This window comes from Streptomyces sp. NPDC057694 (assembly GCF_042799415.1).
Classification (GTDB): Bacteria; Actinomycetota; Actinomycetes; order Streptomycetales; family Streptomycetaceae; genus Streptomyces.
The window spans coordinates 33,122-88,459 of the sequence record NZ_JBHVIX010000024.1; the positions used below are offsets into that span (position 1 = coordinate 33,122).

Annotated in this window: 53 protein-coding genes (1 of these 53 running past the window's edge); 21 read left to right on the forward strand and 32 right to left on the reverse strand. The window is 71.6% G+C overall.

Going from position 1 to position 55,338, the window contains the following annotated elements:
• Positions 1–138: 138 nt before the first annotated feature.
• Positions 139–1,194 (reverse strand): glycosyltransferase family 2 protein, encoded by a 1,056-nt coding sequence (locus ACFVDP_RS35035; protein ID WP_383498621.1) that lies wholly within the window; start codon positions 1,192–1,194, stop codon positions 139–141.
• Positions 1,195–1,428: 234 nt separating this feature from the next.
• Here ACFVDP_RS35035 and ACFVDP_RS35040 point away from each other — a divergent pair, with 234 nt between their 5' ends.
• Positions 1,429–2,790, forward strand: coding sequence for an LCP family protein (locus ACFVDP_RS35040; RefSeq protein ID WP_383498624.1), 1,362 nt, complete (start codon positions 1,429–1,431; stop codon positions 2,788–2,790).
• A 75-nt stretch (positions 2,791–2,865) separates the two neighbouring features.
• Here the strand turns inward: ACFVDP_RS35040 and ACFVDP_RS35045 are convergent, their stop codons facing one another.
• Complete coding sequence (locus ACFVDP_RS35045; protein WP_383498627.1) at positions 2,866–3,432, reverse strand: acyl-CoA thioesterase; 567 nt, start codon at positions 3,430–3,432, stop codon at positions 2,866–2,868.
• A gap of 120 nt (positions 3,433–3,552) precedes the next feature.
• Between ACFVDP_RS35045 and ACFVDP_RS35050 the strand changes: the two genes are divergently transcribed.
• Positions 3,553–4,824 carry an LCP family protein gene (locus ACFVDP_RS35050; protein ID WP_383498630.1) on the forward strand — a complete coding sequence of 424 codons (1,272 nt, stop codon included), beginning with the start codon at positions 3,553–3,555 and terminating at the stop codon, positions 4,822–4,824.
• Between the two features lie 64 nt (positions 4,825–4,888).
• Here the strand turns inward: ACFVDP_RS35050 and ACFVDP_RS35055 are convergent, their stop codons facing one another.
• Positions 4,889–6,049: an acyl-CoA dehydrogenase family protein gene (locus ACFVDP_RS35055; RefSeq protein ID WP_383498633.1), complete on the reverse strand. Its 1,161-nt coding sequence runs from the start codon at positions 6,047–6,049 to the stop codon at positions 4,889–4,891.
• A 175-nt stretch (positions 6,050–6,224) separates the two neighbouring features.
• Between ACFVDP_RS35055 and ACFVDP_RS35060 the strand changes: the two genes are divergently transcribed.
• The gene (locus ACFVDP_RS35060) at positions 6,225–7,550 is read left to right on the forward strand and encodes a UDP-glucose dehydrogenase family protein (protein ID WP_383498636.1); all 1,326 of its coding nucleotides are present in this window, start codon (positions 6,225–6,227) and stop codon (positions 7,548–7,550) included.
• A gap of 7 nt (positions 7,551–7,557) precedes the next feature.
• On the opposite strand, the gene ACFVDP_RS35065 is transcribed toward ACFVDP_RS35060, so the two are convergent.
• Positions 7,558–8,325: an AraC family transcriptional regulator gene (locus ACFVDP_RS35065; RefSeq protein ID WP_383498639.1), complete on the reverse strand. Its 768-nt coding sequence runs from the start codon at positions 8,323–8,325 to the stop codon at positions 7,558–7,560.
• Between the two features lie 120 nt (positions 8,326–8,445).
• On the opposite strand from ACFVDP_RS35065, the gene ACFVDP_RS35070 reads away from it, so the two are divergent.
• Positions 8,446–9,561, forward strand: a complete 1,116-nt coding sequence (locus ACFVDP_RS35070) for an MFS transporter (RefSeq protein ID WP_383498850.1) — start codon at positions 8,446–8,448, stop codon at positions 9,559–9,561.
• Here ACFVDP_RS35070 and ACFVDP_RS35075 read toward each other — a convergent pair.
• Positions 9,558–10,067, reverse strand: a complete 510-nt coding sequence (locus ACFVDP_RS35075; RefSeq protein WP_383498642.1) for a CGNR zinc finger domain-containing protein — start codon at positions 10,065–10,067, stop codon at positions 9,558–9,560. The genes ACFVDP_RS35070 and ACFVDP_RS35075 overlap by 4 nt on opposite strands.
• An 88-nt stretch (positions 10,068–10,155) precedes the next feature.
• Here ACFVDP_RS35075 and ACFVDP_RS35080 point away from each other — a divergent pair, with 88 nt between their 5' ends.
• Positions 10,156–10,524: a VOC family protein gene (locus ACFVDP_RS35080; RefSeq protein WP_383498645.1), complete on the forward strand. Its 369-nt coding sequence runs from the start codon at positions 10,156–10,158 to the stop codon at positions 10,522–10,524.
• Between the two features lie 7 nt (positions 10,525–10,531).
• On the opposite strand, the gene ACFVDP_RS35085 is transcribed toward ACFVDP_RS35080, so the two are convergent.
• From ACFVDP_RS35085 to ACFVDP_RS35105, 5 genes are all read right to left on the reverse strand, one after another.
• Entirely contained in the window at positions 10,532–11,602 is a 1,071-nt protein-coding gene (locus tag ACFVDP_RS35085; RefSeq protein ID WP_383498647.1) for a dipeptidase, read from the reverse strand.
• 384 nt (positions 11,603–11,986) lie between these two features.
• Positions 11,987–12,169 carry a hypothetical protein gene (locus ACFVDP_RS35090; RefSeq protein WP_383498650.1) on the reverse strand — a complete coding sequence of 61 codons (183 nt, stop codon included), beginning with the start codon at positions 12,167–12,169 and terminating at the stop codon, positions 11,987–11,989.
• A gap of 132 nt (positions 12,170–12,301) precedes the next feature.
• On the reverse strand, positions 12,302–13,489 hold the full coding sequence (locus ACFVDP_RS35095) for a dipeptidase (RefSeq protein WP_383498652.1): 1,188 nt from the start codon (positions 13,487–13,489) through the stop codon (positions 12,302–12,304).
• Between the two features lie 5 nt (positions 13,490–13,494).
• On the reverse strand, positions 13,495–14,019 hold the full coding sequence (purE, locus tag ACFVDP_RS35100) for a 5-(carboxyamino)imidazole ribonucleotide mutase (RefSeq protein ID WP_383498655.1): 525 nt from the start codon (positions 14,017–14,019) through the stop codon (positions 13,495–13,497).
• Complete coding sequence (locus tag ACFVDP_RS35105; protein ID WP_383498658.1) at positions 14,016–15,167, reverse strand: 5-(carboxyamino)imidazole ribonucleotide synthase; 1,152 nt, start codon at positions 15,165–15,167, stop codon at positions 14,016–14,018. Before ACFVDP_RS35105 ends, purE begins: the two co-directional genes overlap by 4 nt.
• Positions 15,168–15,353: 186 nt before the next feature.
• Between ACFVDP_RS35105 and ACFVDP_RS35110 the strand changes: the two genes are divergently transcribed.
• Positions 15,354–15,899, forward strand: coding sequence for a GtrA family protein (locus tag ACFVDP_RS35110; RefSeq protein ID WP_383498661.1), 546 nt, complete (start codon positions 15,354–15,356; stop codon positions 15,897–15,899).
• A 19-nt stretch (positions 15,900–15,918) separates the two neighbouring features.
• Here ACFVDP_RS35110 and ACFVDP_RS35115 read toward each other — a convergent pair whose 3' ends face one another.
• Both ACFVDP_RS35115 and ACFVDP_RS35120 read right to left on the reverse strand, forming a co-directional pair.
• Entirely contained in the window at positions 15,919–17,187 is a 1,269-nt protein-coding gene (locus ACFVDP_RS35115; RefSeq protein WP_383498664.1) for an ATP-binding protein, read from the reverse strand.
• Positions 17,188–17,333: 146 nt separating this feature from the next.
• Positions 17,334–18,011 carry a response regulator transcription factor gene (locus tag ACFVDP_RS35120; protein WP_018529729.1) on the reverse strand — a complete coding sequence of 226 codons (678 nt, stop codon included), beginning with the start codon at positions 18,009–18,011 and terminating at the stop codon, positions 17,334–17,336.
• A 495-nt stretch (positions 18,012–18,506) separates the two neighbouring features.
• On the opposite strand from ACFVDP_RS35120, the gene ACFVDP_RS35125 reads away from it, so the two are divergent.
• Positions 18,507–20,000 (forward strand): peptide MFS transporter, encoded by a 1,494-nt coding sequence (locus tag ACFVDP_RS35125; protein ID WP_383498667.1) that lies wholly within the window; start codon positions 18,507–18,509, stop codon positions 19,998–20,000.
• A gap of 81 nt (positions 20,001–20,081) precedes the next feature.
• On the opposite strand, the gene ACFVDP_RS35130 is transcribed toward ACFVDP_RS35125, so the two are convergent.
• From ACFVDP_RS35130 to ACFVDP_RS35155, 6 genes are all read right to left on the reverse strand, one after another.
• On the reverse strand, positions 20,082–21,392 hold the full coding sequence (locus ACFVDP_RS35130) for a hypothetical protein (protein ID WP_383498853.1): 1,311 nt from the start codon (positions 21,390–21,392) through the stop codon (positions 20,082–20,084).
• Positions 21,393–21,430: 38 nt separating this feature from the next.
• Positions 21,431–22,552 (reverse strand): hypothetical protein, encoded by a 1,122-nt coding sequence (locus ACFVDP_RS35135; RefSeq protein WP_383498670.1) that lies wholly within the window; start codon positions 22,550–22,552, stop codon positions 21,431–21,433.
• Complete coding sequence (locus tag ACFVDP_RS35140) at positions 22,549–23,442, reverse strand: hypothetical protein (RefSeq protein WP_383498673.1); 894 nt, start codon at positions 23,440–23,442, stop codon at positions 22,549–22,551. The genes ACFVDP_RS35135 and ACFVDP_RS35140 overlap by 4 nt, the downstream gene beginning before the upstream one ends.
• Before the next feature lie 114 nt (positions 23,443–23,556).
• Positions 23,557–24,279 carry an LPXTG cell wall anchor domain-containing protein gene (locus tag ACFVDP_RS35145; RefSeq protein ID WP_383498676.1) on the reverse strand — a complete coding sequence of 241 codons (723 nt, stop codon included), beginning with the start codon at positions 24,277–24,279 and terminating at the stop codon, positions 23,557–23,559.
• Between the two features lie 157 nt (positions 24,280–24,436).
• Positions 24,437–24,928, reverse strand: coding sequence for an ATP-binding protein (locus ACFVDP_RS35150; RefSeq protein ID WP_383498679.1), 492 nt, complete (start codon positions 24,926–24,928; stop codon positions 24,437–24,439).
• Between the two features lie 236 nt (positions 24,929–25,164).
• Complete coding sequence (locus tag ACFVDP_RS35155; RefSeq protein ID WP_383498682.1) at positions 25,165–25,536, reverse strand: STAS domain-containing protein; 372 nt, start codon at positions 25,534–25,536, stop codon at positions 25,165–25,167.
• 262 nt (positions 25,537–25,798) lie between these two features.
• Between ACFVDP_RS35155 and ACFVDP_RS35160 the strand changes: the two genes are divergently transcribed.
• Positions 25,799–26,728: an RNA polymerase sigma factor SigF gene (locus ACFVDP_RS35160; RefSeq protein ID WP_383498856.1), complete on the forward strand. Its 930-nt coding sequence runs from the start codon at positions 25,799–25,801 to the stop codon at positions 26,726–26,728.
• Between the two features lie 94 nt (positions 26,729–26,822).
• Here the strand turns inward: ACFVDP_RS35160 and ACFVDP_RS35165 are convergent, their stop codons facing one another.
• The gene (locus tag ACFVDP_RS35165; RefSeq protein WP_383498685.1) at positions 26,823–27,638 is read right to left on the reverse strand and encodes a class I SAM-dependent methyltransferase; all 816 of its coding nucleotides are present in this window, start codon (positions 27,636–27,638) and stop codon (positions 26,823–26,825) included.
• Between the two features lie 35 nt (positions 27,639–27,673).
• Positions 27,674–28,342, reverse strand: coding sequence for a DUF4097 family beta strand repeat-containing protein (locus ACFVDP_RS35170; protein WP_383498688.1), 669 nt, complete (start codon positions 28,340–28,342; stop codon positions 27,674–27,676).
• A gap of 239 nt (positions 28,343–28,581) precedes the next feature.
• Here ACFVDP_RS35170 and ACFVDP_RS35175 point away from each other — a divergent pair, with 239 nt between their 5' ends.
• Positions 28,582–29,721 (forward strand): lipid II:glycine glycyltransferase FemX, encoded by a 1,140-nt coding sequence (locus tag ACFVDP_RS35175; protein WP_383498691.1) that lies wholly within the window; start codon positions 28,582–28,584, stop codon positions 29,719–29,721.
• An 18-nt stretch (positions 29,722–29,739) separates the two neighbouring features.
• Here the strand turns inward: ACFVDP_RS35175 and hutI are convergent, their stop codons facing one another.
• The 3 genes from hutI to ACFVDP_RS35190 form a co-directional block, all read right to left on the reverse strand.
• Positions 29,740–30,909 (reverse strand): imidazolonepropionase, encoded by a 1,170-nt coding sequence (gene hutI / locus ACFVDP_RS35180; protein ID WP_383498694.1) that lies wholly within the window; start codon positions 30,907–30,909, stop codon positions 29,740–29,742.
• A 300-nt stretch (positions 30,910–31,209) separates the two neighbouring features.
• A complete protein-coding gene (locus ACFVDP_RS35185; RefSeq protein WP_383498696.1) occupies positions 31,210–32,553 on the reverse strand; it encodes a formimidoylglutamate deiminase in 1,344 nt (447 codons plus the stop codon).
• Entirely contained in the window at positions 32,550–33,752 is a 1,203-nt protein-coding gene (locus tag ACFVDP_RS35190) for an allantoate amidohydrolase (RefSeq protein WP_383498859.1), read from the reverse strand. The genes ACFVDP_RS35185 and ACFVDP_RS35190 overlap by 4 nt, the downstream gene beginning before the upstream one ends.
• A 183-nt stretch (positions 33,753–33,935) precedes the next feature.
• On the opposite strand from ACFVDP_RS35190, the gene ACFVDP_RS35195 reads away from it, so the two are divergent.
• The 5 genes from ACFVDP_RS35195 (at position 33,936) to ACFVDP_RS35215 (ending at position 37,750) form a co-directional block, all read left to right on the forward strand.
• Positions 33,936–35,309 carry a diaminopimelate decarboxylase gene (locus ACFVDP_RS35195; protein WP_383498699.1) on the forward strand — a complete coding sequence of 458 codons (1,374 nt, stop codon included), beginning with the start codon at positions 33,936–33,938 and terminating at the stop codon, positions 35,307–35,309.
• Positions 35,310–35,520: 211 nt separating this feature from the next.
• Positions 35,521–35,934 (forward strand): hypothetical protein, encoded by a 414-nt coding sequence (locus tag ACFVDP_RS35200; RefSeq protein ID WP_383498702.1) that lies wholly within the window; start codon positions 35,521–35,523, stop codon positions 35,932–35,934.
• A complete protein-coding gene (locus ACFVDP_RS35205) occupies positions 35,931–36,704 on the forward strand; it encodes a transcriptional regulator (RefSeq protein ID WP_383498705.1) in 774 nt (257 codons plus the stop codon). Before ACFVDP_RS35200 ends, ACFVDP_RS35205 begins: the two co-directional genes overlap by 4 nt.
• A gap of 65 nt (positions 36,705–36,769) precedes the next feature.
• Positions 36,770–37,306 (forward strand): roadblock/LC7 domain-containing protein, encoded by a 537-nt coding sequence (locus tag ACFVDP_RS35210; RefSeq protein ID WP_383498708.1) that lies wholly within the window; start codon positions 36,770–36,772, stop codon positions 37,304–37,306.
• A 69-nt stretch (positions 37,307–37,375) separates the two neighbouring features.
• Positions 37,376–37,750 carry a hypothetical protein gene (locus ACFVDP_RS35215; protein WP_361548706.1) on the forward strand — a complete coding sequence of 125 codons (375 nt, stop codon included), beginning with the start codon at positions 37,376–37,378 and terminating at the stop codon, positions 37,748–37,750.
• A 30-nt stretch (positions 37,751–37,780) separates the two neighbouring features.
• Here the strand turns inward: ACFVDP_RS35215 and ACFVDP_RS35220 are convergent, their stop codons facing one another.
• A complete protein-coding gene (locus ACFVDP_RS35220; protein WP_383498711.1) occupies positions 37,781–38,353 on the reverse strand; it encodes a hypothetical protein in 573 nt (190 codons plus the stop codon).
• Positions 38,354–38,435: 82 nt separating this feature from the next.
• The gene (locus ACFVDP_RS35225) at positions 38,436–39,272 is read right to left on the reverse strand and encodes a helix-turn-helix domain-containing protein (protein ID WP_383498714.1); all 837 of its coding nucleotides are present in this window, start codon (positions 39,270–39,272) and stop codon (positions 38,436–38,438) included.
• Positions 39,273–39,374: 102 nt separating this feature from the next.
• On the opposite strand from ACFVDP_RS35225, the gene ACFVDP_RS35230 reads away from it, so the two are divergent.
• Positions 39,375–40,169 carry an SDR family oxidoreductase gene (locus ACFVDP_RS35230; protein WP_383498717.1) on the forward strand — a complete coding sequence of 265 codons (795 nt, stop codon included), beginning with the start codon at positions 39,375–39,377 and terminating at the stop codon, positions 40,167–40,169.
• 11 nt (positions 40,170–40,180) lie between these two features.
• On the opposite strand, the gene ACFVDP_RS35235 is transcribed toward ACFVDP_RS35230, so the two are convergent.
• From ACFVDP_RS35235 to ACFVDP_RS35260, 6 genes are read right to left on the reverse strand one after another with little or no spacing between them, the layout of a single operon-like run.
• On the reverse strand, positions 40,181–40,636 hold the full coding sequence (locus tag ACFVDP_RS35235) for a hypothetical protein (RefSeq protein WP_383498720.1): 456 nt from the start codon (positions 40,634–40,636) through the stop codon (positions 40,181–40,183).
• Between the two features lie 42 nt (positions 40,637–40,678).
• Positions 40,679–42,097: a purine-cytosine permease family protein gene (locus tag ACFVDP_RS35240; RefSeq protein WP_383498723.1), complete on the reverse strand. Its 1,419-nt coding sequence runs from the start codon at positions 42,095–42,097 to the stop codon at positions 40,679–40,681.
• Positions 42,098–42,135: 38 nt separating this feature from the next.
• On the reverse strand, positions 42,136–43,074 hold the full coding sequence (locus tag ACFVDP_RS35245; RefSeq protein WP_383498862.1) for an ABC transporter substrate-binding protein: 939 nt from the start codon (positions 43,072–43,074) through the stop codon (positions 42,136–42,138).
• 20 nt (positions 43,075–43,094) lie between these two features.
• Positions 43,095–43,775, reverse strand: coding sequence for an ABC transporter permease (locus ACFVDP_RS35250; protein ID WP_383498726.1), 681 nt, complete (start codon positions 43,773–43,775; stop codon positions 43,095–43,097).
• 5 nt (positions 43,776–43,780) lie between these two features.
• Complete coding sequence (locus ACFVDP_RS35255) at positions 43,781–44,425, reverse strand: ABC transporter permease (protein WP_383498729.1); 645 nt, start codon at positions 44,423–44,425, stop codon at positions 43,781–43,783.
• Positions 44,422–45,630, reverse strand: coding sequence for an ABC transporter ATP-binding protein (locus ACFVDP_RS35260; RefSeq protein WP_383498732.1), 1,209 nt, complete (start codon positions 45,628–45,630; stop codon positions 44,422–44,424). Before ACFVDP_RS35260 ends, ACFVDP_RS35255 begins: the two co-directional genes overlap by 4 nt.
• A gap of 171 nt (positions 45,631–45,801) precedes the next feature.
• On the opposite strand from ACFVDP_RS35260, the gene ACFVDP_RS35265 reads away from it, so the two are divergent.
• From ACFVDP_RS35265 to ACFVDP_RS35275, 3 genes are all read left to right on the forward strand, one after another.
• A complete protein-coding gene (locus ACFVDP_RS35265; RefSeq protein ID WP_383498734.1) occupies positions 45,802–47,310 on the forward strand; it encodes an aromatic amino acid ammonia-lyase in 1,509 nt (502 codons plus the stop codon).
• Positions 47,311–47,698: 388 nt separating this feature from the next.
• Positions 47,699–48,577: a MurR/RpiR family transcriptional regulator gene (locus ACFVDP_RS35270; RefSeq protein ID WP_383498737.1), complete on the forward strand. Its 879-nt coding sequence runs from the start codon at positions 47,699–47,701 to the stop codon at positions 48,575–48,577.
• A 457-nt stretch (positions 48,578–49,034) separates the two neighbouring features.
• Positions 49,035–50,639, forward strand: a complete 1,605-nt coding sequence (locus tag ACFVDP_RS35275; protein WP_383498740.1) for a recombinase family protein — start codon at positions 49,035–49,037, stop codon at positions 50,637–50,639.
• 53 nt (positions 50,640–50,692) lie between these two features.
• On the opposite strand, the gene ACFVDP_RS35280 is transcribed toward ACFVDP_RS35275, so the two are convergent.
• A complete protein-coding gene (locus ACFVDP_RS35280) occupies positions 50,693–52,078 on the reverse strand; it encodes a cystathionine beta-synthase (protein WP_383498743.1) in 1,386 nt (461 codons plus the stop codon).
• 196 nt (positions 52,079–52,274) lie between these two features.
• On the opposite strand from ACFVDP_RS35280, the gene ACFVDP_RS35285 reads away from it, so the two are divergent.
• From ACFVDP_RS35285 to ACFVDP_RS35295, 3 genes are all read left to right on the forward strand, one after another.
• Positions 52,275–53,291: an SGNH/GDSL hydrolase family protein gene (locus ACFVDP_RS35285; protein WP_383498746.1), complete on the forward strand. Its 1,017-nt coding sequence runs from the start codon at positions 52,275–52,277 to the stop codon at positions 53,289–53,291.
• A gap of 498 nt (positions 53,292–53,789) precedes the next feature.
• A complete protein-coding gene (locus ACFVDP_RS35290; RefSeq protein ID WP_383498749.1) occupies positions 53,790–55,010 on the forward strand; it encodes an acetyl-CoA C-acetyltransferase in 1,221 nt (406 codons plus the stop codon).
• Positions 55,011–55,287: 277 nt separating this feature from the next.
• Positions 55,288–55,338 carry the start of a hypothetical protein gene (locus ACFVDP_RS35295; protein WP_383498752.1) on the forward strand. The gene runs 768 nt beyond the window's last position, so the window shows 51 of its 819 coding nt (coding positions 1–51); the start codon lies at positions 55,288–55,290; the stop codon falls past the right edge of the window.

Sequence of the window (55,338 nt, forward strand, 5' to 3'; positions counted from 1 at the left end):
GGAGGAGGGGGGGGGGGGAGGGTGGGGGGGGGGGGGGGGGGGGGCGGGGCGACCCTTGGTCTTGATTTTTTCCCCCGGGGAGGGGGGGGGGGGCGCGGGAGACAACCTCCGCCCCCCCCGACCTCGTATGACGGACGGTCAGCTCTCGGCCGCGGCCAGTACCGCCGGCCGGCGCGAGGCGATGACCTTCTTCGCGAGCGCCTTGGGGCTGGTGAGGAAGCCCCAGCCCCACGTCATGTGCATCGTGGCGAGGGCGACGGGGATCTGGGCGCGCGCCTTGAGCGGCAGTCCCTTGCCCGCCGGGACGGACCCGGCCGCGATCGCCGCCAGATACCCGACGGGGATCACGAAGCCCCACGGGGTGAGCGCGGCGCCCACCACGATGCCCGCGGCGATCGCGCACACGGCGGCCGGCGGGGCGAGGTAGCGCAGGTTGATGGAGCCCGAGTGGTAGCGGGCGACGACGTGCCGCCAGCGGCCGTAGTCCTTGTACTGCTTGGCGAGCGCCTTCACGGAGGGCCGCGGGCGGTACGAGACCTTCAGCTCGGGCGAGAACCAGATGAGCCCGCCGGCCTCACGGATCCGGAAGTTCAGCTCCCAGTCCTGGGCGCGGATGAACTCCTCGTTGTACCCGCCCTGCCGCTCCAGCGCCTCGCGCCGGAAGACGCCGAGATAGACCGTGTCGGCCTGCTGGGCCTGGCCACCGGTGTGGAACACGGCGTTGCCGACACCGATCTTCGAGGTCATCGCGGCGGCGACGGCCTGCTCCCAGGCGTTGGTGCCCTCGGCGTGCATGATGCCGCCGACGTTCATCGCGCCGGTCTCCTCCAGGAGGCGGACCGCGGTGGCGATGTATCCGGCGGAGAGCGCGGCGTGGCCGTCGACGCGGACCACGACCGGATGGCGGGAGGCCTTGATCGCGGCGTTCAGCGCGGCGGGGGTGCGGCCCGTCGGGTTCGGCACCGTGTGCACGCGCTTGTCGGCGGAGGCGGTTTCGGCGACCAGCTGCGCGGCGATCTCGTCCGTACGGTCGGCGGACGGGCCGAGGGCGAGCACGACCTCCATCGGGCCGTCGTACTCCTGCGCCAGGATGGCCTCGACGGCCTCTCGCAGGTGCCGCTCCTCGTTGAGGATGGGCATGATCACGGAGACGGCCGGAAGCTGCTGCCCGGCAGTGTTGGCGGTTGCGTTCATCGGACGTCACGTTACCGCTAATGGGGGACACCGGCGCGCGCCGCCCGCCTCACTACCGCGGGCAGCAGATCGTATCGGCCTACGGTGCCAGGGCCTGTCCCCCGCCCACCTTCTCGGAGGTGCCCTCCGGTGCCCACGCCGCCCCGCTCCCCCGCCCGTCCGCAGCGTCAACCGCGGCCAGGACAGGGCCGCCGTCCGGTCCGGCCGCCGCGCAGGAAGAAGCCCCGGTGGGCGATGCGGGTGGCGACCACGTTCTCGGTGACCGTGCTGGCCGCCGCCGGGATCGGGCACGCGCTCGTCACCGGCCTGGACACCGGGATTCAGCGGATCGACCCGTTCAAGGACATGAAGAACCGTCCCGCCGCCGGGCACGGCATGAACGTCCTGCTCGTCGGCACCGACGGTCGCGACAAGATCACCGAGGAGGAGCGGCAGAAGTACCGGCTCGGCGGCTCGCCCTGCCACTGCACGGACACGATCATGATCGTGCACATCTCGGACGACCACGAGCGCGCGTCCGTCGTCTCGCTCCCCCGCGACTCCTACGCGGAGATCCCGCCGCACACCGACATGAACAGCGGCGACGAGCACCACGCCCACCCGGTGAAGATCAACGCGGCGTACGCGGAGGGCGGCCCGCAGCTGACCGTGCGCACCGTCGAGCACATGACGCACGTCAAGATCGACCACTATCTGGAGGTCGACTTCACCAGCTTCATGAAGACGGTCGACGAACTGGGCGGCGTCAAGGTGTGCACCACCCGTCCGCTGAAGGACTCGTACACCGGTCTCGACCTGGGCGTGGGCACCCACGACCTGAACGGCGGGCAGGCCCTTCAATACGTACGCGCCCGGCATCTGGACGGCGCGGGCGACCTCGGCCGGATGCAGCGCCAGCAGCGCTTCCTCGCCTCCCTCATCGCGAAGACGACGTCGTCCGGGGTGCTGCTCAACCCGGTCCGCTTCCGTGACGTCGCCCGTACGCTGCTCAGCTCGGTCCGCGCCGACAAGGGCTTCGGGGCGGACGAGATGGTCGATCTCGCGCGGGCGATGCGGAACTTCTCGCCGTCGTCGTCGGAGTTCACGACGGTGCCGATCGGCAACATCAGCTATCCGGTCAAGGGCATCGGCTCCACCGTGAAGTGGGACGACAAGAAGTCCGAGAAGCTGTTCCAGGCGCTGCGCGACGACGAGCCGCTGGCTCCGCACCGGGCGAGGAAGAAGGCGACCGTCGTCGATGTCGCGCCGCAGCAGATCCGCGTACAGGTGGAGAACGCGACGATGACGGGCGGGCTCGGGGAGAAGGCCGATGCCGCGCTGAAGGGGACCGGGTTCCGGACCACGGGGGCGCCGGTCAACGCGGGTGATCGCAGCGCCGCGCATACGACTGTGCTGTACGACCCGCGGTGGGACCGGTCCGCCAAGTCGCTGGCCGCCGCGTTGCCGGGGGCGCGGATGCGGGCCGTTGCCGGGCAGGGGGCCGTGTTGAAGGTCCTTGCCGGGGGTGATTATCGGGGGGTGCGGGCTGTGCGGGCCGAGGATGCCTCTGAGGGGGAGTTCGGGGCCGTTACCGGGGACGAGGTTTCTTGTTCCTGACGGGGCCCTGTCGAGGTGCGGGTCACGGGGCTCTGCCCCGGACCCCGCTCCTCAATCGCCGGAGGGGCTCCTCTGTTAGAGGTCGTCGTTCAGGCCCTCCGCGATGCGCTTCTCCCTCAGTTCCTTGATCGCCCTGCGGCGGGCCAGGCGGTGGGTGCGGCGGATCTGGGCCTCCTGGTTGCGGCGGCGGTCCTTCTCCGTCTCCAGGACGACCGGGGGCACGGGGCGCGGCTTGCCGTCGGCGTCGACCGCGGCGAAGACCAGGTAGGCGGAGCCGACGCGGGTCGGGGGCGTCGACTCGTTCCACCGCTCGGCGAGGACGCGGACGCCGATCTCCATGGAGGTACGGCCCGTCCAGTTGACCTGAGCGCGGACGTGCACGAGGTCGCCGACGCGGACCGGCTCCATGAAGACCATCTCGTCCATGGAGGCGGTGACGGCGGGGCCGCCCGAGTGCCGGCCCGCGACGGCGCCCGCGACATCGTCGACGAGTTTCATGATCACGCCACCGTGCACGGTGCCGAGCAGATTGGTCTCGGCGGCCGTCATGATGTGGCTCAGCGTCGTGCGGGAGGCCGAGACCGGCTTGCCGGGGAGGGTGTCCTCGGAGGCCTCTCCAGGCGATATGGCGTGATCAGTCATGGTTCAACTGTATGGCCCGCCGACGCGGGCAGCCGTCTATGTGTCAGCTCTGCAACAGCCCTGGTCCGATTTCTCACACGCTCTTGTGGGGCACACAGCGGGTCACTGCACACTGTTCCAATGAGCGATTGGCCCGACGGGCGGAGCGACAGGCAGAGCGGCGGCGACCGTGGCGGTTACGGCCGTGGCAGCGGGAGCGCACGCCCCGAGGGAGCCCGTGCCATGCGACAGGTGCGGCGCCCGGTACCCCAGCAACAGCAGCAGCCCGCGTACGACGACGGGTACGGCGGCAACGGTGGCAACGGGTACGACAGCGGTTACAACACCGGGCAGGTCTACGGCCAGCCCGGCAGCCGCGCGGGCGGGGGCGGCGGTGACGACTACGGGCCGCCGAGCGGCCGCCCGGCGCGCACCCCGAACTGGCGCAAGCGCATCAAGTGGACGGCGATCACCGTCGTCACGGTGCTCGTGGTGACCAGCGTCGTCACCTACTTCTGGGCCGACTCCAAGCTGAACCGCGACGTCGACCTGGCCAAGGTGATCGACCGGCCCGAGGCGGGCGACGGCACGAACTACCTGATCGTCGGCACCGACAGCCGTGAGGGCATGTCCGCCGAGGAGAAGAAGAAGCTGCACACCGGCTCCGCCGAGGGCAAGCGCACGGACACGATGATGATCCTGCACACGGGGAGCAACGGGGACACGCTCGTCTCGCTCCCCCGCGACTCGAACGTCACGATCCCGAGCTTCAAGGGCGCCGAGTCCGGCAAGCTCTACCCGAACACGGGCCGCCAGACGAAGCTGAACGCCGCCTACGCGGAGGACGGCCCCGAGCTGCTGGTGCGCACCGTCGAGTACAACACCGGTCTGCACATCGACCACTACGCGGAGATCGGCTTCGGCGGCTTCGCGGGCATCGTGGACGCGGTCGGCGGTGTCGAGATGAACCTGAAGGAAGGCTTCAAGGACAAGTGGTCCGGCGCCGACTTCAAGGCCGGCAAGCAGACCCTCGACGGCCAGCAGGCCCTCGCCTACGTCCGCACCCGGCACGCCTTCGCCGCGTCCGACCTCCAGCGCACCAAGAACCAGCAGGCGTTCCTGGCCGCGCTCGCCCACAAGGTGTCCTCGCCGAGCACCCTCATGAACCCGTTCAAGCTCTACCCGACGCTGGGCTCGGGCCTGGACTCGCTCGTCGTCGACAAGGACATGAGCCTGTGGAACCTGGCGTCGATGTTCATGTCGATGAAGTCCGTCTCCGGCGGTGACGGAAAGTCCATGAACATGCCGGTCAGCGGCTCGACCGGCGGCAACCTGCTCTGGGACAAGGCCAAGGTCAAGCAGCTCGTCGAGCAGTTCAACAACGACGAGAAGGTCACCGTCTCGGGCAACTGAGACCGTCCGGAGTCGCGCGAAGGGGCCCCGCCGATCACGGCGGGGCCCCTTCGCGCGTACTCGCCTACTTGGGCAGGTTGCGCGCCATCACGATGCGCTGGACCTGGTTCGTGCCCTCGTAGATCTGCGTGATCTTGGCGTCGCGCATCATGCGCTCGACCGGGTAGTCACGGGTGTAGCCGTAGCCGCCGAGCAGCTGGACGGCGTCCGTGGTGACCTCCATCGCGGTGTCCGACGCGAAGCACTTGGCGGCCGCGCCCAGGTACGTCAGGTCGGCGTCGCCGCGCTCCGAGGCCGCCGCGGCCTGGTACGTCAGCGCGCGGGCGGCGGAGATCTTCATGGCCATGTCGGCGAGCATGAACTGGATGCCCTGGAAGTCGGCGATGGCCTTGCCGAACTGCTTGCGCTCCTGGACGTAGCCCTTGGCGTAGTCGAGGGCGCCCTGGGCGACACCGAGCGCCTGCGCGGCGATCGTGATGCGGGTGTGGTCGAGGGTCTTCATCGCCGTGGCGAAGCCGGTGCCCTCGGCGCCGATCATGCGGTCGGCGGGGATGCGAACGTTGTCGAAGTAGACCTCGCGGGTCGGCGAACCCTTGATGCCGAGCTTCTTCTCCGGGGCGCCGAAGGAGACACCCTCGTCCGACTTCTCGACGACGAAGGCGGAGATGCCCTTCGAGCGCTTCTCGGGGTCGGTGATCGCCATGACGGTGTAGTACTCGGAGACACCGGCGTTGGTGATCCAGCGCTTCACGCCGTTCAGCACCCAGTCGTCGCCGTCGCGGACCGCGCGGGTCTTCATGCCCGCCGCGTCCGAACCGGCGTCCGGCTCGCTCAGGCAGTACGAGAACATCGCGTCGCCCTTGGCGAGCGGGCCCAGGTACTTCTTCTTCAGCTCCTCGGAGCCGGAGAGGATGACGGGCAGCGAGCCCAGCTTGTTCACGGCCGGGATCAGGGACGAGGACACACAGGCGCGGGCGACCTCCTCGATGACGATGACCGTGGCGAGCGCGTCGGCGCCCGCGCCGCCGAACTCCTCCGGTACGTGCACGGCCGCGAGGTCGGCCGCGACGAGCGCGTCCAGCGCCTCCTGCGGGAAGCGGGCCTCCTCGTCGACCGCGGCCGCGTGCGGGGCGATCTTCGCCTCGGCCAGCGCGCGGACGGTGTCGCGGAGCATGTCGTGCTCCTCGGACGGGCGGTAGAGGTCGAAATCAGCCGATCCGGCCAAGGGTCTCACGCTCCAAGCGACGCTAATTACTGTTAAGTAACCCGAATTTTAGGTGTCTGCGCACGCAGGGGATACGTGAGCTATACGACAGCGGGAATGTGCCCCGTGAGCAGCTCCGGCACGCCCGACTATGCTCAGGCAGCGCAGATCAGCCCCCAGACCTCTGGAGCACCGCATGGCCCCCAAGATCACCGTGATCGGCACCGGCTACCTCGGCGCGACCCACGCCGCGGCCATGGCCGAGCTCGGCTTCGAGGTGCTCGGCCTCGACGTGGTGCCCGAGAAGATCGAGATGCTCACGCGGGGCGAGGTCCCGATGTACGAGCCCGGCCTGGAGGAGATCCTGCACAAGCACGTCGCCGGGATCGAGGGATCCACCGGGCGGCTGCGCTTCACCATGGACTTCGCCGAGGCCGGCGCCTTCGGCGATGTGCACTTCGTGTGCGTGAACACCCCGCAGAAGCACGGCGAGTACGCGTGCGACATGAGCTACGTCGACGCCGCCTTCGCCTCGCTGGCCCCGCATCTGAGCGCCGGGGATCTGGTCGTCGGCAAGTCGACCGTGCCGGTCGGCTCGGCCGCGCGCCTGGCCGAACTGCTGCCCGAGGGCGTCGAGCTGGCGTGGAACCCGGAGTTCCTGCGCGAGGGCTTCGCCGTCGACGACACCCTGCACCCCGACCGGATCGTGGTCGGCGTGACCAGCGACCGCGCCGAGAAGCTGCTGCGCGACGTGTACGCGGGGCCGCTCGCGGAGGGCACCCCGTTCGTCGTCACCGACTTTCCCACCGCGGAGCTGGTGAAGACCGCCGCGAACTCATTCCTCGCCACGAAGATCTCTTTCATCAACGCCATGGCCGAGGTGTGCGAGGCCGCGGGCGGCGACGTCGTGAAGCTGGCCGAGGCGATCGGCTACGACGAGCGGATCGGCCGCAAGTTCCTGCGGGCCGGCATCGGCTTCGGCGGCGGCTGTCTGCCCAAGGACATCCGGGCGTTCATGGCGCGCGCCGGTGAACTCGGCGCCGACCAGGCGCTGACCTTCCTGCGCGAGATCGACTCCATCAACATGCGGCGGCGCGGGGCGATGGTCGAGATGGCCCGCGAGGCGCTCGGCGGCGGTCCGTTCCTCGGCAAGCGGGTCGCCGTGCTCGGCGCGACCTTCAAGCCCGACTCGGACGACGTCCGGGACTCGCCCGCGCTGAACGTCGCCGGGCAGATCCACCTCCAGGGCGGCCAGGTGACCGTCTACGACCCCAAGGGCATGCCGAACGCCCGGCGGCTCTTCCCGACGCTCGGATACGCGGAGACGGCCCTGGACGCGGTGCGCGGCGCCGATGTCGTCCTGCACCTCACCGAGTGGCGCGAGTTCCGGGAGCTGGACCCGGCGGAGCTGGGCGCCGTCGCCTCGGACCGGCTGATCCTCGACGGGCGCAACGCGCTGGACTCCGCGCTGTGGCGGGCGGCCGGCTGGACGTTCCGCGCGATGGGCCGCCCCGCCGCCTGACCCGGGGCTACGCGTCCGGTGACGTACGGACGCCCGCGCGGTAGGCGCCCGGTGTGACGCCCGCGGCCTGCGCGAAGGTGTGGACGAACGCGCTGGTCGTCGCCCACCCGCAGGCATGGGCGGTGTCGGTGACGCCCGCCCCCTCGGCGAGCAGGACCATCGCCGTGAACAGCCGGGCGCGGGTGCGCCACTGCGGGTAGGTCATGCCGAACTCGTCGCGGAACAGCCGCGAGAGGGTGCGTTCACCGGTGTGGACCCGGGCGGCGAGCCGCGCCAGCGTGCGGGGCGTGCGCAGATCGCCCTCGACGAGCGCGCAGGCCTCCGCGAGGCGCCGGTCGCGGGCGGCGGGCAGGGCGACCGGCTCGGCCCGGACGCGGCGCAGCCGGTCGTGCAGCACCGCGTCGATGTGCCGGACCTCGGCGGGCGGCAGCGCGGCGGCGCTCCGGGCGATCAGGAGTTCCCTGACCAGTGCGTCGACGGCGATGACGGTCGGCCGCCCGGTGTCCGGCAGCAGCGGCCTGCCCCGGGCGGGGAAGCCGACGGTGTGGAAGCGGCTCTGCCCGTAGAAGCGGTGCTCGTGCCAGATGTTCGCCGGGATCCACAGGGCCCGGTCGTTGGCCGCGATCCAGGACCCGTGCTCCGTGGTGATCGCGAGCACTCCGGAGCTCACGTAGATCAGCTGGTGGTCGTCGTGGCGGTGCCGGTCGATGGTGTCGCCGCCGCCGCGGGACTGGGTGCTGGTCGGCGCGACGGCCGTGTGGCGGATCTGCGACATGGATCGGCAGAATACGGGAAGCGCGCCCCGGGGCCGTCCCGCCACCGTGGACGGGTGACATCGATCCAGGAGACAAGCACCCCCAGCGAGGCGCCCGCGCCGCCCGGGCACTGGCGCCGGATGCGGATCTGGGCCTCCGCCCACGCCGTCGACGACTTCTACCAGGGCCTGGTGCCCGCCGCCGTCCCCTACTTCGTGCTGCAACGCGACTTCAGCTACGTACAGGCGTCGGGACTCGCGCTCGCCGCGACGCTGGGCAGCGCGCTGCCGCAGGTGCCGATCGGGCTGCTCGCCGACCGGTACCGGCTGCGCTGGATGTCCCCGCTGGGGATCAGCCTGGCGGGGATCGGGGCGGGCCTGTCCGGCCTCTCGTCCTCGTACGCCGTGGTGTTCGCGCTGCTGCTGACGGCGGGGGTGGGCATCGCGATGTTCCATCCGCCGGCCGGGCGCGACGCGCGCCGCGCGGCCGGTGGCAGCGCCACCGCGATGAGCTACTTCGCCGCGGGCGGCAGCGTCGGCTTCTTCGTCGCCCCGGCGCTGGTCACCCCGGCCCTGGACCGCCTCGGGATGAACGCGACCGCGCTGTTCGTCCCGCCGGCCGTCCTGATGGGCTTCGTCCTGCTGCGCCACCACCACCGCGCCACCGGTGAGGCGGCCGGGAAGGCGGTGCGCCGGGGGCGGGACCGGCCGGGCCTGTTCGCGGCCCTGACCGCCGTGGAGATCGTGCGCTCGACGATCTCCATCGGCCTCAACACGTTCATCTCCCTTTACTGGATCCGGCACTTGGAGGCGAGCAGCGGCCTCGGCGGGCTCGCGCTGACCCTGGAACTGGGCGGTGGTGTGCTCGGCACGCTGCTCGGCGGCCGGCTCGCCGACCGGATCGGCATGGTGCGTACGGTCCAGATCGGCAACGCGGCGCTGCTGCCCGCGCTGTGGGCGATGCTGCTCTGCGACGACAAGTTCTACGCGCTGCCGCTGGCGCTGCTGGCGGGGCTGGTCTCCAACATCCCGTTCGCCGTGCTCATCAAGCTCGGCCAGGACTACCTGCCGAGCCGTCCCGGGACCGCGGCCGGGGTCACCCTCGGCCTCGCGATGAGCGCGGGCGGGCTCTTCATGCCGCTGCTCGGCCTCGTCGCCACCCACCACGGCCCCCGGGGCGCGCTGATGGTCCTCGCCACGGTGCCGGTGGCGGCGGTCCTGCTGTCGACGGCCCTGCGCGAACCGGACCGCCCCTAGGGTCGGCTCCGCGCGCGGTAGCGGCGCATCTTCGCGCGGGCCCCGCAGAGCGCCATGTCGCACCAGCGGCCGCGGCCCGCGGGGCTGCGGTCGTAGTAGACCCAGTGGCAGTCGTCGGCCTCGCACGCCTTGAGGCGGGACCAGGTGCCGGCGGCGTGGGCCTCCGCGACGGCGGCCGCCACCCGGGAGGCGAGGGCTGCCTCGTCGACCGGGACCAGCTCCGCCGAACCGTCGCTCGCGTCGATGGCCACCCGCAGCGGTGCCCGCGCCAACAGCTCGTCCAGCGGCGTCACTTCGCGGTGCGGGGCGAGCCCGGCGTGGGCGAGGCACACCGCACGCAGGGACTCGCGCAGTTCGCGGGCGGCGGGCGCGTCGGCCGCCGTGACGCGGAAGGGGGCGCGGCCCTCCGCCGTGTCCAGCGCGTCCGTGCCCGCCTCGGTGTTCAGCGTGTTCACCAGCGCGGCCACGAGGGCCAGGCCCCCGGGTGCGGGCTCGCGGTCGTTCATGGTTGCGACGTTACCCCTCGTAGGGCAGGATGCGGTAACGACAGCGTTACCCCTTGAGCCGCTCTACAGGTAATCCCTTGGAGGAGTCATGGCCATCGCACGGTTCGGCGTCACCGTTCTGGACTGTCCTCAGCCGCTCGCCCTCGCGGAGTTCTACGCGGCGGTGCTCGGCGGCACCCCCAGCGTGAGCCCCGACGAGAACGACTGGGTCGACCTGGAGATTCCGGGCGGCCCCGCGCTCGCCTTCCAGGAGGCACCGGGGTACGTGGCACCGCCCTGGCCCTCGCCGAACGGCGCGCAGCAGTTCCATCTCGACCTGGTGGTCGACGACCTGGACGCCGGGGAGAAGGAGATCCTGGCGCTGGGCGCGACGGTGCTGGACAACGAGGACCGGACCCGCTCCTGGCGGGTCTACGCGGATCCGGTCGGGCACCCGTTCTGCCTCTGCCGCGGCTGAGCCGGGGTCAGGGCGTCGCCGTGGACGGCCCCCTGCGCTGCCGGGCGGCCCGGGCGGTGAACTCGGCGACGCGCAGCACCCGTTGGACATTGCCCCAGGTGAGCAGGGCGAGGTCGTCCTCGGGCCAGCCGCGGCTCTGCAGCTCGGCGATCAGCGCGGGGTAGCCGGCGGCGTCGCCGAGGCCCTCGGGGTGCGCGTCCCCGGTGTCGTACATCCCGGACAGGCCGACCGACTCGGGGCCCGCCACGTCGCGTACGTGGTCGAGGTGGTCGGCGACGTCGCGCAGTTCGGGGCCGGTCCGCGCGGCCGAACAGGGCACGAGGCACAGGCCCTTGCGCTCGCCGAGTTCGGTGAGCAGGTCGTCGGGGACGTTGTCCGGGTGGTGGTTGAGGGCGCGGGCGCCGGAGCGGGTGAAGAGCGCGGGGGCCTTGGACACGGCGAGGGCGCGGGCCGCGGTGGCCCGCTCGGCGCCGGTGAGGTCGACGAGCATGCCGAGCCGGTTCATCTCCCGTACGACCTCTTCGCCGAACCGGGTCAGCCCCTGCTCGCACTCCGCCCAGGAGGCGCCGGAGATGGTGAGCACGCGCAGGCCGAGGGTGTGCAGGGCGCGCAGGGTGCCCAGGGAGTCGCCGGTGGCGGCGGCCGGGGCCGGGCCGATGACGACGGCGATGCGGCCGTGGGCGCGGGCGTCGGCGGTCTCCGACGCGGAGCGGGCCAGGCGCAGGCCCTCCGGGTAGCGGGCGACGACGTTGTTGATCAGGTCGATCTGTTCCAGGACCGCCGTGAGGGGGTCTTCCTCGGCCGCGTCGAGGGCCCACAGCAGGGCGCCGGTGCCGCCGGCGCGCAGGCGTGGCAGGTCGCTCTCGACGGAGGTCTCGCCCAGTTCGAGGTCGTGCCAGGGCAGGGTGCGCAGGGTTTCCGGCAGGCCGCAGTATCCGTCTGCGACGGGGTGGCGGGCCAGGAGGGTGTGGGGGTCGGGGGTGGGGGCGGGGACGGTGGGGGGATTCGCGGGGCGGGCGGGCTGGTCCAGCTCGCCCACCTCCGCGAGGGCGGTGACTTCACCCTGTAGGTCTGCCATGGCAGGCTCCGGAAAACAGTGGGACAGCGTTCGTCCCACCGTGCCACGCAGTGCCCTGCCGGGCCCGACGGGTTGAGCCGAACGGGGCACCCCGGTGCCCGTGAGCACGGGCTGCCTTCCGCCCCGACAGGGCGCTGTGAGCGCGGGCCGCCTTCCGCCCCGATAGGGGCGCGGGGAACTGCGCGAGAAGCCCCACCGGGCGTTCACCCGCGAACGGCGCTGTACTGGCCGCCCATTAGGCGCTCGCCCCGCGCCGTGGGTGCCGCCTTGCCCACCCTGCCGCCCCAGGCGGCAGATTGCCCAAGGCGGCGGCGGGGTTGGCGACCGGCAGGTCGCCCTAGGCGGCGGGGGCGGGCGGTGGGGCGGGGAGTTAGGAGCAGGGGGTTACTGGGGGCCCGAATTCTGGCGGAACGCGTTGGCGGCGGACCAGCCCTCCGACTGGCCGCGCAGCTGTGCGGCACTCTCGGCGTGACCGCGCACCCCGTCACCCCCGCGCCGGCGCAGGACCACCACCAGTGCGCCGATGACCAGCAGTCCTACGACGATGATCCCTATGGCGACAAGCATCGATTTCCCCGTTCGCAACCGGCGGCGGGCCCGCTCGGGCCCATGAGCCGCCGGTCTGACCTCACGGTACGTCCGACGGGGCGGTTGCCGCATCAGTCCCAGGGAGGGTTCGTCCGACGGGAGGCCCCTGGCCTACGTGTCCAGTTGTTCCAGTGTGACGTTCGACGGGCCGCGGCGGGACTGGAGGTCTCGGGCGACGGATTCGGCGGCGCCGAGGACTCGGACCGCGTTGTGCCACGTCAGCTTCGCGAGGTCGTCCTTCGACCAGCCGCGGTCGAGCAGTTCGGCGATCAGGTTCGGGTAGCCCGAGACATCGTTCAGGCCGTCCGGGGTGAACGCCGTACCGTCGTAGTCGCCGCCGATGCCGATGTGATCGACGCCGGCCACCTCACGCATGTGGTCGAGGTGGTCCGCCACCGTGGAGACCGTCGCGACCGGCCGCGGACGCTCGTCCTCGAAGGCCCGGTGCAGCTTCATCGCGGCCGGGGACGAGTCCAGGTGGTGGAAGCCGTGTGCGCGCAGGTTGTCGTCGGCGGCCGCCGTCCAGTCGACCGCGGCCTGGAGGACGAACTTCGGCACGAAGGTCGCCATCGCCACTCCCCCGTTGCCGGGCAGCCGCTCCAGGACGTCGTCCGGGATGTTGCGCGGATGGTCGCAGACCGCGCGGGACGAGGAGTGCGAGAAGATCACCGGCGCCTCGGTGACGTCGAGCGCGGCGCGCATCGTCGTCGCCGCGACGTGCGACAGGTCGACGAGCATGCCCTCGCGGTTCATCTCGCGGACCACCTCACGGCCGAAGGCCGAGAGACCGCCGACGCCCGGCTCGTCCGTCGCCGAGTCCGCCCACGCGATGTTGTCGTTGTGGGTGAGGGTCATGTAGCGCACGCCGAGCGCGTACAACGCCCGTAGCGTGGCGAGGGAGTTGTTGATGGAGTGGCCGCCCTCGGCGCCCTTGAGCGAGGCGATGTGCCCGTCCCGCCGTGCCGCCTCCATGTCGGCCGCCGTCCATGCGGCCCGCAGATCGCCCGGGTAGCGCGCGATCAACTGGTCGACGCAGTCGATCTGTTCGAGCGTGGCGCTGACCGCCGCGTCGCCCGTCAGATCGGTGCGGACGTACACGGACCAGAACTGCGCGCCCACGCCGCCCGCCCGCAGCCGGGCCAGGTCGGTGTGCAGATGGGCGCTCTGGTCGACGGCGATGTCGCGGGCGTCGATGTCGTACGTGACCTGCTCGCGCAGCGCCCACGGCAGGTCGTTGTGCCCGTCGACGACGGGGAACTCGGCGAGCAGTTCGCGGGCCCGCTCCACAGACGTGGTCATGTCGCTCACTTCCCGAAGCCGAAGCCGCCGCCCGCGCCCTCGACCTTGGCGCGCAGCCGCTTGCCCTTCTCGGTGGCCTGGTCGTTGAGCTCCTGCTGGAACTCCTTCATGCGCGCGAGGAGGTCCTCGTCGTGCGCGGCGAGGATGCGCGCGGCGAGCAGTCCCGCGTTGCGCGCGCCACCGACCGAGACGGTCGCGACCGGCACCCCGGCCGGCATCTGCACGATGGAGAGGAGCGAGTCCATGCCGTCGAGGTACTTCAGCGGGACGGGCACGCCGATCACCGGAAGCGGCGTCACCGAGGCGAGCATTCCGGGCAGATGTGCGGCGCCGCCCGCGCCCGCGATGATCGCCTTCAGGCCACGCTCGGCGGCCTGCTCGCCGTAGGAGATCATCTCGTGCGGCATGCGGTGCGCGGAGACGACGTCGACCTCGTAGGGGATCTCGAACTCGTCGAGGGCCTTGGCCGCGGCCTCCATGACGGGCCAGTCCGAGTCGGACCCCATCACAATGCCAACCACAGGGCTCATTCGGTGATCGTTCCCCTCAGGTATCCGGCTGCGTGACGCGCACGGTCCAGTACGTCGTCCAGGTCGTCGCCGTAGGTGTTCACGTGACCGACCTTGCGGCCGGGCTTCACGTCCTTGCCGTACATGTGGATCTTGAGCTGCGGGTCCCGGGCCATGCAGTGCAGGTACGCGCTGTACATGTCCGGGAAGTCGCCGCCCAGGACGTTACCCATGACGGTCCACTTCGCGCGCGGGCGCGGGTCGCCGAGCGGCAGGTCGAGGACCGCGCGCACATGGTTGGCGAACTGGGAGGTGATCGCGCCGTCCTGGGTCCAGTGGCCGGAGTTGTGCGGTCGCATCGCCAGCTCGTTGACCAGAATGCGGTTCTTCCCGTCGGGTCCGCGGGTCTCGAAGAGTTCCACCGCGAGGTGGCCGACGACACCCAGCTCCTTGGCGATGCGCAGCGCGAGTTCCTGCGCCTCGCCCGCGAGGGCCTCGTCCAGGTCCGGGGCGGGGGCGATGACCGTGTCGCAGACGCCGTCGACCTGCTGGGACTCGACGACGGGGTAGGCGACGGCCTGGCCGTGCGGCGAGCGGACGACGTTGGCCGCCAGCTCGCGCGCGAAGTCGACCTTCTCCTCCGCGAGGACCGGCACGCCCGCCTTGAACGGGTCCGCCGCGTCCGCCGCGGAGCGCACGACCCACACACCCTTGCCGTCGTAGCCGCCGCGCACCGTCTTGAGGATGACGGGGAAGCCGTCGCCCTCCTCGGCGAAGGCCACCACGTCGGCCGGATCGGCCACGATGCGGTGGCGCGGGCACGGCACCCCGAGCGTGCTGAGCTTCGCGCGCATCTCGCCCTTGTCCTGGGCGTACAGCAGCGCGTCGGGGCCGGGGCGCACGGGGATGCCGTCCGCCTCCAGGGCCCGCAGATGCGCGGTGGGTACGTGTTCGTGGTCGAAAGTGATCACGTCACAGCCGCGCGCGAACTCGCGCAGCGTGTCCAGGTCGCGGTAGTCGCCGACGACGACATCGCCGACGACCTGCGCCGCGGAATCCTGCGGGGTGTCACTGAGGAGCTTGAACCTGATGCCGAGCGGGATGCCTGCCTCGTGTGTCATACGAGCGAGCTGGCCGCCGCCGACCATGCCGACTACCGGAAACGTCACATCCCCAGGGTATCGGCCAAATGACTGGTTCCCACGCGCCCCTCTTTCTGTAGGAAAGAACGAGGTACGACCATCGACGGCGTCCGCAGGCGGCCGGGAGGCCCCGTGGTTAGCATGGCTGGGTCGGCTCCTGCGAGAGTCGCGTGACCGAACACACGGGGAACGACGGGGGTAGAGGCGACGATTATGAGCGTGACGACCGGCCGGCAGGCCAAGGGACTCGGCGCACTGCGGGTGCGGTTCGCATCCCTGGGCCGGGAGATCGCCAAGTTCGGCGTCGTCGGCGCCCTGGGCGTCCTCGTGAATTTCGCGGTCTTCAACCTGATGCGGCACGGCACCGACCTCCAGGTGGTGCGGGCCAGCGTGATCGCGACGGTCGTCGCCATCGTCTTCAACTACGTGGGGTTCCGGTACTTCACCTACCGCGACCGCGACAAGAGCGGCCGCGCCAAGGAACTCACCCTGTTCCTGCTGTTCAGCGTGGTCGGCCTGGTGATCGAGAACGGCGTGCTCTACGCGGCGACGTACTGGTTCCACTGGGACAGCTCGCTGCAGAGCAACATCTTCAAGTTCCTCGGCATGGGCCTCGCGACCCTGTTCCGCTTCTGGTCGTACCGCACCTGGGTGTTCCGGGCGCTGCCGGCCAAGGAGGCCGTCGCGAGCGCGGAATCGTTCCTGGACGACCCGGCGGCCTCGATGCAGCGGGCCGAGCGGGCCCAGCGCATCAAGTAGCCGGGCGGGCCCCGCGGCCCTACCGGATGGTCTCGGCGTCGCCGGAGCTCTTCTTCAGCGGCGTACGGGACAGGAACAGGCCGAAGACCGGCGGGCCCGCCTGGAGCATCTCCAGGCGTCCGCCGTCGGCCTCCGCGAGGTCCCGGGCGACCGCGAGGCCGATGCCTGTCGAGTTCCGTCCGCTGATCGTCCGCTCGAAGATCCGTGAGCCCAGCTCGGAGGGGACGCCCGGGCCCTCGTCCGTGACCTCGATGACCGCCTGGTTGCCGGTGACGCGGGTGCGCAGGGCGACGGTGCCGCCGCCGTGCATCAGCGAGTTCTCGATCAGCGCGGCGAGCACCTGGGCGACGGCGCCCGGGGTGCCGACCGCCGTGAGGTGGTGCTTTCCCGAGGAGACGATGGCGCGGCCCGCGCTGCGGTAGGCCGGGCGCCACTCCTCCAGCTGCTGCTTGATCACCTCGTCCAGGTCGAAGGTGACGGCGGAGCCGGTCCGCGGGTCGCGGGCGTTGGTAAGCAGCCGCTCGACGACGTCGGTGAGCCGCTCGACCTGGGTCAGCGCGATCGTCGCCTCCTCCTTCACCTCGGCCAGGTCCTCGGTCATGGTGATCTCCTCCAGGCGCATGGAGAGCGCCGTGAGAGGGGTGCGCAGCTGGTGCGAGGCGTCGGCGGCGAGGCGACGCTCGGCCGTCAGCATGCGGGCGATGCGCTCGGCGGAGCCGTCCAGGACGTCGGCGACCCGGTCCAGCTCGGGCACGCCGTAGCGCTTGTGGCGCGGGCGCGGGTCGCCGGAGCCGAGGCGTTCCGCGGTGGAGGCCAGATCGGTGAGCGGGGAGGTCAGGCGGTTGGCCTGGCGTACGGCGAGCAGCACGGCGGCGACGATCGCGAGCAGCGCCACCCCGGCGATGAGCAGCAGGGTGCGGCCGACCTCGGCGGTCACCTCGGAGCGGGGTTCCTCGACGGTGACCTTCTCGCCCTGTTCCCCGTCGGCGGTGTACTTGATGACCTCGCCGGCCGGGCGGGTGCCGATCTCGATGGGGCCGTGGCCGGGCATCTCGATCAGCGCGTAGCGCTCCCCCGCGACCTGGTTCTTCAGGACGTCGCCGCTGATCAGCTCGTCGCTGAGCATCCGGCTGTCGACGATGGAGGCGAGCCGGACGGCTTCCGACTGCACGCGTTCCTGGGCGCTGTTCGTGATGGTCCGGGTCTCCACGATGACGAGGGAGATCCCGAACACGGCGATCACGACCAGGACGACGGCGAGCGTGGAATTGATCAGTCGGCGGCGCATACGTCCTAGTTTCCCGGAAGGTGGCCAGCGCCCCGCCAGGGGCGCGGGGAACGGCGCGAGAAGCCCCACCGGTCGGAGGCCGCGGACGACGCTCAGCCCCTACGGCGCGAAGGCCGCTCAATCGCCGCAGGGGCGTGAAGAACGGCTCAGCTCTTCTCGAACCGGAAGCCGACCCCGCGCACCGTGGCGATGTACCGCGGATTGGCGGCGTCGTCGCCGAGCTTCTTGCGCAGCCACGAGATGTGCATGTCCAGCGTCTTGGTCGACGACCACCACGTGGTGTCCCAGACCTCGCGCATCAGCTGGTCGCGGGTCACGACCCGGCCCGCGTCCCGCACGAGCACCCGCAGCAGGTCGAACTCCTTGGCGGTGAGCTGGAGCTCCTCGTCGCCCATCCAGGCCCGGTGCGACTCGACGTCGATCCGGACCCCGTGGGTGGCCGGGGCCTCCTTGGGCTCGGCGGCGCCGCGCCGCAGCAGCGCCCGGACCCGGGCGAGCAGTTCGGCGAGGCGGAACGGCTTGGTGACGTAGTCGTCGGCGCCGGCGTCGAGGCCGACGACCGTGTCCACCTCGTCGGCGCGCGCGGTCAGGATGAGGATCGGCACCGTGTGCCCTTCGGCACGCAGGCGACGGGCCACCTCGAGGCCGTCCATCCCGGGCAGGCCGAGGTCGAGGACGACGAGGTCGATGCTTCCCTGAAGTCCGGCGTCGAGGGCGGTCGGGCCGTCCTCGCGCACTTCCACCTCGTAACCCTCCCTGCGCAGGGCGCGGGCCAGCGGCTCCGAGATGGACGCGTCGTCCTCGGCGAGCAGTACACGGGTCATGGGGTGATGGTAGTCCGCGCCGGACGAGGGCTGTGGGGTGATCCGCCGGTACGGGTCGGGCGCGGGGTCCGCGGCGGCCCTCCGCGGAAGCGGAGTCATGACCTCCGCGATTACGTTCTCCGTCTTCGAAGTGCGATCCTGGTGAAAACCTTGGAATCACCAGAACGGTTCCGTGGCTACCTGTGATCCATCTCTCAAGTCCTTCCATATGCCGCACTGTCGTGTCGTATGGTGACCAAACGCCTGATGCACTACTGGGGGACCTTTGGAGCGCACTGCGCCCGAAGGTCCTTTTCATGTGCCCTGAAAAGCAATGACCTGTGGCCGGGCCCCGACACACGTAAGGAAGCGTGGACGGGGTGTGGATCCCGGGTCCCGCTGTGACACCTCTCCCGTCGGGCGTGGAGGGGTCGGCGGGACACCGGTGCCGGCCGCCCCCCACCGGGCGCTCAGCCGCTGTGCGGCGCGCGTCCCGACACCCCACAAGGATCGACCATGGCGTCCAGCCTGACGAAGGACTCGGCCAGCACCCCTGGCTCTGACAAGACCTTCTTCGGCCACCCCCGCGGACTGGCCACTCTCTTCATGACCGAGATGTGGGAGCGCTTCAGCTTCTACGGCATGAGGGCCCTGCTTCCCCTCTACCTGATCGCGCCCGGCGGCCTCCACATGGACGGCGCCACGGCGACTGCGATCTACTCGGTCTACCTGTCGCTGGTCTACCTGCTCGCCATGCCCGGCGGTTGGTTCGCCGACCGCTTCTGGGGTCCCCGCAAGACGGTGGTCATCGGCTCCGGCATCGTGATCCTCGGTCACATCACGCTGGCGCTGCCCTCCTCGGGCTCCTTCTTCGCCGGTCTCGGCCTGGTCGCCCTCGGCTCGGGCCTGTTGAAGGCCAACATCTCCACGATGGTCGGCCACCTCTACAAGGGCCCGCAGGACCCGCGCCGTGACGCCGGCTTCACCGTCTTCTACATCGGCATCAACGTCGGTGGCTTCCTGGCCCCGCTGACCATCGGCACCATCGGCGAGAACGTCAACTGGCACATCGGCTTCGCGCTCGCCGCGGTCGGCATGGCGCTCGGCCTGATCCAGTTCCTGCTCGGCAGCCGCCACCTGAGCCCCGAGAGCGACACCGTCGTCAAGCCCGCCACCAAGCAGGAGCGGGCCAAGGCGCTCAAGCAGTCGCTGTACTGGGCGATCGGCGCGGCCGTCTTCTACCTCGTCGTCGTGTCCACCGGGCACTACACGCTGAACTGGATCCTGGTCCCGCTGTCGGTCATCGGCCTGGTCATCCCGGTCCTGGTCCTGGCGCGCATGAAGCGCGACAAGGAGCTGACGAACGACGAGCAGTCGAAGGTCTCCGGCTACATCTGGTTCTTCGTCGTCGCCGCCATCTTCTGGATGATCTACGACCAGAACGGCTCGACGCTGTCGATCTTCGGTGAGGAGTCGACCACCAACACGCTGCTCGGATTCCACTTCCCGACCTCGTGGTACCAGTCGCTGAACCCGATCATGATCATGGCGCTCGCCCCGGTGGTCGCCTCGGTCTGGCTGTGGCTGAACAAGCGCGGCAAGGAGCCGAGCACGGCGGTGAAGTTCGCGTCGTCGCTGGTGCTGATGGGCATCTCCTTCGCCGTCTTCCTGATCCCGCTGATCGACACCGCCACCAACGGCGGCAAGGTCTCCCCGATGTGGCTGGTGGCGATCTACTTCGTCCAGACCGTCGGTGAGCTGTGCCTCTCCCCCGTCGGCCTGTCGGTCACGACCAAGATGGCCCCGGCCAAGTACACCGGCCAGATGATGGGCGTCTGGTTCCTCGCGGTCACCGCGGGCGACTCGGTCACCGCCCTGCTCTCCACGGCCGGGGTGAACCTGAACACCAAGGGGGCCGTCGGAGCCGAGGTGATCATCGCGGTCGCCGCTGGTATCGGCTTCTGGATGTACCGCGCCAAGGTCAAGAAGCTGATGGGCTCGGTCAGCTGACGCGACCCGTCCGCCCCGCACGACCCAGCAGGCCGCCGCACCGGATGTCCGGTGCGGCGGCCTGTGGCGTGTTCCGGAACGTCAGCGCATCCGGGCCCGCCGCCGCGGCAGGAACGTGAAGACCGCTCCGCCCAGCAGGATCACCGTGCCGGCCACCAGGCCGAGGGCGCGCAGGGCGCCGTCGTTCGAGGCGCCGGTCTCGGCGAGGCCGCCGCCGGTCGCGGACGAGCCGCCCGCCGAGCCGGAGGCCGAACCGCCCGCCGAGCCCGAGCCCGAGCCGGAGCCCGAGGCGCCGCCCTCCACGGCCGTGGTGTCGATCTCCAGGGAGACCGCGTTCGTGGTCGGCGTGCAGGTCGTGGTCGTACCCAGCGCCTCCACCGTGAGGACACCCGGGGACAGCGTCGACTTGCCGTCGGCGCCCGGCTTGTAGGTGCCGGTCAGATCCGGGATCTCGATCGGGTCACCGGACTTGATGGCCTCCTTGTTGGTGGCACCCTCGACGTGGACGGTGCCCTTGTCGGCGCCGCCCAGCTTCACCTCCATCGACGGCTTGACCGAGTCGGCCGGGATGTCGGCCGGGCTGTCCATCACGGACTTCTTGAACTGGACGGTCAGGGCGTAGTTCCCGCCGTCCTTCTTGGCGTTGATCTGCACCGGGGACGTCGCGTTCTTGTCGCCGATGGGGGTCTTGCAGGCGTAGGGGATGCTGACTTCCTTGCCGGTGAAGTCGGTCTGCCCGCCGGAACCGCCGGAACCGCCTGACGAACTCGACCCGCCGGTGTCACCGGCGGTGGTGGTACCGCCGGAATCGGTCGTGCCCGTCGTACCGCCGGAATCGGTGGTCCCGCCCTCCGTCGACCCGGTCGTGCCGCCGCCCGAACTCCCGCCGCCGTCACCGACCTTGATGGTCGCGCCGGGCTTCACGGTCTCCTTCGGCGTGCACTTGGTGTCCGTCGATATGGGCTTGTTGACGTTGATGTTGTACGCGTCCGGAGTCAGCGTCACGTCACCGGCCGCGGTGAGCTTCACCTTCCCCTTCATCGTGGACAGCTGCATCGCGCTGTTCTTGGGGATCGCCGGGTTCTCCCGCGGGCCCTCCATCGAGATGTCACCGGTCTGCGCACCGGCCGCCTTGAGCGTGCCGGTGGGCTGCACGGTGTTCGCGTCGAGGTCGAGGACGTCCGGGTTCTTCGAGGCGGCCTGTACGAACTTCCAGGTCACCTCGACCTCGTCGCCGACCTTCGCCGTCGCGGGCGCGGTGATCTCCACCTGCGTGGTGCCCTCGACGGGATCCAGGCCGGAGATCGCGGGCGGGACGCACTCGGTCTTGTACGAGACGTCGGCGGCCTGCGCGGGGGACGCGAGGAACAGCAGTCCCGCCCCGCCGAGCATCAGGGCGACGCCGGCCGCGCTCACTCTCCGTTGGGTGGTCACGGGTTTCCTTTCGTCGTCGGGCTGTGGTCGGTCGGTGCGGAGAGCTGCCCGGCCTCCGGGGCGCCGGGACCGGTGTCCGCGGCGAACCAGGGCAGGGTGTTCGTGGGGGTGTCCGCCGGCGAGCCGGGGAGCCGTTCGGCCGGCGGCGGATCCTGCTGAGGGGACCTCAGCTTCGGTATGCGTACGGTGATGTCGGCCAGTCGGCGCCCCCGGTGACGGCCCTGCGCGCCGTACCGGTCGCGCGGCCTGACCCGGTCCACGACCGCCATGCCGATCCGGAAGACGGCGGCCGGCACGACGACGCACAGCAGGAGCCAGAAGAGCGTCACGCCCCAGGGGCGGCCCACGCCCCAGGGCTGCTCGGCGAGGACCTTCCCGCCGTACTTCAGCGACACCAGATAGCTGCCGTGGGCGCCCGCCGTCAGCTCGACGGGCAGCTTGATCTGCGCCTTGCGGCCCGGCTCGACCGTGCCGCGCCACTGCTGCTCCTCCCACTGCGGCGCGAACACGCCGTGCGAGGTGCCCACTTGGAAGACGGGGTTCTTCACCGGGGTCGAGCCGGTGTTGCCGACCGTGAAGACGAACGAGCGCGAGGGCGGCGCCCCGAACCAGGTGAGGATGCCGCTCGATCCGTCGAGCCGGGTGTCGGTGACCATGGACAGCTGCCCGGTGCCGGACTCCTTCGGCAGCGCCTTCACCGGATGCCCGGCGACCTGGAAGGCGGCGTCCGCCTGCGCCTTCGGACCCGTGGCGGTCGCCACGTGCACGACGCAGGGGCAGGCGGCGGGCGGCTCGGCCACCGGCAGCTTCTTGCTGAACGTGCCCGAGGCGTCGGTGGTGACGGCGAGCCCGTCCGCGTTGGCGCAGGAGTTGGTGCCGCCGACGACGCCGCGCTCAGGAGTCGCCTGTCCGCAGACGAGCAGCATCAGCAGCGCCTTGGACCCCCACCCCTTGCCCTTCACGGTGATCGAACCGCCCGTCCCCGCCTGGGACTTGGAGAGCGTGACGGTGGGCCTGCCGTCGGCGGCCGCCGCCCAGGGAGCGGCGCCCGCCACCAGCGCGGCGACGAGGGCCAGGACGGTCAGCAGCCGCGGTGCGCGGGCGCTGCGGCGGTTCATGTGGTTCCCCTTCGGTCCCTGTGTCTGCGTACGTACCAGAAGGCGGCGCAGCCCGCGCCGGCGAGCACCGCCAGGGCGCCGCCGAGCACCCCCCACGGCACGAACCGGGCGGTCGTCGTCGCCGAGTCCGCCGCGCCGCCGCCCGCGGTGACCGTCACCCGTACGTCGACCGAGTCGAGCGCGGGGGCGCCGGGCCAGGGTTCGGTCAGGGTCACGCGGCGGCCCGGGAGCAGTTCGACCGGGAGGGTGCGGGTACGCCGGTCGAGGACGCTGCCGAAGACGCCGTCGGCCCGCACGGCCAGGCGCGGGGTGAGGGTGGTGTTGCCGCGGTTCACGACGTCGTACGCGATGGAGTCGCCGTTCTTCACGTGGACGTGCTCGACGGTGAGCGCGGCGAGGGTGGGCCCGCTGACCCGCAGCCGGACGCTGACACCGGCGTCCCGGCCGCCGCCGCTGGCCACGATCGCGCCCGGGTGGTCGCCCGGGGCGGCGCCCGCCGGGACGGTCACCGTGAAGGGGACCTCGGCGCGGGTGCGGGCCGGGATCTTCACGCTCTTCGCGGCGAACCCGATCCAGGCGCCGGTGTCCCGGGCCTTCTCGCGCAGGCCGAGGGCGCCGTCGGCACTGTTGTCCGCGTCGGCGCCGCGCAGGGTGACGCGCAGCGCCTTGCCGGTCGGGTTGGTGACGGCCACCTTGTCCTCCAGGACGGTGCCGGGGGTGCCCTCCGCGTAGATGTAGGGGCGGCCGTCGTCGGCGGCGGGGCGGGTGCCGCCGCCGGCCGACGGGGCGATGGTCCAGCCGGGTGTCGCCGCGACCGCGGGGGCCGCGACGACACCGGCCGTCACGAGGAGGCCGGCGACCAGCACCCAGCCCCTCCGGGCGAGCAACATCCAGCCCCTCCGGCGTTTGAGGAGCGGGGTCCGGGGCGGAGCCCCGTGTCGTTCGCCGTCCTCGCGCCGGTGGGGGCTGGTCGCGCAGTTCCCCGCGCCCCTGAGCGGCGCCATCTACCGCGCCGACTGGTTCCTGCGGGTCAGCCACAGGGCTCCGGCCGCTCCGGCGAGGAGCACGGTGCCGCCCAGCGTGCCCAGCGCGATCGCCGAGTCCTCCGGCCCCGTCTGGGGAAGCTGGTCGCCGCCCGAGGAGGACGACCCGGAGGAGCCGGACGACCCGGAGCCGGTCGACCCCGAGGAGCCCGAAGCGCCGCCGCCCGCGGCCTTCACGTCCAGTTCCAGGGACGGCTTCGGGTTGTTCGACGGGGTGCAGGTCGTCGTCGTACCCAGTGCCTTGATGGTCAGCACGCCCGCTGTGAAGGTCACCTTGCCGCTCTTCTTCGGCGTGTACGTCCCGCTCAGGTCGCTGATCTTGATCGGCGAGTTGGCGGGGATCGCCTCCGCGTTCGGCGCTCCGGAGACGGCCAGCTGACCGCTCTCCGCGCCGCCCAGCTTGATGACGGCGCTGGGCTTCATGGCGCCCTTGCCGAGCTCGACCGGGCTGGAGGAGACACCCTTCTGGAAGGACATCGTGATCTTGTAGCCGCTGCCGCTCTTGACCGACTTCATGTCGATCGGGGAGACGGCGCCCTTGTTGCCGATCGGCGTTTTGCACTGATAGTTGACGTCCTGCACCGTGGCGGAAGCGGTGGGGGCGGCCATCAGCACCGCCGAGCCGGCCAGGGCCGCGCTGAGCGCGAACGCGGCGGTTCGTTTCTGGTACGTCCGGTACGACACCTCGAAATCCCTTCAGCCAAACAATTACTGACGGTTCATCAGATGCGGGTGGCTCAAGGTACGCCGGGGACCTTATGGAGGGAAGACAAAGAGCACGCCGGATCGAAGACGATCCGGCGTGCTCGAAAACACGGACGGGACGGGCCCGCGCGGCGGGTCAGGCAGGGGCGCCGACCTCGGCCCACACGGTCTTGCCCGTGACCCCGGGGGTGCGCACGACGCCCCAGTCGAGGCAGAGGCGCTGCACGATGAACATGCCGTGCCCGCCGGGGCGGCCCGCGCGGTGCGGGGTGCGCGGGGCCGGTTCGCCCGCGCCGCGGTCGGTGACCTCGATGCGCAGCACCTTGTTGGCCGGGGAGTCCCCGTAGAACAGAGCGATTTCGTCCGGGCCCTCGGCATGCAGGCAGGCGTTGGTGACCAGCTCGGAGACGACGAGCAGTACGTCCTCCGCAGCGGCGCGGCGATCCGCGGTCGCGGCCGGCAGCCAGCCCCAGGCGTGCAACGCCTCCCGGGTGAAGTCGCGGGCCAACGGCACGATGCCGCTCTCGCCGCCCAGGCTCAGCCTGCGGACCCGGCGGCTCTCAGCGGCCGGCTCGTCGCCGGACCCGGGGCCGTGGTCGCCCGGCGAGTAAGGCCGGGTGGTGCTCATCAGCACTTCACCTCACCGATTCACCAATGTCAGCTTCAAAGTTCAGGGGTAGGGGGTCGGTCGTCTCTGTCGGGTGCGCCGCGTTCTCGGTCGGAGGTCTCCTGCCCGGAGGGACGGTGAGAACACCCCTCACTTGCATGGAGACCTTGTGACGCTGGTAACGCCTCGATCACGCAGAGACAACCGGAGCGTAACTTCTGCATCTCGCGGCCGCGCGCCCTTTCGGAGCCTTCGCATCACTCCGCGGCGAGCGCCGCTTCCAGTGATTCGTGCACGGTAAAAACGGCCTCCGCGCCGGTGATCTCGAAGACCCGGGCCACCACCGGCAGCATCCCGGCCAGATGAACGCCGCCCCCCGCGGCCTCGGCCTTGAGACGGGCGCCGAGCAGAACGTTCAGCCCGGTGGAGTCGCAGAACTCCAGGCGTGAACAGTCGACCACCAGCCGGGAAAGTCCGTTCGCGAGGCATTCGTCCAGGGGTTCACGCAGCAGATCGGCCGTGTGGTGATCCAGCTCACCCGCCGGTGTCACCACGGCACTGGAGCCCTCCTGCCGCACCTCGACCAGAAGCCGGCCCCGATGCGCGCTGCCGACTGTCCCGCGGTCCATGACGACCCTCTCCCGCTCAAGCTCTGCACTGCCTACGACGTGCGGTTGACGCCCTCGAACACTACGCCTTCTGTACGTGCCCTGGTACCTGAACAACCCCTAGGAATCGGACATTTCACCATCAAGTGCACTTGCGGCTCGATGTGGAAAGCGGGTAGGCCTAGTAAGGACACCAATCGACACGGCCGGCTTTGGAGGCGCCGCACACCGCAGTGCACGTATTGGCATCGGCAGCCATATGCCGAGAACGATGGAGGACATCATGTCACCCCGGCTCGACGAATCGCGTACTGACCAGGCGTCGTCGACTCTCCCCCCGGAACCCCGCGCCGACGCCGACGCCACCGCTTCGGACGCTTCCGGCACCGCGACGGACTCCCTGGAAGGGCTCGACGGCCTGCCGGAGATTCCCCCGTACAGCGAAGTTGCCCCGCTCGACGCCCGAGCGCTCTCCAAGACGCTCTTCGAGCGTCTCGAGTCCCTCGAAGAGGGCACCCACGACTTTTCCTACGTCCGCAACACGCTGGTCGAGCTCAATCTCGCGCTGGTGAAGTTCGCGGCCTCCCGGTTCCGCTCCCGCAGCGAGCCGATGGAGGACATCATCCAGGTCGGCACCATCGGCCTGATCAAGGCGATCGACCGCTTCGAGCTGAGCCGCGGCGTCGAGTTCCCCACCTTCGCGATGCCGACCATCGTCGGTGAGATCAAGCGCTTCTTCCGCGATACCTCCTGGTCGGTGCGCGTACCGCGGCGCCTGCAGGAACTCCGTCTCGACCTCGCCAAAGCGGGCGACGAACTCGCCCAGCAGCTCGATCGCGCCCCCACGGTGGGCGAGCTCGCCGAACGCCTGGGCATCTCGAACGAAGAGGTCGTCGAGGGCATGGCGGCGTCCAACGCCTACACCGCCAGCTCGCTCGACGCGCAGCCCGAGGAGGACGACTCCGAGGGCGCCCTCGCGGACCGCATCGGTTACGAGGACCACGGCCTGGAGGGCATCGAGTACGTCGAGTCCCTCAAGCCCCTGATCGCCGAACTTCCCTCGCGCGACCGCAAGATCCTGTCCTTGCGCTTCGTGGCGAACATGACCCAGTCGGAGATCGGCGAAGAGCTGGGCATCTCCCAGATGCACGTGTCGCGACTCCTGTCGCGCACCCTGGTCCGGCTGCGCAAGGGCCTGACGGTGGAGGAGTGAGCCCACCCGACGGTCCCTTACGGTGCCACGCACGAGCGGGCCCGCCTCCCTGATCCCCGGGAGGCGGGCCCGCTCGTTTTGCCGTCCACCGCCGTCAGGGCTTGGCCCCCTGGGCCAGTACGGCGATGTGCGGGAGCGCCAACCGGCCTTCTGAAGACATGAGTTCGGCGGCGAGCCGGTCGTAGTGGGCCTTGACGGCGGCCCGCTCACCGGCGGTCAGCGCGCCGAGCAGCGTCCCGATCGTGCCGATGCCCCCTTCGGCGAAGCCGTCCCACCACCGCGCCGGGTCCTCATGGTGCTCCCATGCGATCTCGGCGCCCTGGACGTCGCCGAATCCGGCGGCGTCCAGCAGGCCCGCGACGCCGTCTCCGGTGCGCGCGAAGTCGATGCCGGGGCTCGGGCGGCCGGCCGGGGGCCGGGCGCCCGCCGCCTCCATGGCCCGGCCGAGCAGGGTCTGCCCCGGCGCGTTGGGGTTGCGCCACAGGGTCACCGCGACACGGCCACCGGGGCGCAGGACCCGCCGCAGTTCGGTGAGCGCGGCGATCGGGTCGCCGACGTGATTGAGCACGAAGTTCGCGGTGACAGCATCGAACGCCCCGTCTGCGAAGGGGAGTTCCGGCAGCGCGGCGCATGCGGTGCGGGCCTCGGGGACGCGGGCCCCGGTCGCCGCCGCCATGTCCGGCTCGGCGTCCACGGCGGTGGTGTGCGCGCCGCGCGCCCGGGCCGCCGCGACGACGGTGCCGGTGCCGCAGCCGACGTCCAGGTGCCGTACGCCGTCGGCCACTCGGGCGGCGTCGAGCAGTTCCGGCACCGGGCGGGCGCACAGCCGTTCCGCGCTGCGGCGGTAGGCGGCGGCGCGCCCGGCCCACATGCGGCGTTCGAGGGCGTCGAAGGCGGAGGCGGTCGTCATGGGAAGGACGGTACGCGGGCGGCCCGTGGGCCCGGTCAGAGGCCGCGGGCGGTGATGTCGCCCTGGGCCGTGGTCGCCTGGATGGTCAGGGCGGGGGTGGCGTCGGTGTTCTTGAGGGTGTTGGCGACGCGGCCGTAGGTGGTGCCCGCGTCCAGGGCCGCGGAGACTCCGGGGGCGGCGCCGACGGTGATGTCGCCCTGCTGGGTGCGGAGCGTGAGGGTGCCTCCGGCGGCCTCGGTGACGGTCAGGTCGCCGCGCTGTGTGGTGAGTTCGGCGTCGCCGGCGAGGCGGCCGATCACTATGGCGCCGTCCTGGAGGGTGACGCGGGCGCCGGCGACCTCGTCCAGTTCGACCGGTCCCTGGGCGCTCTCGACGACGACGTCGCCGAGCCGTCCCTCACCGCGCAGTCCGGCGCGGGCCGCGGTGACCTCGACGTGCGAGCCGGCGGGCAGGTGAACGGTCACCTCGATCTCGCCGGAGGAGCCGAAGGCCTGGTTCCCGGCCTCGGGGGCGGCGATCCGCAGCACGCCGTCCGCGTACCCGGCGGTGGTGCGCTCGGCGGCCTTCTCGTCGCGGCCCTTGCCCGCGGTGGCGGGGCGGACCTCGACGGTGGTGTCGGCGCGGTCGGCCGCCACGACGTGGATGCGGGCGGCGGGGAGGTCGAGGACGGCGGTGATCGGGGCGGGGGTGGTGAAGTTCTGCATCGTTCTCTCCTTGAACCTGAGGCTCGCTGTTTCCGATGAGAGAAACGCTACGTTGCGTTTATGGATTCCTCAACACTTTCATTGCCTGTGATTTCTGAACTCCGAGGCCAGGAGCGGTATTTCATTGCAACTGGACTCCCGGTTAACGCAACAGACGGCTCAGTTTCATTGCAATGATTGAAGGTGAACGCTCCGGAGGGCTTAGGCTGGCCGCCGCAGAACAGGAGCCCTCACCTGCCATGACCAGCCAGCCCGCTCTCTCCGTACGCGCCGTCTCCCGCGCGGAGCATCTGGCCCACCTCACCCTGTATCCCGGTGTGAGCCACCTCCAGATCCCCGAGTGGGGCGCTGTGAAGCCCGACTGGGAGGCGGAGAGCATCGGCTGGTTCGAGGGGCCGGTCATGGTGGCGGCGGCACTCGTGCTGTACCGGGCGCTGCCGGGGACCCGGCGCACGCTCGCCTATCTGCCCGACGGGCCGTCGATCGACTGGCGCGATCCGCGGCTGGGCCGGTGGCTGGAGCCGCTGGTCGCGCACGCGACGGAGCGCGGGGCGTTCTCCCTGCGCATCGGGCCGCCGCTCGTCGTACGGCAGTGGGAGCCGGCCACCGTCGCGGAAGGCATCGCCGACAGCGGCGTACGGCATCTGCACGGCATGTCGGCCGACCACATCGACGGCACGGCCCTGGAGGTCGGGGCGCGGCTGCGGCGGCTCGGGTGGCGGCCGTGCGCGGACGGCGACGACGCCGGGTTCGGGGTGGGGCAGCCACGGTACGGGTGCCAGGTGCCGCTGGCCGGGCGGTCGGCGGAGGCGGTGCGCGCCGGGCTCGCGCCGCGCTGGCAGGAGGAGCTGGACACGTCGGAGGCGGCCGGGATCCGGGTGACCTGGGGTTCGGTCGCCGACCTGCCCGCCTTCCACCGGCTGTACGTCCGCACCGCCGCCCGGGACGGTTTCAAGGCCCGGCCCGCCGCGTACTTCGACCGCATGTGGCAGGCGCTGAACGCGGAGGACGGCGACCGGCTGCGGCTGTACCTCGCCGAGCGCGACGGCGAGGCGCTGTCCGCCGCGCTGATGATCTCCGTCGGCTCACGGTTCTGGCACTCCTACGCCGCGTCCGGCGACCGGGGGCGTGAACAGCGTCCCGGCAACGCCCTGTTGTGGCGGATGCTGGGCGTCGCGCGGGCGGCGGGCGCGGGCACGTACGACCTGCGGGCCGTCAGTCCGCTCCTCACCGAGGACAACCGGCTGCTCGGCCGGCTCCGGTTCAAGACCGGGGCCGGCGGGCGGGCCGTGGAGTACCTCGGCGAGTGGGAGCTGCCGGTCGGGCCCCAAGGACGCGTGCTGCAACGGGCGTTGGGGTTCTACCTCGGGCACCGCTGAGCCCGCCGCGAGCGCCGGTCAGGCCGCGCGGACCCCGGCCCGCCAGACCTCCGACACCAGCGGCACGCCCGGCCGGTACGCGAGGTGTACGTGGCTGGGGGCGTCCAGGAACACCAGGTCGGCCCGCGCCCCGGGGGCCAGGTGGCCGATGTCCGTGCGGCGCAGCGCCTTGGCGCCGCCCGCCGTCGCCGACCAGAGCGCCTCGTCCGGGGTCATGCCCATGTCCCGTACCGCGAGGGCGATGCAGAACGGCACCGAGGACGTGAAGGACGAGCCCGGGTTGCAGTCCGTGGAGAGGGCCACCGTGACGCCCGCGTCCAGGATGCGGCGGGCGTCCGGCCACTCGGCGCGGGTGGAGAACTCGGCGCCGGGGAGCAGGGTCGCCACCGTGTCGCTGTTCGCGAGGGCGTCGACGTCGGCGTCCGTGAGGTGGGTGCAGTGGTCGGCCGACGCGGCGTCGAGTTCCACGGCGAGCTGGACGCCGGGGCCGTAGGAGAGCTGGTTGGCGTGGATGCGCGGGAGGAGGCCCTTGGCCTTGCCGGCGGTGAGGATCGCGCGGGCCTGGTCGCCGTCGAAGGCGCCCTTCTCGCAGAAGACGTCGATCCAGCGGGCGTGCGGGGCGCAGGCGTCCAGCATCTCGCCGGTCACGAGGTCGACGTAGGCCGCCGGGTCGTCGGCGTAGTCGGGAGACACGATGTGGGCGCCCAGGTACGTGACCTCGTCGGTGTGGGCCGCGGCGATGCGCAGGGCGCGTTCCTCGTCGGCCGTGGTGAGGCCGTAGCCGGACTTCGTCTCGAAAGTGGTCGTGCCCTGGCGGAGCGCTTCCGCGAGGTGGTGGGTGAGGTTCGCTTCGAGGTCGGCGTCGGTGGCGGCGCGGGTGGCGGCGACCGTGGTGCGGATGCCTCCGGCGCGGTAGCTCTGGCCCGACATGCGGGCGTTGAACTCTTCGGTGCGGTCGCCGGCGAAGACCAGGTGGGAGTGGGAGTCCACGAAGCCGGGGATGACGGCTCGGCCGTGCGCGTCGTGGGTCGCGTCCGTCGCCGGGACCTCGGCCGTCGGGCCCGCCCAGACGATGCGGTCGCCCTCGATGACGAGCGCGGCGTCCTTGATCTGGCCCAGGGGGCCGGTGCCGAGGTCCGGGTTGTTGGTGACCAGGGTGCCGATGTGGGTGATGGCCGTCGCTGTCATGGTTCCTCTCCGGGGTGGGTGGGGCGGTTGTGTCGAGAGTGCGGGTGCGTGGGGGCTGGTCGCGCAGTTCCCCGCGCCCCTGGGTCGGCCTTCGTCTGCGGGCCGGTGGCCGCTTCTCGCGCAGTTCCCCCCGCCCCCGAGGCAGGCGCTACGCGCCGCCTCCCCTTGAGGCTGCGCTTCGCGCGCCTCTGATGGAGATAGCGCACGAAGTGCGCATCTCCAGGGGCGCGGGGAACTGCGCGAGAAGCCCCACCGGGCCGCGGACGAACGCGAACCCGGGCCCGCACACGAACGGGACGGTCAGCGCAGGGCCGCGATGGCTGTCGACAGGGCCGATGCCACGTCGCCGACCCCGAGATGGCGCCCGTCGCGGACCACCTCCCGGCCCCCCGCGACCACGTCGGTGACATCTGCGCCGCCCGCCGAGAACACGGCCGTCTCCGCGCCGAGCCGCGGCACCGCCCCGGCGGTCCGGACCGAGTCGAGCGTCACGGTGACGAGGTCGGCGAGCGCCCCGGGCTCGATGGTGCCCGCGTCGGACCAGCCCAGCGCGGCGTGCCCGTCGGCAGAGGCGGCACGGAGCAGCGCGTTCGCCGTCCAGTGGCCCCGAGTGCGCGAGCGAAGGCGCTCGTTCAGTTCCATCGCGCGCGCCTCCTCGAAGAGGTCGATCACGGCGTGGCTGTCCGAGCCGAGGGAGAGCGGCGAACCCGCCTGCTGGAGCTGGACGGCGGGGCCGATGCCGTCGGCCAGGTCGCGTTCGGTGGTCGGGCACATGCAGGTGCCGGTGGACGATCCGCCGATGAGCTTGATGTCGGCGTCCGTGAGATGGGTGTTGTGGACGCCGGTGGTGCGGGCGCCCAGCACCCCGTGATCGGCGAGGAGTTGGGTCGGCGTACAGCCGTGGGCGGCCTGGCACGCGTCGTTCTCGGCGGTCTGCTCGGAGAGGTGGACGTGGAGCGGGGCGCCCCGGTCGGCGGCCCACTCGGCGACCGTCGCCAGCTGGTCCGCAGGAACGGCCCGCACGGAGTGCACGGCCGCGCCGATCCGGGCGTGCGGCCGATCGGTCAGCAGGGACGCGCGCTCGGCCCAGCCTGCCGTGGTGCCGTCGGAGAAGCGCAGCTGGTGCCGGTCGGGCTCCTTGCCGAAGCCGGAGGAGACGTACGCCGTGTCGAGGAGCGTGATCCGGATGCCGGCGTCGGCCGCGGCGGCGATCAGCGCCTCGCCCATCGCGTTCGGGTCGGCGTAGCGGGTGCCGCCGGGGGCGTGGTGCACGTAGTGGAACTCGCCGACGGCCGTGATGCCGGTCAGCGCCATCTCCGCGTACACGGCGCGGGCGAGGTCGAAGTACGTCTCCGGCGTCAGACGGTCCGCGACGCCGTACATCACCTCACGCCAGGTCCAGAACGTGCCCGAGCCGACCTGCACCGTCGCGCGCAGCGCCCGGTGGAAGGCGTGGCTGTGGGCGTTGGCGAGGCCCGGGAGGGTCAGGCCGCGCAGGACGGTCGCGCCGGGCGGCGGGGTGGTGACCTCGGTGCGGACCGCCGTGATGCGGCCGACGCCGTCCGTCACCGCCACGTCCACGGCCACGTTCGGCTCGACGTGGGTGCCCAGCCAGGCGTGTTCGAGCCAGTACGTCGTCGTCACTTGCAGGCCAGCCCTTCCAGTACGTCGGCCAGTGCGCGCACCCCGGCGAGGCAGTCGTCCTCGGCGGCGGTCTCGGCCGGGGAGTGCGAGACGCCCGTCGGGTTGCGTACGAACAGCATGGCGGTGGGGACCGACGAGGCGAGGATTCCGGCGTCGTGTCCCGCGCCCGTGCCGAGGACGGGCACGTCAAGGCCCGCTTCGAGGCCGAGGATGCGGGAGATCTCGTCGCGCAGCGCGTGGTCGAACTCGACGACCGGTGTGAACGACTCGCGGGTGAGCGTGACGTCGATGCCGTGCGCGTCTCCGTACTCGCGGGCGGCCTTCTCGATCGCGGTGACCGTCGTGTCGAGGGCGTCCTGTCCGGCGGCACGGGAGTCGAGCCAGCCGCGGACCATCGAGGGGATGGCGTTGACGCCGTTCGGCTCGACGGAGATCTTGCCGAAGGTGGCCACCGCGTTCGCGAGCCGGGCCTCACGGCGGGCCGCAAGGACCGTCTCCGCGTAGGGCAGCATCGGGTCGCGGCGGTCGACGAGCCGGGTGGTGCCCGCGTGGTTGGCCTCGCCCGCGAAGTCGAAGCGCCAGCGGCCGTGCGGCCAGATGGAGCTGGCGATGCCGACCGCGTCGCCGGACAGGTCCAGGGCGCGGCCCTGCTCGACGTGGAGTTCGATGAACGCGCCGATCCGGGCGAGGCGCTCGGGGTCGGGGCCGATCGCCTCGGGGTCGTACCCGGCCCGCTCCATCGCCTGCGGGAGGGTGACGCCGTCGGCGTCGGTGAGCCGGTACGCGGCCTCGCGGGTGAGGTGGCCGCCGGTGAGGCGGGAGCCGACGCAGGCCAGACCGAAGCGGGCGCCCTCCTCGTCGCCGAAGTTGGTGATGGCGAACGGCCTGGTGAACTGCGCTCCCCTGTCGCGCAGTTCGTCCAGGGCCGCGAAGGACGAGACCACGCCGAGGGGGCCGTCGAAGGCACCGCCGTCGGGGACCGAGTCCAGGTGGGAGCCGGTGACGACGGCGTCGCCGGCCTCCGGGTCGCCGAGCCAGGCCCACTGGTTTCCGTTGCGGTCCAGTTCGTAGGTCAGGCCGCGGGACTCCGCCTGGTCCTTGAACCAGGCGCGGCAGTCGGCGTCGGCGCCGGTCCAGGCGTGCCGGCGGTAGCCGCGGGTGTCCTTGTCCCGGCCGACGGGGAGCAGGTCCCGCCACATCTCCAGGAAGCCCGGGGCACCGTCCCGCGCCCCCGACGGGGCTTGAGTACTCACTGACTGCCGTCCTCTCCCATGGCTCCCGCTCCCATGGCTCCCTGATGAATTCGCTATTCACATCCTGGTCATTTGAATAGACCTAGTCAACACCTCACCCCGGCGCCGCCCCGGTGATTGCCTGGGCGCATGGCATCCACGGACGACCCCACCCTTCCCCTGCCCGGACTCCCCGACCGCCGCGCACGCGATCGCGACCTGGCCGTACGCGCGGCCGTCGAGCGGGGCCTCGTCGGGCCCGCCGCCCCGGTGGCCGGGCTGCTCGACGTGACCGGCATCCGCGCCTCCGCGGCCGCCCTGCGCGCCGCCTTCGACGCGGTCGCCGCGCCCGGCACCGAGATCCTGCACGCCTTCGCGGTGAAGGCCACCCCGCTCGTGCCGGTGCTGCGGCTGCTGCACCGGGCCGGGCTCGGCGCCGAGGTCGCGAGCCCCGGCGAGCTGGCCCTGGCCCGCGCCGCCGGGGTGCCGCCCGCCCGCACCGTCCTCGACTCCCCCGCCAAGACCGGCGCCGAGCTGAGAGAGGCCCTCGCCCTCGGCATCGCCGTGAACGCCGACAATCCGCAGGAGCTGACCCGCCTCGACACCCTCGTCGCCTCCGCGCCCACCCGCTCCCCGCTCGGCCTGCGGGTGAACCCGCAGACCGGCGCCGGGTCCATCGGCGCCACGTCCACCGCGACCGCCACCTCGAAGTTCGGGGTCGCGCTGCGCGACGAGGGGGCCCGCGACTGGGTCGTGCGGGCGTACCTGGACCGGCCCTGGCTGACCCGCCTGCACACGCACTCCGGATCCCAGGGGGTGCCGCTGGAGCTGCTCGCCGAGGGGGTGCGCACGGCGTACGACCTGGCCGAGGAGATCAACGAGGCGGCCGGGCGGCGCCAGATCGACACCCTCGACATCGGCGGCGGCCTCCCGGTGAACTTCGGCTCCGACGAGGACACCCCGGACCACGCCGGGTACGCGAAGCTGCTCGCCGAGCGGGTGCCGGGGCTCTTCGACGGGCGCTACGGCCTGGTGACCGAGTTCGGCCGCTCCCTGCTCGCCAAGCACGGCACGACGCTCGCGCGCGTGGAGTACGCGAAGGAGAGCGGCGGGCGCCCGATCGCCGTGACCCACGCGGGAGTCCAGGTGGCGACCCGGACCGTGTACCTGCCCGAGGCGTGGCCGCTGCGGATCGCCGCGTACGACGCCCAGGGCCGGCCCGCGAGCGGTCCCGAGGTTGCGCAGGACATCGCGGGGCCCGCCTGCTTCGCGGGCGACCTGCTCGCCGCCGACCGCGCCCTGCCGCTCCTGGCGGCGGGCGACCACGTGGCCGCGCTCGACACCGGCGCCTACGGATTCGCGCACCACTACGCGTACAACTCGCTCGCCCGGCCCGGGGTCTACGGATTCACCGCGGACCCCGACGGCGACGTCCGGTTCGCGACCGTACGGGAGCCGCAGACGACCGAGGAGATCGTCGCCGAGTCCGGCGGCGCCCTGCGCGGCACACTGCTCGGCCTCTGACCGGCCGCACCACCCGTCCCGCCCGCCCCACCGCACGGCACGAACACCGATGGGATCAGGGCGGGTTGGCGGATTCTAGACCGTCTTCGAATGTTCCACCGGAAAATGCCAGAACGCTCACCAGGCCGCCGTACCGTGCGTAGCGTCTCCGTCACACGCGCACCAGCGGTTCACGAACGCGGTCGCGGCGACCAGGTGGGGGGTTTCAGGCGTGCCCGGAATCGACGAGTGTCTGCTGGAGGCCATGCGACTGCCGGGGGCACGCGGTGCCTCCGTCGTCGACTGGACCAGCGGGCTCGCGCTGGGCACCATCGGGGACTCGCCCAACGGCGACCACGAGGCCACCGCCACCGAGGCCGCGGAACTGGCCCGGCTCGCCGCCGAGCACCGGGCCTTCGCCCCCGCCGACGGCAACGACTGGACCGAGGGCGCGGGCGGGGCCAAATCGCCGCCCGTCGAGGACGTCATCGTCACCAGCCGCGACGGCTACCACCTGCTGCGCTTCGTGCCGACCACCTTCGACAGCAGCGTCTTCCTGCACCTGTGGCTCGATCGCGACGAGGGCAATCTCGCGCTGTCCCGCATACGTCTCGCCGACCTCGCCGACCGGCTGGTCCTGGGATGACCACCGCCTCCGCGCCCGCAGGCGTCTCCCCGATGCTCAGCAGACTGGCCGCGGAGCAGGCCACCGGCGCACTGATACGTGAGCACGGCACCCTCTATCTCGCCGACGGCCGGATCGTGCACGCGGAGTCCCCCGCGACCCCCGGCATGGACGTCCTGCTCACCGCGGGCGGCGCCGTGCGCGCCGACGGCTGGTGGGAGGCCGTCGACCGGGCCGGTGCCCGGCGCTCCGTCGGCCGCTATCTCGTCGAGCACGGCGGGCTGAGCGACGGCGCGCTCGAACTGTGCCATCTGGGCGCCCTGTTCGACGCCGCGTACTTCACCCTCGCGCCGAGCAGCGGCCCGACCCGGTTCCGCTACGGGGTCTCGCACTGGTTCGGGGCGGTGCGCCCGGTGCCGGTGGCGTCCGTCGAGCGGGAGACCCTGCGCCGCCGCGATCTGCTCCAGCGAATCTGGCCCGAGCCGGACACCGACACCGCGCCGCTCACCCGGGCCGGCGCCGACGACTTCCGGGTGCCGCCGCGCCGGCGCCGCGTCCTCGATCTGGTGGACGGCGAGCGCACCGCGTCCCAGATCGCGCTGACCCTGGGCCGGCCCGCCTTCCACACCCTGGTCGACCTGCGGCGGCTCGCCGCGGGCGGCCTGGTCACCACCGCACCCCCGGCACCCGCCGCCACCGTCGCACCGCCCGAGTGGCTGGCGCGGGCCGCCGTCGACGACCCCGACGTGGCCCTGCTGCGCCGCCTTCGCAACGCCCTGGAGGCTCTGTGATCCGCCTCCGCCGCGGCGCCCGGGGTCCCGTCGCATCCTCCGAACTCTCCGAAGGGAGACCGCCGATGGCGGACGAGGCCGAAGTCCTCGGCGAACTACAGCGGTTGAGAGTGCGGGTGCCCCAGGTCACGGGGGCGCTCGCGGCCAGCGTCGACGGGCTGGTGCTCGCCCAGGACACCTCCGGCGTCGAGCCGGAGGGGCTCGCCGCGCTGACCGCGGCCGCCCTCGGGGTCGCCCAGCGGCTCTCCGATGCCACTGGGCAGGGCGCCTTCCGCGAACTGCTGGTGCGCGGCACGAGCGGCTACGTCGCGACGTACGCCGCCGGGGACACCGCCGTCCTCACGCTCCTCGCCGAGAACCGGGTCAATGTCGGGCGGCTGCATCTGGAGGGCCGCAGAGCGGGCTCCCGGGTCGGTGAACTCGTCGCCGAGGCGGCCGAGTTGCCCGAACCCGTGATGCGGACGAGGGGCCGGTCCCGGGCCCGCACCGCGGCGTCCGACCCGGTCCCGACCACCGACAGCGGGCTCCCGGTCCGCACCGCGAAGCCGTCCGACCTCGCCAAGCACACCGAGTCCAAGCTCCAGCCCAGAACAGCCCGTTAAGACGCTGAGACGCCGTCGACACACACCGAACGCGACACCGAGAAGCCGTACACGAAAGGAACCACCATCATGACCAACGCCGAGACCGCTCTCAAGGACGCCGTCGCCTCCATCGAGGGCGCCAGCGCCGCCGCCCTGGTCGACTACACCAGCGGCATGGCCCTCGGGACGATCGGCGGCTCCAAGTCGTTCGACCTGGAGGTGGCGGCGGCCGGGAACACCGACGTCGTCCGCGCCAAGCTCCGCACCATGGAACACCTCGGCATCAAGGACGAGATCGAGGACATTCTGATCACCCTGAACACCCAGTACCACCTGATCCGCCTGATCAAAGGCCGCGGGGGCAACGGGCTGTTCCTCTACCTGGTGCTCGACTCCTCGCGCGCCAACCTGGCGATGGCCCGCCACCAGCTCAAAAAGATCGAGGCCGAACTGGAGGTCTGAGTCCGTGCGGGGCAGACCGCAGGACAGACCTTAAGGACGCCGCGCCCCACCACCGGGCGCGGCGTCTCCTGCTGCCGTGCCGGTCGCCCGGTACCCCTTGACCTGCTTGCCGACGGGGCCGCCCGCCCGTGCGCCGAGCCAGTCGACGCGCAGCCACACCAGCGCGTCCCCGCCGCTCTCCCGGCGCCCCAGCCAGGCCGCCTTCAGCCACAGCCCGGCGCCCGCACCGGCCAGAACCATGCCGCCGACGGCGGGCACGGCGAGGGAGCTGCCGACGGCCGCGAGGAACGCGAGCAGCAGCCACCAGCGGTGCCCGCGACGCCAGTTGCGCACGGTCACCGCCCGGTCCTGCAGCACGTCGTGCCGGCCGGCACGGGTGGCCTCCCGGGTCAGTTTCAGGTACCGCTTGCGCCTGCTGTACGCGACCCAGAGCGCGGCCACGACGAAGAGCACGGCGCCCGCCATGACCCCGATCCGGCGCCCGGTGAAGCCGCCGGGCAGCACCCCGATCCCGGCCGCGAGCACTCCGGACCACCACAGCGGGGCGGCGCCCGCCCGCACCACGACGGCCGTCCTGACCAGCCCTTGCGCTCCGCGTCCCACCGTCTGCTCCCTCCGCCACCGCTGTCCGGACGCGGGGAGCGTAATGCCCGTGTCTGAGTTCTTCCTGAGAGCCCCGGGGCGCTCAGGCCACTTCGGCGGGCGCCCGCGCGGCCAGTGTCCGCAGCCGGTCCGCCGTGACGGAGCCGGGCTCCGGCGTGTACACCACGAGCGCCTGCTCGGGGTCGCCGGAGACCGTCAACGTCTCGTAGGGCATGACCAGTTCACCGACGACGGGATGCAGCATCCGCTTCGCACCGGCCGTCTTCCGCTTCACCTCGTGGTCGGCCCAGAGGCGCCGGAAGTCGTCGCTGGCCAGTGACAGTTCGCCGACCAGACGGGCCAGGTGCGGGTCACTCGGATGCAGGCCCGCGTCGAGGCGCAGGTACGCGACCGTCTCCGCGGCGACAGCGGCCCACTGCGGGTACAGCTCGCGCGCGGCCGGTTCGAGGAAGACCTGCCGCGGCATGTTCCGGTCCTTCGGCGCCATCGCCGAGAACCCGAGCACGGCGTCGCCCAGCGCGTTCCAGGCCAGGACGTCCATGCGCCGGCCGAGCACGAACGCGGGCGCCTTGTCGATCGTGTCCAGGAGCAGCCGCAGCCCGGCCCGCACCCGCTGCCCGCTCTCCCCGCGGCCGGCCCGCGCGGGCCGCGCCACCGACCGCAGATAGGCCTGCTCGGTCGCATCCAGCCGCAGCACCCGGGCGACGGCGTCCAGGACGGCGTCGGAGACGGACGCCCCGCGCCCCTGCTCCAGCCGGATGTAGTAGTCGACGCTGACCCCCGCGAGTTGCGCGACCTCCTCGCGCCGCAGCCCCGGCACCCGCCGCCGCCCGTACTCCGGCAGCCCGACCTCCTCGGGCCGGATGCGGGCCCGCCGCGACCGCAGGAAGTCCCCTATGCCGCCCAACTCCGTTTCCATGCGCCGATCCTAGAGTCGGCCCGCGCCGCCATCCTGGTACTGGTGGACCCAGGAAAAGCTCTGCGCTGGGTACGCGAACGGCCGCGCGCCAGAGTCCTGTCCATGACGACGACACCGCACACGCAGAGCATCCGAAGCCCGTACGCCGCGCTCTCCGGCCGCACCGCCCTGATCACCGGCGCCGCCAGCGGGATGGGTGAGGCGACCGCCCGGCTGCTGGCCGCGCACGGGGCACGGGTCGCGCTGCTGGCCCGCCGCGAGGAGCGGCTCACCGGTCTGGCCGAGCGGATCGGCGCGGACGGCGGCACCGCGCTGGTCGTGCCCACGGACCTCACCGACCAGGCGTCCGTCGACGCGGCCGCCGACCGGGTGCACGCCGCGTACGGACCGGTGGACCTCGTGGTGAACGCGGCGGGCGTGATGCTGCCCAATCCGATCGCCGACGGCCGCGCCGACGAATGGCGGCGCATGCTCGACACGAACGTCACCGGCGCGCTGCGGGTGATCCGCGCCTTCGTCCCCGACCTGGTCGAGGCGGCCGGGGCGGGCGGCACCGCGGACCTGGTGAACATCTCCTCGATCGGCGCGCACGTCCCGTTCCCGAACTACGCGGTGTACGGGGCGACCAAGGCGGCCCTGACGTATCTCTCGCAGTCGCTGCGCACGGAACTCGGCCCGCAGGACGTCCGTGTCACCAACATCGAGCCGGGCCTGACCGACACCGAGCTGGCAGGTCACGTCGACAACGCGGACCTCTCCGCCGAGCTGGACGGCATGTTCGAGGCGCTGGCCGGGCTCACCTCCGACGACATCGCCGACCTGATCGCGTACACGACGAGCCGGCCCCGCCGGGTGAACCTGCGCCAGGTGATCGCGCTGCCCACGCGCCAGGCGTGAGCAGGAGCCCGCTACCCCTCCCAGTCGGAGCCGGAGCCGGAGCGCTGCTCCTCCCGCGGCCGCCGCCCGCCGCGCGGTCGGCCCGGCCAGGCCCCGCTGTGCAGCGCGTTCACCGCGACGATGCCGCCCCAGGCGATCAGCAGCCCGGGCAGATCGGCGTTGACCACGGCGATCGCGGACAGCGGGATAGCGAGGACGAGGGAGACGACGGCGAAGCCGAAGCGCTCGCCCCAGCTGTCGCCGCGGGGGTGGCCGCGGCGGGTGTCGCGGGCCACGGTCATCTGCTGCTCGGCGAGCTGACGCCGCACCCGGCGGTCGACCACGGAGTCGAGCCGCTGGTCGACCTTGTCGAGGAAGGAGTCGACGAGCGCCGACTCGTACTCCTCACCCAGCTCTCTGCGAGCCTGAAGGGTCGCGTCGAGCTCTTTCTTCAGTTCGGCATCGCGTGCGCGTTCGCGGGCTTCCATACCCTCGTACGGTACGGATCCGGGAGCCCGGAGGCAGTGGGGCTAACCCCCCGAAACGACCGGCTCGCGCTCGTGGGGCAGGCCCAGGATCGTCTCGTCGGGCACGTGCGAGACGTCGCGGCGGGCCAGCAGCCAGTACAGGACGGCCGGGACGGCGAGGCCCACGATCCAGGAGACGTCGGCGCCGCCGAGCGGCTCGACGAACGGGCCGGTGTAGAACGACGTGGCCAGGAACGGCAGCTGCGCCAGGACGCCGACCGCGTACACGGCGAGCGCGTCCCACCGCCAGGCGCCGTAGCGGCCGTTCGGGTCGGCGAGGGCCGGGATGTCGTAGCGCTCGTGCGAGATCAGGTAGTAGTCGACGAGGTTGATCGCGGACCACGGCGTGAAGAACGTCAGCAGGAACAGCAGGAAGTCCTTGAAGGAGTCCAGGAAGCTGTCCTTGCCGAGCAGCGCGACCGCCGTCCCGGCGACCATGATGACCGCGATGTACGCGGACCGGCCGCGCGCGCCGAGGGTGCGCTGGCCGCGGAAGCCGCTGATGCCGGTCACCATCGACATGAAGCCGCCGTACGTGTTGAGCACGTTGATGGTGAGCTTGCCGAGCGCGATCACGAAGTAGAGGACGGAGGCGACGAGACCGGCGCCGCCGAGCGAGACGACGTAGCCGACCTGGTCGTCGAGGAACTTCTCCCCGGCGCTCGCGGCGACCAGCACACCGAACGTCATCGACCACTGCGAGCCGAGCGCCGAGCCCGACAGCGTCCACCAGAACGTCGCCTTGCCGCTCGTCGAGCGCGGCAGATAGCGCGAGTAGTCGGCGACGTACGGGCCGAACGCGAGCTGCCACGACGCCGAGAGGGAGACGGCGAGCAGGAACATCGGGAAGGAGAAGTGCGCGTCGCCGAGGAGCGCGCCGAGGTCGACGCGGTCCAGGAGCCGGATGCCGAGATAGACGAAGGCGAGCGCGCAGATCACGCTGGCGACCCGGCCGAGGACGTGGATGACGCGGTAGCCGACGGCCGCCATGACGGCCGTGACCAGCGCGAAGACGATGATGCCGGTGACGTCGTTGGTGTGCGTCAGCTGGGCGGTCGCCTGGCCGGCCAGCACGCTGCCGCTGGCGAAGAAGCCGACGTACATGAGGATCACGAGGAGCAGCGGTACGACGGCGCCCTTCACCCCGAACTGCGCCCGGGACTGGATCATCTGGGGCAGTCCGAGCTTGGGGCCCTGCGCCGAGTGCAGGGCCATGACGGTGCCGCCGAGCAGATTGCCCACGACGAGCCCGATCAGCGACCAGACGACGTCGCCGCCGAAGACGACCGCGAGGGCGCCCGTGACGACGGCCGTGATCTGGAGGTTGGCACCGAGCCAGAGCGTGAACTGGCTGAAGGGCCGTCCGTGCCGTTCGCTGTCGGGTACGACGTCGATGGAGTGCTGCTCCACTACCGCTGCCATTCGATGGCTCCTTACTCTTGCGCTTACTTCTTCTGCGCTTACTTCTTCTGCGTCAGGCCGTGCCGGCGCGCGTAGTCGTTCGCCACGTCCTCCGGGTCCTTCTTGTCCTTGTCGACGAGCCGGTTCAGCTCGGTCAGGTCCTCGGTGGTCAGTACGTTGCCGAGGCGGGCCAGCGCCTTGCGGACGGTCGAGTCGGCCTTGCGGTCGGCGATCAGCGGGACGACGTGCTGGCCGGGGACGAGGTTCTTGGGGTCGCTGAGCACGACCCAGTGGTTGGCGGCGATGTCGGTGTCGGTGGTGAACAGGTTCGCCACGTCGACGTCGCCCTTCTTCAGGGCGCCCTTGACCAGCGGTCCGGAGGAGTCGAGGGACTTGAACTCCTTGAACTCGACGCCGTACACGTCCTTCAGGCCGACGGCCCCGACCTGCCGCTTCTTCACTTCCGGGGCAGCGCCGATGACGAGCTTGCCGTTGTGCTTCGCCAGGTCGGCGAGGGACTTGAGCTTGTACTTCGCGGCGGTCTCCCGGGTGACGACGAACGCGTCGGAGTCCTCGGCCATCCCGTAGGGCAGGATCTGCAGGCCGTTCGGGAGGACCATCGCGAGCGCGTTCTGCATCTCGCCCTCCTCTGCGGCCTTCGACTTGGTGTCGAGGTAGTGCAGGAGGGCGCCCTGGTACTCGGGCAGCAGGTCGATGTCGCCGCCCTTGAGCGCGGGGATGAGGATCTCGCGCGTGCCCAGGTTGGGCCGCACATTGGTCTTCACGCCTGCGGCGTCGAGTGCGGCCGCGTACAGGTAGCCGAGGACCTGGTTCTCGGTGAAGTTGGCGGTGCCGATGGTGACGCCGCCCTTGCTGGACCCGGAGCCCGAGCCCGCACCGCCCCCGCCGTCCAGGGAGGTGATGCCGCCGGAACAGGCGGCGAGTGCGGGCACGGAGGCCGCGGCGGCGAGTCCGCCGAGCAGCGTGCGTCGGTTCATGATGCTCATCTGGCGTGCTCCTAGGCGGACTTGGGGGAGGCGGCGGGGCGGTGGCGGAACAGCAGGCGCTGGAGGCCGGACAGGGCGAGGTCGAGGACGACGGCGACGACCGCGACGAGCACGGCGCCGCCGAGCACCTGGACGAGGTCGCGCTGGGCGAGCCCGTCGAAGACGTAGCGGCCGAGCCCGCCGAAGGACACGTACGCGGCGATGGTGGCGGTGGCCACGACCTGGATCAGCGCGAGCCGGAGCCCGGTCATGATCAGCGGCAGCGCGAGCGGCAACTCGACCTGGAACAGCACCTGGTGGGCGCGCATGCCCTGGCCGCGCGCGGCGTCGCGCACCTCGGGGTCGACGGCGGTCATGCCCGCGTACGTGTTCGTCACGATGGACGGCACGGCGAGCGCGACGAGCGCGATGTAGACGGGCCACATCGACAGCCCGCTGGCGAGGAAGACGAGCACGACGAGACCGACGGTCGGCAGCGCCCGCCCGAAGGACGACAGGTTGATGGCGACGAACGCGCCGCGTCCGGTGTGCCCGATCAGCAGCCCGACGGGCAGCGCGATCGCGGCGGCGACGAGCGTGGCGATCAGCGAGTACTGGAGGTGCTCGGCGAGCCGGTGCCCGATGCCGTCGGGGCCGGTCCACTGCTCGCCGCTGACGAGCCAGGACCCGAGGTTCTTGAACAGTTCGTACATGGCGGTCAGCCCTTCCGGGTCCGGGTCCAGGGCGTCAGCAGCCGCTGCACGGCGACCAGGATCGCGTCGGCGACGAGCGCGAGCAGCAGCGTGAGCACGACGCCGACGATCACCGGGGTCGGGAAGTTGCGCTGGAACCCGTCGGTGAAGAGCTGGCCGAGGCCGCCGTCACCGATGTACGTCGCCACGGAGACGAGCGAGATGGACATGACGGTGGCGATGCGGACGCCCGCCATGATCACGGGCAGCGCGAGCGGGAACTCGACCGTGAGCAGGGTCCGCATCGGCCGCGTCCCCATGGCCTTGGCGGCTTCCTTCGTCTTCTGCGGCACGGAGTCGAGTCCCTCGACGGTGTTCCGCAGCAGCACGACCAGGGTGTAGATCGTCAGGCCGATGACGGTGGTGGTGCGGGTCAGCCCGGAGACCGGGAGCAGCAGCACGAACACCGCGATCGACGGAATCGTGAACAGCACGTTCGACAGCCCGAGCAGGAACCCGCGCAGCTGCCGCACCCGGTGGGCGACGACGGCGAGCGGCAACGAGATCAGCAGCCCGAGCCCGACGGCGCTGAGGGCCGCCTGGAGGTGGGACAGGGTGAGGCTGGTGAGGTCCGAGCCGTGCTCGGATATCCAGGTCCAGTCGATGGTCATGCGCTACCGGCCTCCTTGGGAGCGGCCTCGGCACCCTCAAGCCCCTCAGACGCCTGAGAAGCGGCCTCCGCACCATCAAGCCCCTCTGACGCCTGAGAAGCGGCCTCCGCACCATCAAGCCCCTCCGGCGATTGAGGAGCGGGGTCCGGGGCGGAGCCCCGAGTCGGTGCGCCCGTCAGGGCCTGCGCGTGCGCGGCCCCGGCCCGCCCATGGATGTCGTCCCGGGACGAGACCCCGGTCAGCACCCCATCGGCATCCACCCGGACCACCAGCCCGGAGGGAGCGGCAACGGACTCGTTCAGCGCCGAAAGCAGCGAGTCCGAGTCGCGCAACGCCCGCACAGGCGACTCGGCACCGGAAGACCGCTCGCGCCAGACCACCGGCTTGCGAGCGGCGTCGAGGACCAGCTCCCAGGAGCCGCCCTCGGGTGCCGCTCCCTGCGGTACGCCGCTCAAGTCGCTCAGCGACAGCAGCTTCAACCCGCGCTCGGCCCCGAGAAAGTCCGCGACGAACTCATCGGCAGGCCGCGCAAGAAGCTCAGACGGCGCCGCACACTGCACCAGATGCCCGCCCTCGCGGAACACGGCTATCCGGTCACCGAGCCGCACGGCCTCGTCGATGTCGTGGGTGACGAACACGATGGTCTTGTTCAGCTCCTGCTGGAGCCGCAGCAGCTCGTCCTGGAGCTGGGTGCGCACGACAGGGTCGACGGCGCCGAACGGCTCGTCCATGAGCAGCACCGGCGGATCGGCGGCGAGCGCCCGGGCCACCCCGACGCGCTGCTGCTGACCGCCGGAGAGCTGGTGCGGGTAGCGCTTGCCCATCTCGGCGGCGAGCCCGACCCGCTCGAGGAGTTCCGCGGCGACCGTCCGGGCCTTCTTGCGGCCCCAGCCGAGCAGCAGCGGCACGGTGGCGACGTTGTCGAGGACGGTGCGGTGCGGGAAGAGGCCGGACTGCTGGATGACGTACCCGATGGAGCGCCGCAGCTCGGCGGCGTCCTGGTCGAGGACGTCGCGCCCGCCGACCCGGATCGTGCCGGAGGTGGGCTCGACCATCCGGTTGATCATCCGGAGGCTGGTGGTCTTGCCGCACCCGGAGGACCCGACGAAGACGGTCACGCCTCCCTCCGGCATGTCGAGGGAGAGGTCGTGCACCGCGGTCGTGCCGTTCGGGAACCTCTTGTGGACCGCTTCGAACTGAATCATGGAGCGCCTCTGGAGTCCTCTTGCCCGTCCTGCATATCGTCATGCAGAGTTCTCGGTGGATGAATAAGTTGTCAATGGCCTGGTGTAAATCGCTGGTAAATCGCCGCCGGATCATCCCAGATCGACCGAACTGTGAGACGCGCACGCCTACTTGAGGAGGAAAAGCCCGTTATGCCCCCTAAGTCGCCTCCGGTGATCCCCGCGACGCCCGAGCCCCCGGCGGTCCCCCGCCCGGTCGTCGTCCTCGACGGCCACGGCCTGCCCGTCGCCGACGTGGTCCGCCTCGCGCACTCCGAGGCCCGGCCGGTCCCCGGCACCGACGCCATGAAGCGGGTCGAGGAGTCCTGGAACGCGGCCCGCGAGATCGCCGCGTGGGGCCGCGTCTACGGCCGCTCGACCGGCGTCGGCGCCAACCGCAGCGAGGACGTGCCCACCGAGGCCGCCGCCGACCACGGCCTGCGCCTGCTGCGCAGCCACGCGGGCGCGATCGGCGCCGAGCTGCCCGAGCGCGAGGTCCGGGCGATGCTCGCGGTCCGCGCCAACCAGCTGCTCGCGGGCGGCGCCGGCCTGCGCCCCACCGTCGTCACGGCGCTGTGCGAGGCCCTGACGAACGGCGCGCACCCCTCGGTCAACGAACACGGCTCGGTCGGCACCGGCGACATCGCGCCGCTCGCCCAGATGGGCCTGGCGCTCGCGGGAGAGCACCCCTGGCGCGGCAAGGGCACCCCGCCCGAGGCGCAGCCCCTCGACAACAACGACGCCCTGGCGCTGATCTCCTCCAACGCCCTCACCCTCGGCCAGGCCGCCCTCGCCCTGCACGAACTGCGCGACCTGCTGACCGCGACCCAGCTGGTGGCGGCGATGAGCCTGATGGCGGTCGACGGCTCCTACGAGGCGTACGCGCTGCCGGTGCACGAGGCCCGCCACCACAAGGGCAGCTACGGCGTCGCGGCGAGCATGCGCGCGATCCTCGGCGCCGACGAGCGCCCCACCCCGCCGCTCGGCCGCATCCAGGACCCGTACGGCTTCCGCTGCGTGCCGCAGATCCACGGCCCGGCGCACGACGCGGCCGACGCCCTCGAAGACGTCCTCATGGTCGAGATCAACGCGGCCGCGGAGAACCCCTTGATCTCCCCCGAGGACATGGCCGCGTACCACCACGGCGGCTTCTACATGGCCCAACTCGCGCTCGCCCTGGACCACTTCAGGCTGGCGATGACCCAGGTCGCCCGCCTCTCCACCTCCCGCCTCTCCACCCTGAACGAGCCGAACTTCACCCGCCTGCGACCCTTCCTCGCGGACGGCGAGGCGGCGGCGTCCGGCGTGATGATCCTGGAATACGCGGCCGGCGGCGCCCTCGCCGACCTGCGCGCCTTCGCCGCCCCCGCCTCACTCGGCCACGCGGTCCTCTCCCGAGGCGTCGAGGAACAGGCCAGCTTCGCCTCCCTGGCGGCCCGCCAGACACTGCGCCTGTGCGCGGCCTACCGCCAGGTCGTCGGCTGCGAACTCGTCGCGACGGTACGGGCGTTGCGCCTGCGCGACCTCCGCCTGGACCCGGAACTGCCGGTGGGCCGCGCGTTCGCCCTCGCGGACGCGGAGCTGGACCCGGAGATGGCCGATCGTCCCTTGACGCTGGATGTGGAGCGGGCGGCTGAGTTGCTCGGGCAGTTCGAGGTGTAGGGGTCGCACGTCGGCTGCGGCTCTCGTCGTGGCTGGTCGCGCAGTTCCCCGCGCCCCTGGAGATGCGCACTTCGTGCGCCATCTCCATCAAGGGCGCGCCGTTTGCCCCGGCTGGAGGCGCGCGGAGCGCAGCCTCAAGACGAGGCGTCGCGCAGCGCAGCCTCAAGGGGAGGCGGCGCGCAGCGCCTGCCTCAGGGGCGCGGGGAACTGCGCGAGAAGCGGCCACCGGGCCGCGGACGACGAACAACCCAGGGGCGCGGGGAACTGCGCGACCAGCCCCCACCGGCCCGCACACGAAAACGCACCCTGGCGCCGCCCCACCCCCTTGAATAAGCTCATGCACGACTCAATCCCCGTGAATGGAGCAACGGGGACCGGACGGGGAGCCATGACCGAGTACACCGAGCAGAGCGAACAGACCGGCGCCGTCACGGGCGGGCACAGCCCAGCCGCCCGGCTCCAGCACCTCTTCGAGGGGCACCGGCTCACACCCACCCAGCGCCGCATCGCGCACTGCATGGTGCGCCGCGCGGCCGACGTACCGTTCCTGTCGTCCGTCGAGCTCGCCGAGCTGGCGGGGGTCAGCCAGCCCTCCGTGACCCGCTTCGCCGTCGCCCTCGGCTTCGACGGGTACCCGGCACTGCGCAAACACCTGCGCGAGGTGGCCCCGGCGGCCCCGGCCACGGCCGCGCGGACCAACGAGTACCAGCAGGCGGTGGAGGCCGAGATCGCCAATCTCCGCCACCTCGCGGACCTGCTCGCCGACCCGGCCCCCGTCGAACGGGCCGGCCGGCTGCTCGCCGCCTCCCGCCCGCTGCCCGTCCTCGGGCTGCGCGCGGCGGCCTCGCAGGCCTACGGGTTCTCGTACTTCGCGGCCAAGGTCCACCCGGACGTCCGGCTGCTCGACGAGGGCGGCACGATGCTCGCCGACCGGATCGACGCGGCGGTCAGGGCAGGCGCCACGGCACTGCTCTGCTTCGCGCTCCCCCGCCATCCCCGCGAGGTCGTCGACGCACTCGCGTACGCGCAGTCGGCGGGCCTGACCGTGGTCACCGTCGCCGACTCGGCGTTCGCCCCGGTCGCCCGGCACAGCGACCTCCTGCTGCCGGCCGCGGTCGGCACCGGCCTCGCCTTCGACACGGCGTGCGCGCCGATGCTGCTCGGCCGGGTCCTGCTGGAGGCCATGTGCGACGGACTGCCGCAGGCACAGGCGAGGCTGGAGGCCTTCGACGTACGGGCGCAGGAGCGGGGCTTGTTCGTCGAGTAGGGGGCGCGGGGAACTGCGCGGGAAGCGCCACCGACCCGCACCCGACAACGAACCGAAAAGAGTTGCGCGGGGACCGCCGCACCCCCGTGTGACGGGGGGCGGGACGACGGCGGTCCCCGCGAGGGACGCGCACAGCCCGGTCAGGCCGGGCTGCCACGTCCTGGGCGTCCATGGAGGTCCGGGAGCCGCTCCGGAGGTCCTGACGCCGCTACGGTGCCGGCAGAGGCGGGGAGCCGCTCCCGCCCCTTCCGACATCCCCTAATCTGCCGGACGCGTGTTAAGCGGGTGCTGCGTGCACGTGACGCGCTCGTACCAGTTCGGCGAAGCCCGGCGCCTTCACCTCATCGCCCATGGTCACTCGATCGCGTGAACCAGTCGGCCATCCATCTACACGCATAGCGTCACTGCGGCCAGAGTCGGCTCCGTCATTTCCGACGTCGGCCCCGAGGAGACCGCTGTGCCCGGCTGGTCACGAAGCTTCCTGAATCCGTCGCTCGTCACTGCCCTTGAAGAAGGGCTCACCTTCGATCAGTGGCTCGACGGCAGAACTCCCGGCATCGACTACGCGCGGATCACAGCCGACCAGAGCACGCGATCCGCAGTCCTCGCCCGCGGCAGGGAACCGGGAACCGGCGTCCGCCATCAGCACGAGGACAACCGCGAGACGGCCGCAAGGTTCGGCATCGCCCTCGTCAAGTTCCATGAGGACAACGGAGTCGGCGCCACGCATCCGGATGTCCCCCGCCCCTCGTTCGATCAGACCATCCACGCCCTGCACTGCCGAAGGACGCCCGAAGGCTTCCCCGTCAGCGCGCTCATCGCCACGGAACAGGAGCGGGTCTGGCGCCTCCCCTCGGACTTCGACCGGCTGCGCCGTGCGGTGTCGGTCACCGACGACGGCCTGTTCATCGCAGGCCGCGAGATCTTCGACCTGGGCTCGGTGGACCGCCCGAAGAACGTTGATGCGGGAATCGACGAAGTACGGCGCACCAGCGAACGCATCGGGCGACACGTCCGCCGACGTGCCCTGGACGGAGGGCCCCCTGGCGGGCGCCGTCGCTTCGGCTGGCTGCCGCCCGACCCGCGGTCCGGCCGGAGGATGAACATGCGCAAGGACCCCGACGAGTGGCCGGTCCTGCTCGAAATGATCGAGGCGGCTCTGCGAGGACAGGGCTGGAACGCCATCGCTCGCGACCTGAACAGCCGCGGGGTGTTCACGGCATCCGGAAACCGGTGGAGCGGAGCGACGGTACGCCAGGCGCTCACGAACCCGGTGATGTGCGGATTCCGTTCGCTGCACGGCGAGTTGGCCACGGATCCGGCGACAGGCCTCCCGGTGCGCGGGACCTGGGACATCCCCGCCACCCCGGACGAGTGGCGCGCCCTCGTGGAGACGTCCCGGCAGAACGGTGCACGGAGCGGCACTCGGCTCACCAACGGCAGTCCTCCGGACGGCACACCACCGACTCCGCTGCGCAAATACCTCTTCAGCGGATTCCTGCGATGCGGCGCGACCAGGAACGGGACTCCCTGCCATTCCAGAATGGGCGGCTGCACGCGACCGACGGCCAGGGATCCCCGGAACGCGGTGTACGTCTGCTCCGCGATGGACTGCGGCGGTACCGCGCGCAGCGCTGCCGCCGTGGACGCCCATCTCCGCGAAGTCGTGACGGCCCTGCTCGCCGAACGTGCCGCACACCACCGCCCCGCCACACCCGCCGAGTGGGCAGGAGAAGCCCTGCTCGGGAAGTTGAGGCAGGAGCACGGCGCCCTCGTCCGGCGTGAAGCGACACCGGAGTCCTCCGCCGCGGTCGCCGACCTGTCGGCACGGATCTCCAGCCTCGAAGCGGCGCGCACGGATCATCTGGCGGCGTTCGAGAAGCGGCACCGCGTCCGGGAACCCGCCCGGTGGCACGCCCTGTGCCTCGGGGAACGACGCGCGGCGATCGCCGAAGTGCTCGAGGCGGTGATCGTCATGCCCCTGCCTCCGGGCACCTCCCGCCGTGCCGCGTTCGACCCGGGTCTGCTCCAGGTGATCCCGAAGCAACGGCCGGGCGACTAGGGCCTCGGTGTGGTTCCTCGCCGGCTCAGCAAGGCGAGGAACCACACGGTGGCTCACTTGGCTTCGCGCGCCATGTACGTCAGGAGGTCCTGGCGGCTGACCACGCCGGTGGGCTTGCCCTCGACCAGTACGATCGCCGCGTCCGCGGAACCGAGCACGTTCATCAGGTCCGCGACGGGCTCGCCGGAGCCGACCTGCGGGAGCGGCGCCGACATGTGCTTCTCCAGCCGGTCGCCCAACGACGCGCGCTGGGCGAAGAGCGCGTCGAGCAGTTCCCGCTCCACGACGGAGCCGACAACCTCGGCGGCCATCACGTCCGGATGCCCAGCCCCGCGCTTCACCACGGGCATCTGTGACACCCCGTACTCACGCAGGACCTCGATGGCCTCTCCGACCGTCTCCTCCGGGTGCATGTGGACAAGCCCGGGGATGGATCCCTCCTTGTGGTTCAGCACGTCCAGAACCCGGCCGGCCTCGGCCGGTTCGTCCAGGAACCCGTAGGACGACAGCCACTCGTCGTTGAAGATCTTGCTGAGGTAGCCGCGCCCGCTGTCCGGCAGCAGCACCACCACGATGTCGTCGGGCCCGAGCCGCTCCGCGACGCGCAGCGCGGCCACGACCGCCATGCCGCAGGAGCCGCCGACGAGCAGGCCCTCCTCCTTGGCGAGGCGGCGCGTCATCTGGAAGGAGTCCTTGTCGGACACCGGCACGATCTCGTCGGCGACGTCACGGTCGTACGCCGTCGGCCAGAAGTCCTCGCCGACGCCCTCGACCAGATACGGGCGCCCGGAGCCGCCGGAGTAGACCGAGCCCTCGGGGTCCGCGCCGACGACCTGGACCCGGCCCTCGCTCGCGTCCTTCAGGTAGCGGCCCGTCCCGGAGATGGTGCCGCCGGTGCCGACGCCCGCCACGAAATGGGTGATCCGGCCGTCCGTCTGCTCCCACAGCTCGGGGCCGGTCGAGTGGTAGTGGGAGAGCGGGTTGTTCGGGTTGGAGTACTGGTCGGGCTTCCAGGCGCCGGGCGTCTCGCGCACGAGGCGGTCGGAGACGTTGTAGTACGAGTCCGGGTGCTCGGGGTCCACCGCCGTGGGGCAGACCACGACCTCGGCGCCGTACGCGCGCAGCACATTGATCTTGTCGGTGCTCACCTTGTCGGGGCACACGAAGATGCACTTGTACCCCTTCTGCTGGGCCACGATGGCCAGCCCGACGCCGGTGTTTCCGCTGGTCGGTTCGACGATCGTGCCGCCCGGCTTCAGCTCACCGCTCTGCTCGGCCGCCTCGATCATGCGCAGCGCGATGCGGTCCTTCACGGAACCGCCGGGGTTGAAGTACTCGACCTTGGCCAGGACGGTCGCCTGGAGGCCTTCGGTCACCTTGTTGAGCCTCAGCAGCGGGGTGTTGCCGACGAGACTGATCATCGAGTCGTGGATCTGCACGTTCTACTCCGGGTCTCCGGTGGATGTCCTGCGGGATGTCCGTTGCGGGATGCGGCCAGAGTATTGCGCGCACCGGGCCTTCATCTCCCCTTGCGATTGACCGACGGTGATTACGGGGCAAGGAGTTCATGTAGCCGTAAGAAGTCGCAGCACAGACACATCACAGGCGGATCGCAAAGGCAGGTGGCCGCGGAACATGTCGAGCAGGGCGAGGGTGGCACGGCGGATCGCCGCGGGAGCGGCGTACGGGGGCGGCGGCATCGGGCTTCTCGGGGCCGCCGCGGTCGGGGTGGTGGTCGCGGAGGTGCAGATGGCCCGGCGCCAGGTCGGCAACCACGGCCCCGAACCGGTCCATGTGCCGTCCGCCGACGGGCTGTACGGCAGGGTGTACGACACCGCGGGCGGCGGTCCGCTGCGGTTCGCGGTGCTCGGCGACTCCACGGCCGCCGGGCAGGGCGTGCACCGGGCCCGGCAGACGCCGGGGGCGCTGCTCGCCTCGGGGCTCGCGGCGGTGGCGGAGCGTGCGGTGGAGCTGCGCAACGTGGCGCAGCCCGGCGCCCAGTCCGACGACCTCGACCGGCAGGTCGCGCTGGTCCTCGCCGATCCGGAGTGGCTGCCCGACGTCTGCGTGATCATGATCGGCGCGAACGACGTCACCCACCGGATTCCGGCGACCAAGTCCGTACGCCATCTGTCGGCCGCCGTACGACGGCTGCGCACGGCCGGGGCCGAGGTCGTGGTCGGCACCTGTCCCGATCTGGGGTCGGTGGAGCCGGTGCAGCAGCCGCTGCGCTGGATCGCCCGGCGGGCCTCGCGGCAGCTCGCCGCCGCGCAGACCATCGGGACCGTGGAGCAGGGCGGGCGCACGGTGTCGCTGGGGGATCTGCTCGGGCCGGAGTTCTCGGCCAATCCGCGCGAGCTGTTCGGGCCGGACAATTTTCATCCGTCGGCCGAGGGGTATGCCACGGCGGCCATGGCGATGCTGCCCACGTTGTGCGCCGCGCTGGGGTTGTGGCCCGAGGAGGAGCGGCCCGATGTGGCGCGCGAGGAGGGGTTCTTGCCGGTGGCGCGGGCCGCGGTGCGGGCTGCCGCCGAGGGCGGTACCGAGGTCACGGGTGCCATGCCCACCGGGCCCCGGGGGCCCTGGGCCCTCCTCAAGCGCCGTCGCCGCCGCCGCGTCCCCACCCAGGACCCGACCCCGGTCACGTCCTAGGCCCGGGGCCGTCGTTCACAGGTGTTCGCCCGGTGGGGCTTCTCGCGCAGTTCCCCGCGCCCCCTGACGGGGCTGCCGGCAGCCCCGTCGCCGTCTCGGGCGGCCTGTCGGCCGGCTCCCGCCGCCTTGGGCAATCTGCCATCCCCCAGACTCCGTCCGGGGGGACCCCCAGGGCGGCAGGGTGGGCAAGGCGGCACCCCGGCGCGGGGTGAGCGCCTAATGGGCGGCCAGTTCAGCGCCGTTCGCGGGTGCGGGCCCGGTGGGGGCTGGTCGCGCAGTTCCCCGCGCCCCTATCGGGGCTGGTAGTAGCCCGCGCCCACAGTGACCGGCCGGGGCCGAGGCAGCAGCCCGTGACCACAGCATCCCCCGGCAGGGCTGAGCAAGCGCTTAGAAAAATGCGGTCGGAGTCACATGCCCGGGCCAGTGACCCGCGCCATACGTACGGGTAACTTCCCAAACGGTCCCACCTGAAAAGGTCAACGAACTCCTGGAGCCGTGATGCCCGAAGCAGTGATCGTCTCAGCCGCCCGTTCCCCGATCGGCCGTGCCTTCAAGGGCTCGCTCAAGGATCTGCGCGCGGACGACCTGACCGCCACGATCATCCAGGCGGCCCTCGCCAAGGTCCCCGAACTCGACCCGCACGACATCGACGACCTGATGCTCGGCTGCGGCCTCCCCGGCGGCGAGCAGGGCAACAACCTCGGCCGGATCGTCGCCGTACAGATGGGCATGGACCACCTGCCGGGCTGCACCGTCACCCGCTACTGCTCCAGCTCCCTGCAGACGACCCGCATGGCGCTGCACGCGATCAAGGCGGGCGAGGGCGACGTCTTCATCTCGGCCGGCGTGGAGATGGTGTCGCGGTTCGCGAAGGGCAACTCCGACTCGCTCCCCGACACCCGCAACCCCTTCTTCGCCGAGGCGGAGGCCCGCACCGCGGCCGTCGCCCAGCAGGAGGGCGCCTCGTGGCACGACCCGCGCGAGGACGGCCTGGTGCCGGACGCGTACATCTCGATGGGTCAGACCGCCGAGAACCTGGCGCGCCTGAAGGGTGTCACCCGCGAGGACATGGACGTCTTCGGCGTCCGCTCGCAGAACCGCGCCGAGGAAGCCATCAAGAACGGCTTCTGGGAGCGCGAGATCACCCCCGTCACGACCCCCGACGGCACGGTCGTCAGCAAGGACGACGGGCCGCGCGCGGGCGTCACCCTGGAGGGCGTCTCGGGCCTGAAGCCCGTCTTCCGCCCGGACGGACTGGTCACGGCCGGCAACTGCTGCCCGCTCAACGACGGCGCCGCCGCCCTCGTGATCATGTCCGACACCAAGGCCCGCGAGCTCGGCCTGACCCCGCTCGCCCGCGTGGTGTCGACCGGCGTCTCCGGCCTGTCCCCCGAGATCATGGGCCTCGGCCCGGTGGAGGCCAGCAAGCAGGCGCTGAAGCGCGCCGGGCTCGGCGTCTCCGACATCGACCTGTTCGAGATCAACGAGGCGTTCGCCGCCCAGGTCATCCCGTCCGCCCGCGACCTCGGCATCGACGAGGACAAGCTGAACGTCAACGGCGGCGCCATCGCGGTGGGCCACCCCTTCGGCATGACCGGCGCCCGCATCACCGGCACGCTGATCAACAGCCTCCAGTTCCACGACAAGCAGTTCGGCCTGGAGACCATGTGCGTCGGCGGCGGCCAGGGCATGGCGATGGTCATCGAGCGCCTGAGCTGACCCCGGAACGGTCGGGCGCGGACCCGTTTCGGGCCGAACCTGACCGGAATCCGTCTATCCAATCGTGATCCAAATTCCCCCATGATGTGATGTGCATCATGGGGGAAACCCGTTTTCGCAGGTCAGGCCGGTACCCAGGCCATATGGGGGCTAAACGCCCGGCCAAAAGACCTGTCCAATTCGTGACGTAATGCACTGACAGCTGGTTCGTCCAGGCTTCAAGCTGATGTAGGAAGTCGGGGGTCGACTTGAAACCGGGAGTACGTCAGTGAGCGCCATGCCTGCCACCCTCAGTGTCCTGCTGCTCGCCTCGGCCGCTGCCACGGCC

Bases quoted from the DNA above. Each gene is read 5' to 3' on its own strand.
- ACFVDP_RS35195 (WP_383498699.1), top strand. From the start codon at position 33,936: ATGGCATCCACGGACGACCCCACCCTTCCCCTGCCCGGACTCCCCGAC.
- ACFVDP_RS35290 (WP_383498749.1), top strand. From the start codon at position 53,790: ATGCCCGAAGCAGTGATCGTCTCAGCCGCCCGTTCCCCGATCGGCCGT.
- ACFVDP_RS35110 (WP_383498661.1), top strand. From the start codon at position 15,354: ATGAGCGTGACGACCGGCCGGCAGGCCAAGGGACTCGGCGCACTGCGG.
- ACFVDP_RS35080 (WP_383498645.1), top strand. From the start codon at position 10,156: ATGGCCATCGCACGGTTCGGCGTCACCGTTCTGGACTGTCCTCAGCCG.
- ACFVDP_RS35035 (WP_383498621.1), bottom strand. From the start codon at position 1,194: ATGAACGCAACCGCCAACACTGCCGGGCAGCAGCTTCCGGCCGTCTCC.
- ACFVDP_RS35190 (WP_383498859.1), bottom strand. From the start codon at position 33,752: ATGTGGCGGGACCTGCTCCCCGTCGGCCGGGACAAGGACACCCGCGGC.
- ACFVDP_RS35045 (WP_383498627.1), bottom strand. From the start codon at position 3,432: ATGACTGATCACGCCATATCGCCTGGAGAGGCCTCCGAGGACACCCTC.
- ACFVDP_RS35125 (WP_383498667.1), top strand. From the start codon at position 18,507: ATGGCGTCCAGCCTGACGAAGGACTCGGCCAGCACCCCTGGCTCTGAC.
- ACFVDP_RS35115 (WP_383498664.1), bottom strand. From the start codon at position 17,187: ATGCGCCGCCGACTGATCAATTCCACGCTCGCCGTCGTCCTGGTCGTG.
- ACFVDP_RS35255 (WP_383498729.1), bottom strand. From the start codon at position 44,425: ATGACCATCGACTGGACCTGGATATCCGAGCACGGCTCGGACCTCACC.
- ACFVDP_RS35095 (WP_383498652.1), bottom strand. From the start codon at position 13,489: ATGACCACGTCTGTGGAGCGGGCCCGCGAACTGCTCGCCGAGTTCCCC.
- ACFVDP_RS35230 (WP_383498717.1), top strand. From the start codon at position 39,375: ATGACGACGACACCGCACACGCAGAGCATCCGAAGCCCGTACGCCGCG.
- ACFVDP_RS35265 (WP_383498734.1), top strand. From the start codon at position 45,802: ATGCCCCCTAAGTCGCCTCCGGTGATCCCCGCGACGCCCGAGCCCCCG.
- ACFVDP_RS35135 (WP_383498670.1), bottom strand. From the start codon at position 22,552: ATGAACCGCCGCAGCGCCCGCGCACCGCGGCTGCTGACCGTCCTGGCC.
- purE (WP_383498655.1), bottom strand. From the start codon at position 14,019: ATGAGCCCTGTGGTTGGCATTGTGATGGGGTCCGACTCGGACTGGCCC.
- ACFVDP_RS35060 (WP_383498636.1), top strand. From the start codon at position 6,225: ATGGCCCCCAAGATCACCGTGATCGGCACCGGCTACCTCGGCGCGACC.
- ACFVDP_RS35270 (WP_383498737.1), top strand. From the start codon at position 47,699: ATGACCGAGTACACCGAGCAGAGCGAACAGACCGGCGCCGTCACGGGC.
- ACFVDP_RS35160 (WP_383498856.1), top strand. From the start codon at position 25,799: ATGTCACCCCGGCTCGACGAATCGCGTACTGACCAGGCGTCGTCGACT.
- ACFVDP_RS35065 (WP_383498639.1), bottom strand. From the start codon at position 8,325: ATGTCGCAGATCCGCCACACGGCCGTCGCGCCGACCAGCACCCAGTCC.
- ACFVDP_RS35235 (WP_383498720.1), bottom strand. From the start codon at position 40,636: ATGGAAGCCCGCGAACGCGCACGCGATGCCGAACTGAAGAAAGAGCTC.
- ACFVDP_RS35175 (WP_383498691.1), top strand. From the start codon at position 28,582: ATGACCAGCCAGCCCGCTCTCTCCGTACGCGCCGTCTCCCGCGCGGAG.
- hutI (WP_383498694.1), bottom strand. From the start codon at position 30,909: ATGACAGCGACGGCCATCACCCACATCGGCACCCTGGTCACCAACAAC.
- ACFVDP_RS35070 (WP_383498850.1), top strand. From the start codon at position 8,446: ATGCGGATCTGGGCCTCCGCCCACGCCGTCGACGACTTCTACCAGGGC.
- ACFVDP_RS35240 (WP_383498723.1), bottom strand. From the start codon at position 42,097: ATGGCAGCGGTAGTGGAGCAGCACTCCATCGACGTCGTACCCGACAGC.
- ACFVDP_RS35215 (WP_361548706.1), top strand. From the start codon at position 37,376: ATGACCAACGCCGAGACCGCTCTCAAGGACGCCGTCGCCTCCATCGAG.
- ACFVDP_RS35250 (WP_383498726.1), bottom strand. From the start codon at position 43,775: ATGTACGAACTGTTCAAGAACCTCGGGTCCTGGCTCGTCAGCGGCGAG.
- ACFVDP_RS35225 (WP_383498714.1), bottom strand. From the start codon at position 39,272: ATGGAAACGGAGTTGGGCGGCATAGGGGACTTCCTGCGGTCGCGGCGG.
- ACFVDP_RS35120 (WP_018529729.1), bottom strand. From the start codon at position 18,011: ATGACCCGTGTACTGCTCGCCGAGGACGACGCGTCCATCTCGGAGCCG.
- ACFVDP_RS35170 (WP_383498688.1), bottom strand. From the start codon at position 28,342: ATGCAGAACTTCACCACCCCCGCCCCGATCACCGCCGTCCTCGACCTC.
- ACFVDP_RS35140 (WP_383498673.1), bottom strand. From the start codon at position 23,442: ATGTTGCTCGCCCGGAGGGGCTGGGTGCTGGTCGCCGGCCTCCTCGTG.
- ACFVDP_RS35040 (WP_383498624.1), top strand. From the start codon at position 1,429: ATGCGGGTGGCGACCACGTTCTCGGTGACCGTGCTGGCCGCCGCCGGG.
- ACFVDP_RS35285 (WP_383498746.1), top strand. From the start codon at position 52,275: ATGTCGAGCAGGGCGAGGGTGGCACGGCGGATCGCCGCGGGAGCGGCG.
- ACFVDP_RS35245 (WP_383498862.1), bottom strand. From the start codon at position 43,074: ATGAACCGACGCACGCTGCTCGGCGGACTCGCCGCCGCGGCCTCCGTG.
- ACFVDP_RS35205 (WP_383498705.1), top strand. From the start codon at position 35,931: ATGACCACCGCCTCCGCGCCCGCAGGCGTCTCCCCGATGCTCAGCAGA.
- ACFVDP_RS35130 (WP_383498853.1), bottom strand. From the start codon at position 21,392: ATGCTCGGCGGGGCGGGACTGCTGTTCCTCGCGTCCCCCGCGCAGGCC.
- ACFVDP_RS35050 (WP_383498630.1), top strand. From the start codon at position 3,553: ATGAGCGATTGGCCCGACGGGCGGAGCGACAGGCAGAGCGGCGGCGAC.
- ACFVDP_RS35165 (WP_383498685.1), bottom strand. From the start codon at position 27,638: ATGACGACCGCCTCCGCCTTCGACGCCCTCGAACGCCGCATGTGGGCC.
- ACFVDP_RS35155 (WP_383498682.1), bottom strand. From the start codon at position 25,536: ATGGACCGCGGGACAGTCGGCAGCGCGCATCGGGGCCGGCTTCTGGTC.
- ACFVDP_RS35075 (WP_383498642.1), bottom strand. From the start codon at position 10,067: ATGAACGACCGCGAGCCCGCACCCGGGGGCCTGGCCCTCGTGGCCGCG.
- ACFVDP_RS35090 (WP_383498650.1), bottom strand. From the start codon at position 12,169: ATGCTTGTCGCCATAGGGATCATCGTCGTAGGACTGCTGGTCATCGGC.
- ACFVDP_RS35260 (WP_383498732.1), bottom strand. From the start codon at position 45,630: ATGATTCAGTTCGAAGCGGTCCACAAGAGGTTCCCGAACGGCACGACC.
- ACFVDP_RS35085 (WP_383498647.1), bottom strand. From the start codon at position 11,602: ATGGCAGACCTACAGGGTGAAGTCACCGCCCTCGCGGAGGTGGGCGAG.
- ACFVDP_RS35210 (WP_383498708.1), top strand. From the start codon at position 36,770: ATGGCGGACGAGGCCGAAGTCCTCGGCGAACTACAGCGGTTGAGAGTG.
- ACFVDP_RS35150 (WP_383498679.1), bottom strand. From the start codon at position 24,928: ATGAGCACCACCCGGCCTTACTCGCCGGGCGACCACGGCCCCGGGTCC.